Here is a 55,613-nt window from a genome sequence, read left to right as displayed (position 1 = left end):
GGTGCCGCTGGTGGGCACCAGCCTGGGCACCGACCAGCTGCTGCACCAGGCCGCGCTGCCGCAGCCCTGCGCCTGGGTGCTGGGCCATGAAGGGCAGGGCGTGTCGGCCGACCTGCTGGCGCGCTGCGCGCTGCAGGTGCGCATCCCCCAGCCCGGCGGCGAGGAGTCACTGAACGTGGCCGCGGCGGCGGCGGTGTGCTTCTACGAGGCACAGCGCCGCGGCTGACCGGGCGACCTGTGCCGGCCTGCGCATCAATGCGCCGGCTCGGCGTCGTGGTGTTCCACCGCCATGCCGGCACTGGCCGCACCGCGCCGCACTCCACCGCGGCCCGCCAGCTTGCCGGCGTACATCGCCGCATCGGCGCGCTTGAGCAGGTCGCCCAGCACCCGGCCGTCGTGCGGGGCCAGCGCATAGCCCACGGTCATGCCCAGGTCCAGCGCATGGCCGTCCAGGTCGAACGGCCGGGCCACGGTCTGCAGCAGCCGCTGTCCCAGCGCCCGGGCACCAGCGTCGGCATCGCGGTCCAGCCGGGCGGTCATCACCACGAACTCGTCGCCGCCGATGCGGGCCACCAGGTCGTCGGGGTGCACTGCCGCTTTCAGGCGGTCGGCCAGGCTGCGCAGCACCATGTCGCCCGCGTCATGGCCATGCTGGTCGTTGATCGGCTTGAAGCGATCCAGGTCGATCAGGTAGACCGCATGGACACGGCGGGTGTCGCAGCGGGCCAGCAGCGGCTCGGCCACCGCCTGCAGGCCGCGGCGGTTGAGCAGGCCGGTCAGCGCGTCGGTCTGGGCGATGGTGGCCAGCAGGTCGCGTTCGCGCACCGCCAGCACACCGGCCAGGTGGCTGGCGCGGGTGCGTGACCCCAGCACCGCCATCCAGGTCATCAGCTCGACCAGCGTGCCGAACTGGAAGGCATGGCCGGTCCAGAAACCCATCGGCAGCAGGCCGCGCTGCAGCAACGTGAAGCACAGCGCGCAGGCGCCGAACACCGCCCAGCCCACCAGCAGGGTGCGCGCCACCCGGTCGCCGGCCTGGGCCAGGCGCCAGGCCATGGGCAGCGCCAGGATCAGCGGCGCCGGGCTCAGCACCACATTCGCCAGGTAGGCCGTGCGGTAGTCGATGCCACCCAGCGCGAACAGCACCAGCGCCGCCGCCAGCAGCAGCGCCAGGCCGCGCATGGTGCGGCTGAGCCAGGGCGAATGCCGGGCCAGGTCGAGCACCGCGTCCACGTACAGGAAGGCGCTGCCCAGGCCCAGCAGCGCGGCGAGCATCGTGATCTTGTCGCGCGCCCAGGCCACCTCGCCCCAGACATGCTGCATGCCCAGGCCTTCGTAACTGAAGAAGAAGAGGCCGGTGCCCAGCACGTTCAGCGCAAACCACAGGTGTGCCGGCTCGCGCAGTGCCCGACCGAGCGACAGGGCGTAGACCAGCAGGCAGAACAGTGAGCCACCCAGCCAGCCCTGCAGCAGCACGGCGCGGGATTCATCCATCCGGAAGGCCTCGGGCCGCACCAGCCGGATCGGCAGGATCATGCTGCCGGTGGTGCGCACCACGCCCAGCAGCTGGTAGGTCTGGCCTGCTTGCAGCTCCAGCGGCACGGCGAACGCCCGGCTGGCCACCGTGCGCTGGCTGAACGGGTGGGCATCGCCCAGGGTCCAGCGCTGCATGCGGCCACCCGGGCCCAGCAACTGCAGCTCGATGTGGTCGAGCGACGGGTAGTCGATCTCCAGCATCCAGTCGCCGCCGCTGCCGGCGGCCACCACCCAGTCCAGCCGCAGGGCCACGGCCTGCCGCTGCGGGCCCAGGTTGCCGGTGGTCGGCGGTGCGGCGCGCCAGCCGTCCAGGCCGGCGGGCAGGTTGGCGAGGTGGGTGCCGCCAGGCAGGCCGGTGCGCACGCGCAGCGCCTGCCACAGTTCCGCCGCCGACGTCTGCGGGCCCAGCACCAGGGCGGGCGCCGGATGGGCGTCGGGCGCCGCGGCCTGCACCGCGCACCATGGCAGCAGGACAGCCAGCAGCAGCGCCAGCAGCGCACGCCTGCCTGCGATCGGGCCCCACGGATGCCAGCGGATCATCCCGGGGACATCGGCCGCCACGCCGGCGGCTGAAGGGCTGCAGCGCTAGTAGATCAGCCGATCGGGCCGGATGTCACGCAGGATGGTGGTGGCGATCTCCTCGATCGACTTGTGCGTGCTGCTCAACCAGCTGACACCGCTGCGCCGCATCATCGCCTCGGCCTCGCGCACCTCGTAGCGGCAGTTCTCCAGCGCGGCGTACTTGCTGCCGGGGCGGCGCTCGTTGCGGATCTGGCTCAGGCGTTCCGGGTCGATCGTCAGGCCGAAGCACTTGCTCAGGTAGGGCGCCAGCGGCGTGGGCAGCTTGTGGCGCTCGAAGTCCTCGGGGATCAACGGATAGTTGGCGGCCTTGATGCCGTGCTGCATCGCCAGGTACAGGCTGGTGGGCGTCTTGCCGCTGCGGCTGACGCCCAGCAGGATCACGTCGGCGCTGGCCAGGTTGCGGGCCGACTGGCCATCGTCATGCGCCAGGCTGAAGTTGATCGCCTCGATGCGCTCGTTGTACTCGCTGCTCTTGGCCGCGTCGGAGAAGCGGCCCACCCGGTGGTTGCTCTTGACGCCGAACTCGGCCTCCAGCGGCACCACGAAGGCCTGCAGGATGTCGAGCACCATGCCCCGGCAGTCGGGCCCGGTGATGATCTGGCGCACCGCGTCGTCGACCAGGGTGATGAAGACGATCGGCCGCTTGCCCTCGGTGTCGGCCACCTGGTTGATCTCGGCCAGCACCTCGCGGGCCTTGTCGGGCGTCTCGATGAACGGCCGGCGCACATGGCGCGGCAAAGCCGGGAACTGCGCCAGGATGGAATTGCCGAAGGTTTCGGCGGTGATGCCGGTGCCATCCGAGACAAAGAACACGCTGCGGTTGGGCATGGTGGTGGGATGCTGTGCAGAGATGGGGGGGGCGACGGCCCATGATAGGCGGCATCGTCCTTAGAATGGACCGCTTCTTGCAAGCGCCGTGCCCTGCCGGCGCCTTGCCACCCGACACCTGCCGCACGCGCTCCCAACCCGCCATGTGCCCCGCCTGCCACGCCCCCGAGAGCCAGCGCTGTGCCGCTGCGGGCGCAGGCGTGTGGGCCGGCCCGGTGGATGGTGACAGCGCGACCGCCGCCCGCTTTTCCCACCATCCCGGAGTTTTCCCATGTCTTCCACCCATCTGGCGACCGCCCTGGTCCTCCCGTTCGAACACCTGAGAATGCATGACGTCGAGGTGGTTGGCGGCAAGAACGCCAGCCTCGGCGAGATGATCAGCCAGCTCGCCGCCACCGGCGTGCGCGTGCCCGGCGGCTTTGCCACCACCGCCCATGCCTTCCGCGAGTTCCTGAAGTTCGGCGGCCTCACCGAGAAGATCAACGCCCGGCTCGACGCGCTGGACACCGACGACGTCAACGCCCTGGCCAAGGCCGGCGCCGAGATCCGCCAGTGGGTGACCGACGCGCCGTTCCCGCCGGATTTCGAGGCGGCCGTGCGCGCATCGTTCGGCGAGCTGACCGCCGGCAACCCGGCGGCCAGCTTCGCGGTGCGCTCGTCGGCCACCGCCGAAGACCTGCCTGATGCATCGTTCGCCGGCCAGCAGGAGACCTTCCTGAACGTGCACGGCATCGACGACGTGCTGCACAAGATGAAGGAGGTCTTCGCCAGCCTCTACAACGACCGCGCCATCAGCTACCGGGTGCACAAGGGCTTTGCCCATGCCGACGTGGCGCTGTCGGCCGGCGTGCAGCGCATGGTGCGCAGCGATGTCGGCGCCGCCGGCGTGATGTTCACCATCGACACCGAGAGCGGCTTCGAGGATGTGGTGTTCATCACCGCCAGCTACGGCCTGGGCGAGACGGTGGTGCAGGGCGCCGTCAACCCCGACGAGTTCTATGTGCACAAGCCGGGCCTCAAGGCTGGCAAGCAGGCCATCATCCGCCGCAACCTGGGCAGCAAGCTGATCCGCATGGAGTTCGCGCCGACGGAAGAGCGCCTGGCCACCGGCAAGCTGGTGCGCACGGTGGACAACCCGCCCGAGCTGCGCAACCGCTATGCACTGAGCGATGCCGACGTGGCCGAACTGGCCCAGTACGCGCTGATCATCGAGCAGCACTACCAGCGGCCGATGGACATCGAATGGGGCAAGGACGGCGAGGACGGCAAGCTCTACATCCTGCAGGCCCGGCCCGAGACGGTGAAGAGCCAGTCCGCCGGCCAGACCGAGCACCGCTACAAGCTCAAGGGGCACAGCGCGGTGCTGGCCGAGGGCCGCGCCATCGGCCAGAAGATCGGCACCGGCCCGGTGCGCCTGGTCTCGCACATCAGCGAGATGGACAAGGTGCAGCCGGGTGACGTGCTGGTCACCGACATGACCGATCCCAACTGGGAGCCGGTGATGAAGAAGGCCAGCGCCATCGTCACCAACCGCGGCGGGCGCACCTGCCACGCGGCCATCATCGCCCGGGAGCTGGGCATCCCGGCGGTGGTGGGCTGCGGCGACGCCACCGAGCACCTGACCGACGGCCAGCTCGTCACCGTGGTCTGCAGCGAGGGCGACACCGGCTTCATCTACGACGGCCTGCTGGAGACTGAAGTCACCGAGGTCAAACGCGGCGAGCTGCCCTACTGCCCTGTGAAGATCATGATGAACGTGGGCAACCCCACGCTGGCCTTCGACTTTGCCCAGATCCCCAACAGCGGCGTGGGCCTGGCGCGGCTGGAATTCATCATCAACAACAACATCGGCGTGCATCCGAAGGCCATCCTCGACTATCCGAACATCGACCCGGATCTGAAGAAGGCGGTCGAATCGGTGGCGCGTGGCCATGCCAGCCCGCGGGCCTTCTACGTCGACAAGCTGGTCGAGGGCGTGGCCACCATCGCCGCGGCCTTCTGGCCCAAGTCGGTGATCGTGCGGCTGTCCGACTTCAAGAGCAACGAGTACAAGAAGCTGATCGGCGGCAGCCGCTACGAGCCCGACGAAGAGAACCCGATGCTGGGCTTCCGCGGTGCCAGCCGCTACATCAGCGGCGGCTTCGCCGATGCCTTCGCGATGGAATGCGAGGCCATCAAGCGGGTGCGCAACGACATGGGCCTGACCAACGTCGAGATCATGGTGCCCTTCGTGCGCACCGTCAGCCAGGCCGAGAAGGTGGTGGGCCTGCTGGCCGACCGCGGTCTGGCGCGTGGACAGAACGGCCTGCGGGTGATCATGATGTGCGAGGTGCCCAGCAACGCGATCCTGGCCGACCAGTTCCTGGCCCACTTCGACGGCATGAGCATCGGCTCGAACGACCTGACCCAGCTCACCCTGGGCCTGGACCGGGATTCGGGGCTGGAGCTGCTGGCGGCCGACTTCGACGAGCGTGATCCGGCTGTCAAGGCGCTGATCAGCCGGGCGATCGCCGCCTGCCGTGCGCATGGCAAGTACATCGGCATCTGCGGCCAGGGCCCCAGCGACCACCCCGACTTCGCCGACTGGCTGGCGCAGGAGGGCATCGTCTCGATCTCGCTGAACCCGGATTCGGTCGTCGACACCTGGACCCGCCTGGCCGCGCGCTGACGCCGCCTCCGTCGATGCCCCGGCCAGGCTGAACCGCCATGTCCAGCCTGCGCCCCGGCAGCGCCGAGTCCACCCGCCGCTTCGCCGGCAAGCTGCACCGCCGCTACGGGCTGTTCACCGCGGCGGTGGTGCTGTTCGTGGTGCTGCTGGCGGTGCTGGAACGGCATGGCTGGTCACGCGGCTGGATCGGCGGCAGCTTCCTCATCGGCACGGTGCTGGTCTACGCCGGCATCGGCCTGGCCAGCCGCACCACCGACGAGGCCGAGTACTACGTGGCCGGCCGCCGTGTGCCGGCCATGTACAACGGCATGGCCACCGCGGCCGACTGGATGTCGGCCGCCAGCTTCATCGGCACGGCCGGCGTGCTCTACCTGCAAGGCTTCGACGGCCTGGCCTACATCCTGGGCTGGACCGGTGGCTACTGCCTGGTGGCGATCCTGCTGGCACCGTATCTGCGGCGCTTTGGCCAGTTCACCATCCCCGATTTCCTGGGGGCGCGCTACGGCGGCCAGGCGGTGCGGTTGATCGCCGTGGCGGCCACCGTGCTGGTGAGCTTCGTCTACGTGGTGGTGCAGGTCTATGGCGTCGGCCTGGTCACCTCGCACCTCACCGGCTTCTCGTTCGAGATCGGCGTCTTCGTCGGCCTGGGCGGCGTGCTGGTGTGCAGCTTCCTGGGCGGCATGCGCGCCGTCACCTGGACCCAGGTGGCGCAGTACATCGTGCTGATCATCGCGTACACCGTGCCGGTGCTGTGGCTCAGCCACAACCAGACCGGCTCGTGGCTGCCGGTGTTCACCTACAACCAGCAGCTGAAGGTGGTCAGCGAACGCGAGGCCCAGCTGCTGGCCGACCCGGCCGAGATCGAGGTCCGCCGCCTCCTGACCGAACGTGCCGAGGAGGCCCAGCGCAAGCTGCGCGACGTGCCCGCGGCCATGGCCAGCGATGCCGAGCTGCTGGGCCGCGAGATCGAGCGCATGCATGCCGAGAACGCGCCGCTGGCCCAGATCCAGCAGGCCGAGCGCCGCCTGGAGCGCATGCCGCGCAGCGAGCCCGAGGCCCGCGCCGCCTACCAGCGCGAGCGCGACCAGGCCCTGGCCCAGGCCCAGCCCCTGGCCGGACTGGCACCGCAGGCTGGCCAGGTGGAGGCCGCCGGGCCGGCCGGCACCCAGGCGCGGGCCAATTTCCTGGCGCTGGTCTTCTGCCTGATGCTGGGCACGGCGGCGCTGCCGCACGTGCTGACGCGCTACTACACCACGCCGTCGGTGTCGCAGACGCGGCGCTCGGTCGGCTGGTCGCTGAGCTTCATCGTGCTGCTCTACCTCAGCGCGCCGGCGCTGGCGGTGCTGGTCAAGTACCAGGTGTTCACCGAGCTGGTGGGCACCAGCTTCGGCAGCCTGCCGGAATGGATCCGCCGCTGGAGCAAGCTCGATCCGTCGCTGGTGTCGGTGCAGGACATCAACGGCGACGGCTTCCTGCAGTTCGCCGAGCTGCGCCTGGGCGCCGACATGATCGTGCTGGCCGCGCCCGAGCTGGGCGGCCTGCCGCTGGTCGTCACCTACCTGGTGGCCGCCGGCGGATTGGCGGCGGCGCTGTCCACCGCCGACGGCCTGTTGCTGACCATCAGCAACGCGCTGTCGCACGACTTCTTCTTCCGCATCGTGCGGCCCAACGCCTCGGCCATCAAGCGGGTGATGTTCAGCAAGCTGATGGTGCTGGTCACCGCGGTGCTGGCGGCCTGGGTGGCCTCGCTGCGCATCACCGCCATCCTGCCGTTCGTCTCGGCTGCGTTCTCGCTGGCCGCGGCCACCTTCTTCCCGGCGCTGGTGATGGGCATCTTCTGGAAGCGCGCCAACCGCGCCGGCGCGGTGGCCGGCATGCTGGCTGGCGCCGGCCTGTGCCTCTGGTACATGGCCCGCAACCTGGCCGGGCCGCGGGCCTTCTTCGGGCTGGGCGAGCCCGGGGCCGACCTGCGCTGGTTCGGCATCGACCCGGTGGCCGCCGGCGTCTTCGGCGTGCCGCTGGGCTGCGTGGTGCTGCTGGTGGTCAGCCTGATCACACCCGCGCCGGGGCCGGCCGAGCAGGCGATGGCCGAGCGGCTGCGCCAGCCCGAGCCCTGGCCGGCCGAGCATCCACGCTCCGGCCCGCCATCCGCGCTATAATCGCGGGCTTTCCCTCTGCTGGGCCACCGGATGACGCTGGTGGAACGGCGCTTGCTGCACCGCCTGCATGTCGCTGGGCGGGCAGCTTCCGGGCCTGAACAAGGCACGGAAACCACAAGGAGTGTCCATGCGTCACTATGAGATCGTGCTCCTGATCCACCCGGATCAGAGCGAGCAGGTTCCGGCCATGCTGGAACGTTACAAGGGCATCGTCACCGCCGCCGCCGGCAAGGTGCACCGTGTCGAAGACTGGGGCCGCCGTCAGCTGGCCTACCAGATCCAGAAGCTTGGCAAGGCGCACTACGTGTGCCTGAACATCGAGTGCAGCAAGGACACCCTGGCTGAAATCGAGACCGGCTTCCGTTTCAACGACGCCGTGCTGCGCCACCTGACGGTGGTGAAGGCCAAGGCCGAGACCAGCCCGTCGGTCATGATGAAGGCGGTCGAGAAGGAAGAAGCCCGCAAGGCCCCCGCACCGGAGGCCAGCGCCTGATTGGAACGGCCCTGCCGCACCGCAGCCGGCACTGCCGATGAACCGTCTGGTTCTGTCGGCACAGCTGGTCGAGCGGGGCGCCGTGCGCTACACGCCCGCCGGTCTTCCGGCCATCGACTGCAAGCTGCAGCACAGCAGCACGGTCACCGAAGACGGGCAGCCACGCCAGGTCTCGCTGGAGATCAAGGCCCTGGCCATCGGCGCGTTGTCACGGCCCCTGGGTGCACTGGCCCTCGGATCCACCGGCCTGTTCGGCGGCTTCCTGGGCATGGCACGCAACGGCCGCGGCATGCTGTTCCACATCACCGAGCTGACACCCGATCCCCCTGATTCAACGCCGGGCACCGATCGCCCGGCACCCATCTGAAAGAGGTGCACCATGCCCCCGCCCCGTGGTAAAGGTAAGTTCTCCAAGGACCGCAAGCCCAAGCGCAACACGCAATCGCTGCTGTTCAAGCGCAAGCGCTTCTGCCGTTTCACCGTCGCCAACGTCGAAGAGATCGACTACAAGGATGTGGACACCCTGCGTGACTTCATCGGCGAGAACGGCAAGATCACGCCCGCCCGCCTGACCGGCACGCGTGCCTTCTACCAACGCCAGCTGACCGTCGCCATCAAGCGCGCGCGCTTCCTGGCGCTGGTGCCGTACAGCGACCAGCACCGCGTCTGAAGGAGCACACACCATGCAAGTGATCCTGCTCGAAAAAGTGGCCAACCTGGGCAACCTGGGTGATGTGGTCAAGGTGAAGGACGGCTACGCCCGCAACTTCCTGATCCCCACCAAGCAAGCCCGCCGCGCCACCACCACCGCCATCGCGGAATTCGAAGCCCGCCGTGCGGAGCTGGAGAAGACCGCCGCCGAGAAGCTGGCCGCCGCGCAAGCCGTCGGCGAGAAGCTGGGCGGCAAGACCGTCACCATCGCCCAGAAGGCCGGTGTGGACGGCCGCCTGTTCGGCTCGGTGACCAATGCCGACGTGGCTGACAGCCTGAAGAAGATGGGCTTCGACGTGGCCAAGGCCCAGGTGCGCATGCCCAACGGCCCGCTGAAGGCCCTGGGCGAGTTCCCGGTGTCGGTGGCGGTGCACAGCGACGTGGTCGTCGAAGTGGCCGTGCACGTGGTCGCTGCGGCCGACTGAGTCTGCTGCGCCTGCGCAAACAAAGGCCGGCTTGCAGCCGGCCTTTTTCATGGGGCGCAGTTGCCTGGCACCCACCGCCTCGCAGAGCTCGGCCGCTTCGCCAGGCGCAGCCAGTCGTCAGGACTGTCTGCGTCCGGGCTCAGCCCATCGGCAAGCCGGTGGGCCGCACCCAGCCCATGGCCCAGCTCAGCAGGATGAACAGGAACAGCGCGATCGACAGTCCCACCCGCACCGCCAGCGCGCGCGCCATGCGGCCATCGCGGGAACTGCTGCTGCCACCCTTGCGCAGCATGAACAATCCGGCACCGGCCAACGAGGCCAGCACCAGCACCAGGGCAATGACGATCACGGTTTTCATCGGCGCGGATTATCCCGGCAGGGCGGCGGCATGCTGAGCCGCGGGCCTTCGGCGCCGTCCGGGCGCCGCCGCGTGGTGGTGCTGGTGGCCGCCGCACTGGCGGTGGCCGTCACTGCCCGCCTGGGCTGGTGGCAGCTCGACCGCGCGCAGCAGAAGCTGGACCTGCAGGCCCGCATCACCGCCCGCGGCAGCCTGCCGCCGCTGCCGCAGGCTGACCTGCCGCGCAACGAGGCCGCTGCCGCTGCCCAGCACTACCGCCCGGTGCAGCTGCGCGGCCGCTGGCTGCATGAGCGCACCGTGTACCTGGACAACCGGCAGATGAACGCCCGCCAGGGCTTCTTCGTCGTGACACCGCTGCTGCTGGCCGATGGCGGCCGGCCTGGCGATGCGGTGCTGGTGCAGCGCGGCTGGATGCCGCGCGACTTCACCGACCGCAGCCGCCTGCAGCCGCTGCCGGCCCAGCCGGGCGAGGTGCTGGTGACCGGCCGGCTGGCCCCGCCACCGTCCAGGCTGTTGGCCATGGCAGAGGCCGAGCAGGGGCCGATCCGGCAGAATCTGGACGTGTCGGCATTTGCTGCGGAAACCGGGCTGGCCCTGCGGCCGCTGTCGGTGCAGCAGACGCAGCCGGTGCAGCCGGTCCCGGCTGAGGGTCTGCCCAGCACAACCTGGCCCGAGGATGGCCTGTTGCGCAGCTGGCCGGCGGTGGCTGTCGACGTCGGCAAGCACCACGGCTATGCCTTCCAGTGGTTTTCGCTCAGCGCGTTGCTCGTCGGCCTCACGCTGTGGTTCCAGATCCTCCGACCGCGTTGGCGCGCTGGCGCCCGCGGTGCCGCGCCTTCCGAGCCTGCTGCATGAACGAACCTTCCGAGCCCCTGGGCCTGACCGTGCACTCGATGCCGACCCCCGTGGACGCGATGACACGGCAACGGACGAGCGGCCGCCTCAAGATGCTGCTGATCGTGGCGGCCTGTGCCGCGCCGATGATCGCCAGCTACACGCTGTACTACGTCGTGCGGCCCACCGGCGGTGCGACCGCCTACAGCGACCTGATCCAGCCCACCGTGCCGATGCCCGCGGTGCCGGCACAGCCGCTGGCTGGCGGCGCACCGCAGGTGCTGCGCGGGTTGGCCGGCCAGTGGCTGCTGGTGGTCGTCGACAGCGGCGCCTGTGCCGAGGCTTGCGAGCAGCGGCTGTACATGCAGCGGCAGTTGCGCGAGATGAACGGCCGCGACCGCGACCGCATCGACAAGCTGTGGCTGGTCATCGACGACGCACCGGTGAAGCCGGCGCTGCAGCAGGCGCTGGCGGCCACGCCGGGCATGCACATGCTGCGCGTGCCGCGCGCCACGGTGGCGGCCTGGCTGAAGCCGGCGCCGGGCCAGGCGCTGGAAGACCACCTCTACATCGTCGACCCGCTGGGCGAGTGGATGATGCGGGCGCCTGCGAATGCCGATCCGTCCAAGCTCAAGCGTGACATCACCCGCCTGCTGCGGGCCTCGGGCGGCTGGGACCAGGCCGGCCGCCAGGCGCTGATCGACGATCCGCTGTCGGCGCAGACCCCAACGCCGGCGCCCGCATCGGCCCCCCGGCCCTGAGACCCGCGCCATGGATGCTGCCCACGCCCTGATCGACTGGAGCCCGCTGCTGCGCCTGCTGGGCCTGGCTGCGGTGATCGCGCTGCTGCCACTGTCCTGGTGGTGGCTGCGCCAGCGCGGTGCGCCGCTGCCGCGCAAGCTGGCCGCGCTGACCGCGCTGATCCTGTTCCTCACCGTCGACCTGATCGCAGTCGGCGCCTTCACCCGGCTCACCGACTCCGGCCTGGGCTGCCCCGACTGGCCCGGCTGCTACGGCGAACTGAGTCCCTGGGGCGCCAAGGCCGAGATCAGCGCCGCCCAGGCCGCCCAGCCCACCGGGCCGGTGACCCACGGCAAGGCCTGGATCGAGATGCTGCACCGCTACCTGGCGATGGCGGTGGGCGCGTTGATCCTGGTGGCTGCCGCCATGGCCTGGCGTGCCCGCGACCAGCTGCCGCACTCGCCATGGTGGGCCACGGCCACGCTGTTCTGGGTGCTGGTGCAGGGGGCGTTCGGCAAGTACACCGTCACGCTGAAGCTCTATCCGGCGGTCGTCACGCTGCACCTGCTGGGCGCGCAGCTGCTGCTGGCCCTGCTCGTGCTGCAGCATGAGTCCTTCCGCGCCCGCCCGCTGGCGGTGGCGCGGCAGCGGCTGGCACCGGCCTGGGTGGCGGTGGTTCTGGCGCTGGTGGTCATGCAGATCGCCCTGGGCGGCTGGGTCAGCACCAACTACGCGGTGCTGGCCTGCCAGGGCTTCCCCACCTGCAACGGCCAGTGGTGGCCGCAGATGGACGCCGCCCACGGCTTCACCCTGCTGCGCCATCTGGGCCAGACGGGGCAGGGCGGCGCGCTGCCGTTCGATGCGCTGGTGGCCATCCACATGGCGCACCGGCTGTTCGCGGTGGTGCTGGTGCTGGCCCTCGTGGCGCTGGCGGTGGCGTTGCGCCGCAGCGGCGATGCCGTCGGCCGCCGCTATGCGCTGGCGCTGGGCGGCCTGCTGCTGTGGCAGCTGGCCAGCGGGCTGTCGAACGTGGTGCTGGGCTGGCCGATTGCCGCGGCGCTGGCCCACAGCGTCGGCGCGGCCGGCCTGGTGGCGGTGCTGACCTCGCTGTGGGCGCGGCTGCGGCAGGCGCAGAGCGTGACGGCCTTGGCACCGGCGGTCGCCCGCCGGCCCGCGGGCGGTGGTGCGGTTGGCGCCCGCCAGCCGCGGGCCTCCTAGAATCCGCGGTTCTGCCGATGACTGCCTCCGTCCTATCTCCCAGCCCCGCGGCCAGCCGCGTGCGGCAATACCTGGCGCTGACCAAGCCCCGGGTGGTGCAACTGATCGTCTTCTGCGCGGTCATCGGCATGCTGCTGGCCGAGCCCGGCTGGCCCAGCCTGCAGCTGGCGCTGCCGGCCACCGTCGGCATCTGGCTGGTGGCCAGCGCCGCGGCGGCCTTCAACTGCCTGGTCGAGCAGGCCATCGACAGCAAGATGGCCCGCACCGCGTGGCGCCCCACCGCCAAGGGTGAGCTCAGCACCGCCCAGGCCCTGCTGTTCTCGGCCGTGCTGTGCAGCCTGGGCAGTGCGCTGCTGTACTGGTGGGTGAACCCGCTGACGATGTGGCTGACCTTCGCCACCTTCGTCGGCTATGCGGTGGTCTACACCGTGGTGCTCAAGCCGATGACGCCGCAGAACATCGTCATCGGCGGCGCTTCGGGCGCCATGCCGCCGCTGCTGGGCTGGGCCGCCATGCGCAACGATGTCGGCCCCGAGGCGCTGGCGCTGGTGCTGATCATCTTCCTGTGGACGCCGCCGCACTTCTGGGCGCTGGCGCTGTACCGGGTGGAAGACTACCGCCGCTCCGGCCTTCCGATGCTGCCGGTCACCCATGGCAGCGACTTCACACGCCTGAACGTGCTGCTCTACACCCTGGTGCTGTTCGCCGCCACGCTGCTGCCCTTCATCATCGGCATGAGCGGCTGGCTGTACCTGGCCGCCGCGGTGGTGCTGGGGGTGTGGTTCATCGTCTACGGCTGGATGCTGTGGCGCAACTACAGCGACGCGCTGGCGCGCAAGACCTTCCGCTTCTCGATCTGGCACCTGTCGCTGCTGTTCGCGGCGCTGCTGATCGACCACTACACCCTGCCATGGCTCTGACCCCGATCCCCGCGCGCCGCGCGCTGTTGCTGGCCGCGGCTGCTGCGCTGGCTGGTTGCGACGGCGTCCTGCCCGGCGGCAGCAAGCCTGCCTTCAAGGCCATCGACATCACCGGCGCCGAGTACGCCCGCAGCCTGACGCTGAGCGATCCCGACGGCCAGCCCCGCAGCCTGTCCGACTACAAGGGCAAGGTGGTGGTGGTGTTCTTCGGCTACACCCAATGCCCCGATGTCTGCCCCACCACCATGGCCGAGCTGGCCGAGGTCAAGCGCAGCCTGGGACCGGCCGGCGCCAAGGTGCAGGGCATCTTCGTCACCGTCGACCCGGTGCGCGACACGGCCGAACTGTTGAAGGCCTACGCCGCCAACTTCGGCCCCGACATCGTCGGATTGCGTGGCACGCCGGAGCAGACACAAGCCGCGGCCAAGGAGTTCAAGGTGTTCTACAACAAGGTGCCGGGCAAGACCGACACCAGCTACACCGTGGACCACACCGCCGGCTCGTACATCTTCGATGCCACCGGCCGGGTGCGGTTGTTCACCCGCTACGGCAGTGGCGCCCAGGCGCTGGCCGACGACCTGAAGCTGCTGCTGGCTGAGGCAGGCTGATCAGGCCGCTTCCATCGCCTTGCGCATCTTCTTCATCGCCGCCACCTCGATCTGGCGGATGCGCTCGGCGCTGACGCCGTATTCGGCTGCCAGATCGTGCAGCGTCATGCCGCCCGAGCTGTCGTCGTTGACCTTCAGCCAGCGCTCCTCGACGATGCGGCGGCTGCGGTCGTCCAGCACCGCCAGCGCGCGCACCAGACCGTCGCTGGACAGGGCATCACGCCGGCGGGCTTCCAGCACGCGGGTGGGCTCGCTGCTGTCGTCGGCCAGGTAGGCGATCGGGGCGTAGCTCTCCTCGCCGTCGTCGGTCTGCGGCTCAAGCGCCACATCACCGCCCGACAGGCGGGTTTCCATCTCGATCACCTCGGACGGCTTGACGTTCAGCGCGCGGGCCACGCTGTCGATCTCGGCGGCCGACAGGTTGTTGCGGTGGGCGTTGGCGTCGCTGGCGTCGCTCTTCAGGCCTTGCTTCATCGAGCGCAGGTTGAAGAACAGCTTGCGCTGGGCCTTGGTCGTGGCCAGCTTGACCATGCGCCAGTTCTTCAGGATGTACTCGTGGATCTCGGCCTTGATCCAGTGCAGCGCGTAGCTGACCAGACGCACGCCGGCCTCGGGGTCGAAGCGCTTGACGGCCTTCATCAGTCCGACGTTGCCTTCCTGGATCAGGTCACCGTGCGGCAGGCCGTAGCCCAGGTACTGGCGCGACACCGACACCACCAGGCGCAGGTGCGACAGCACCAGCCGGCCGGCGGATTCGACATCGGCGTCATCCCGCAGGCGGCGGGCGAAGCGGGTTTCCTCTTCCTGCGTCAGCATCGGCAGCCGGTTCACGGCCGAGATGTAGGCATCCAGGTTGCCGAGAGACGGCACCAGGGCCCACGGATCGCGGACAGACAGGGCAGTGTTGGCGGTGGAGGACAGGTTCATGGGTACCTCTGACAGGGTCCGGAGGACTTGGTTGCAGGAATATTAGCACTCCTGGTCGGTGAGTGCTAAATGCGTTCCAGGTGGCCTCTCCCCTTGGTGGGCCCACCTCGGCACCCACCCCGGAGGGAGTGTCAGGACCGGGGCCGGTTCGCAGAATGGCTTCCAACCCGGCAGGCAACAGGCCCCGGGTTGATCCACCAACCACCCCAGGAGCCCACCATGATCCGTTCCCTGATCACCGCCATCGTCACCACCCTGGCCCTGCTGGCCGGCCAGGGCGCCGCCGCGGCCGACGTCAACCAGGCCAGCGCGGCCGAGCTGGAAGCCGTCAAGGGCATCGGCCCGGCGCTGTCGGGCAAGATCCTCACCGCCCGCCAGCAGGGCAGCTTCAAGAGCTGGCAGGACCTGGTCGAGCGGGTGTCGGGCATGGGCCCGGGCAATGCGGCCCGGCTGTCGCAGAACGGGCTGACGGTGGCCGGTGCCGCCTACGCCCCGGTGGCTGCCGCTGCCAAGCCGGTGCGCGAGGCGGCGCCGAAGAAGCCGGCCAAGGATGCACCGACGGCCAAGGCGCAGTCCTGAACCTACCCACGGCCTCGCAGAGCTCGGCCGCTTCGCCAGGCACAAACCCTCCTCAGGAGGCTTTGTGTCCGGGCTCAGCCATACCGGCTGTCGATGCCTTCGAGCAGCTCGTCGAGCATGCCCAGGAAGCTGCCCAGGTTCAGCGGCTTGGTCATGTAGCGGCGGGCGCCGCTGGCCAGCGCCTCCTCGATGCGCGCCGGCGTGGCGTCTGCCGACACCACCACCACCGGGATGCTGGCGCAGTCCGGGTCGCGCTGCAGCTCGCGCAGCAGTTCCAGCCCGTCCACGTCGGGCAGGTTCATGTCCAGCAGCACCAGGTCGGGCCGGCGGCTGCGCACCGCGGTCAGGCCGTCCAGCCCCAGTGTCGAGACGCTCATGGCGATCTGCGGGCGCTGCGCCAGGATGCCGCGCATCACCTCGACATTGGTCTCGTTGTCCTCGATGTAGTGCACACGGCGTCGCCGGTAGGGCACGTCCAGCAGGTCGGGCGCGGGCGCCGCGGCGTCGGGGCCGGCGTCGGCCGGCGCCACCGGCAGCGTCAGCACGAAGGTGGCGCCCTGGCCCTCGGTGCGCTCGGCCTCCAGGCTGCCGCCCATCAGCTCGGCCAGCCGGCGGCTGATCACCAGGCCGATGCCGGTGCCTTCGATGTCGCCCTGCTCGCGCCCCAGCCGGTTGAACGGCTGGAACAGGCTGGCCATCTGCGCATCGGTCAGTCCCAGGCCGGTGTCCAGCACCCGCAGCGCCACCGTGCCGTCGGCCTGGCGCTGGCTGTGCACCACCACCTGGCCGCCCGGCACGTTGTACTTCACCGCGTTCGACAGCAAGTTGGTCAGCACCTGCTTGAGCCGGGTTTCGTCGCCCAGCACCTGCAGCCGGTCGTCGGGCACCAGCACCTGCATGCCGATGTCGCGCCGCGCCGCTGCCGGCTCCATCATGCCCACGCACTGCTGCACCAGCGCCCGCAGCGGCACCGGCGCCAACGTCATGCGCAGCATGCCGGCGTCGATGCGCGACAGGTCCAGCGTGTCGTTGATCATCTCCAGCAGGTGCCAGCCGGCCTGCAGGATCTGGCCGGCCCAGGCATGCTGGTGTGGCGCCAGCGCCGGCCGGGTGTCCAGATCGAGCAGCTGGGCAAAGCCCAGCATGGCGTTCAGCGGCGTGCGCAGCTCGTGGCTCATGCGCGAGAGGAACTCGTTCTTCGCCAGGTTGGCCGATTCGGCCGCCTGCCGGCCGCGCTCGGCATCCTGGCGGCGCAACTGCTCGGTGATGTCCTCGACCACGGCCACCAGGCGCTGCGGCAACCCGTCGGGGCCGCGCAGCACGCTCCAGTTCATGCGCACCGACAGCGTCTGGCCGTCGCGGTGCACCAGGCGCGAATTGCGCTCGAACTCCTGCAGCTCGCCGGCCAGCAGCCGGGCCAGGCCGTCGGCGTCCTCGGCGCGCTCATCAGGGTGGGTCAGCTCGGCCAGGCTGCGCTCGGACAGCGCCTGGCCGCGGTAGCCCAGCATCTCGCGCAGCCGCGGGTTTGCGTCGCGCAGGCGGCCCTCCAGGTCGGCGTAGACGATGCCGATCGGTGCATGGTCGAAGATGTTGCGGAAGCGCTCCTCGCTGGCGCGCAGCGCCGACTCGGCCTGCTGCCGCTCGGCGGCCTCGCGTCGCAGGTCGGCGGTGCGCTCGTCCACCGCGTCCTCGATGCGCCGGGTGCGGCCGGTGACCGTCAGCAGCAACGCCGCCAGCATGGTCATCGACAGCAACCCGACGGTGGAGAACAGCCAGGCATTGCTGTGGCCGGCATCGGGGACGGTGCCGGTCTCGGCGCTGATGCGCAGCAGCCAGCGCTGGCCACCCAGCGCGATGGTGGTCTCGCGCTGCAGCGGCAGCGGGGCGGCGGTCTCGCAGCCGGTGTCGCCGGCCAGATGCGGCCGCGCAGCGGCCGGGTTGGTGTCGAACAGGCACCAGCGCAGGTAGGGCAGGGCCTGCTGCATGCCGGCTTCGACCGAGCGCTGCATGCGCATGGTGACGAAGGCCACGCCCGTCAGTGCGGCGCGGCGTTCCGCTGCGGTGGCTGTCGGTGGCAGGACGGTGCCGTAGAGCGCCCGGTACAGCACCACACCCGTCTGCTGACCGGGCTCCTGGGTCAGCAGGAAGCCGCTGGTGGCCGCCGGCGCATCGCTGGCCGCGGCGCGCAGGATGGCCTCGCGGGCCGCGGGGATAGACAGTGCATTGACGCCCAGCGCCGCGGCATTGCTGGCCAGCGGCTCGATCATGCGGATGGCCACCACGTCCGGGTCGGCCGGATCGGCGGTGTCGCGGGCCGCCACGCTGGAGGCCTGGCCCGGTGCCGCCGCCGCCGGCGACAGGCGGTCGAACACCTGGTAGGGCCGGCCCAGCTGGCGGCTCACCTGGGCTTCAAACGCCGCCAGGTCCTGCCGCGGCACCCGCTGGCTGATGCCCAGGGCCTGCAGCTGGATCGGCAGCGCCAGCCAGGGCTCGGCGGCCCGCCGCAGTTCCTGCGGGCTGACATCGTCGGAACCGACCATCAGCCCGCGCAGGGCCTCCAGTGCCAGGCTGGCGTGGCGCAACTGGGCCTCGATGGCGGCGGCGACGGCGGCGGCATCCCGCTCGAACACGCTCTGGCTGCGCTGCTGGTCCCAGCGCATCACCAGCACCGTGGCCACCGCCAGCAGCCCGGTGGCCGCCAGCAGCGGCAGCGCCACCGTCAGCCGGCGGCCGACCCAGTCTGCCGCCGGCCGGCCGATCAGCGTGAGCGTGATCGGCGCGCCGATCAGCACGCCCAGGGTGTCGCCCACCCACCAGGTCCACCAGGTGAACGGCAGGGCCGACACCGGCACCGTGCCCAGGGCCACCAGCACCGGCACCGACAGGCTGGCGTTGATCAGGCAGGCCAGCGAGGCGCCGAACAGGCAGAACTGCGCCACATCGCGCGGCTCGGCCAGCCGCAGCGGCCCGGGCATGCGCCAGCGCACCAGCGCTGCGCCGACGGCGGCCTGCAGCGTTGCCCCCACGGCGCTGACGGTCGCGGCAGCCAGCGCCGGCAGGCTGGACAAGGCGGCCGCATCGCCCAGCGGCAGGTTGACGAGGAAGGCGCCGACCAGCACGCCCAGCAGCGCCGGCCGGCCGTACACCAGTGCCGCCGCCAGTGCGATGCCGGCGCCGGGATACAGCGGCGTGGCGCTGCTGGGCCCGACCGCCAGCAGCAGCGCCAGCTTGCCGGCCAGCACATAGGCCAGCGCCGTCATCAGCGTCGGCGTGCGGGAGGTGGGTGTGGTGAGGTCGGTCACGGCAGGGATGCCACGCGGGCCGACGGCGCCCAGGCCCTGGAATTGTGCTGCAGCCGCCGCCTGCTCAGGCGGGCGCGTCCGGGCGGCGCGCCAGCAGGCTGGCCGACGCGGCCTCGCAACCGGCGGCCACCCGCAGCAGCGCGGCATCGCCCTGCGGCCTGCCGATCAGCTGCAGGCCGGCGGGCCAGCGGCCGTTGGCATGGAATCCGGCCGGCACGCTGATGGCCGGCGCGCCGGCGAAGGTGGCGTACAGCGTCACCTCCATCCAGCGGTGGTAGGTGTCCATGGTGCGGCCGGCGATGCTGCGCGGCCAGCGCTGGCCGATGGGGAAGGGCCACACCTGGGTGGCCGGCAGGGCCAGCACGTCGAAGCGCTGGAACAGGCCCAGCAGGTGCTGGTGGAAGGCGGTGCGCACCTCGCTGGCGGCCATGAAGTCCAGGAAACCCAGCGTGGTGGACTGGCGGTGCTCCCACAGCGCCTCGGTCTTGATGTGGGCGCGGGCGCCGGGCTGCTTGAGCAGTGCCGCCACCTTGGGGCCGACCAGGGCGCGGCGCCAGACCAGCCAGGCCTGCCACAGTGCGTCGGCCGAGAAGCCCAGCGGCGTGGGCTCGACGATGGCGCCCTGCGCAGCCATGCGGGCCAGGGCTTCTTCGCACACCGGCAGCAGGCCGTCGTCCATCGCCAGATGGCCCTGCAGATCGCCCAGCCAGCCCACGCGCAGGCCGCTCAAGGCTTCCAGCGCGGCCTGGCCCTGCGGCACGGTGAAGGTCTGCGGCCCCTCGGCAATGGCCAGCGGCGTGCGCGGGTCGGCGCCGGCCTGGGTGGACAACAGCGCCGCCAGGTCGGCCACGGTGCGGGCCATCGGGCCTTCGGTGCCCAGCTGGGCCACCCAGGTGTCGGCCGCCGGCCAGAACGGCACCCGGCCCTGGCTGGGCCGCAGACCGAAGATGTTCGCCCAGGCCGCCGGGTTGCGCAGCGAGCCCATGAAGTCCGACCCGTCGGCCACCGGCAGCAGGCGCTGGGCCAAGGCCACCGCCGCGCCGCCGCTGCTGCCGCCGGCCGTCACCGCGGCATCCCAGGCATTGGGCGTGGCGCCGAACAGGTCGTTGAAGGTGTGCGAGCCCAGGCCGAACTCGGGCATGTTGGTCTTGCCGACGACGATGCAGCCGGCCGCCTTCATGCGCGCGGTCATCAGGCTGTCCTGCGTCGGCATCACGTCCTTCAGCAGGCTGCAGCCCAGCGTGCTGGGAAAACCCAGCGCATGGCCGGTGTCCTTGATGGCCTGCGGCAGGCCGTGCATCCAGCCGCGGCTGCGGCCCTGGGCCAGCTCGGCATCGCAGGCGTCGGCCTGGGCCAGCAGGCTGTCGTCGGGCGCCAGGTTGACGATCGCGTTGAGCGCCGGGTTCAGCCGGTGGATGCGGTCGAGGTAGGCCGCCATCACGCTGCGGCAGGACACCTCTCTGGCGTGGATGGCGCGCGACAGGGCCAGCGCGTCGAGATCGGTGATCGTGGGGTCGGCGCGCATCGGAGCTCCTGGGGCAGGGTGGGGTCAGCGCCGGGCGGCGAACCAGGCCTGGGCGTCGGCGGTGTCCTGGGCGATGCCGGCCTGCAGTTCATCGAGCGAGGCGTACTTGCGCTCGTCATGCAGCTTGTGCAGCAGGCGCACGCTGATCAGCCGGCCGTAGGCGCCTTCGGGTGCCAGCCCGGCGGGCCAGTCCAGGCAGTGGGTTTCCAGCAGCACGCGGCCGGCGTCCTCCACCGTGGGCCGCACGCCCAGGCTGGCCACGCCGGGCAGCGGGCGGTCGCCCAGGCCCAGCACCTCGACCACGAAGATGCCCATCGCCGCCGGCTTGGCATGGCCGAAGCGCAGGTTCAGCGTGCGGAAACCCAGCGTGCGGCCCAGCTTGCGGCCGTGCACCACATGGCCGCTGATGGCATAGGGCCGGCCGAGCAGCGCGGCGGCGCGGGGCATGTCGCCGGCGGCCAGCGCCTCGCGCACGGCCGAGCTCGAGACGCGCAGGCCATGCACCTCGTAGCTGAGCATGCGGGCCACGTCGAAGCCGTGGGCATCGCCGGCGGCATCGAGCATGGCGTAGTCGCCGGCGCGGCGGGCACCGAAGCGGAAGTCGTCGCCCACGAGCACGTAGCGGGCGCGCAGGCTGCGCAGCAGCACCTGGTGAATGAAGTCGTCGGGGCTCAGCGCGGCCAGCCGGGCGTCGAAGCGCAGCACCACCGCCTGCTGCACGCCGCAGCGCTGCAGCTCGCTGAGCTTGTCGCGCAGCGTGGCAATGCGCGCCGGTGCCTGGGCCGGCTGGCCGGCCAGGCGGGCGAAATAGTCGCGCGGATGGGGCTCGAAGGTCAGCACGCAGCTGGGCACGCCGCGGTGGCGCGCCTCGCTGTTGAGCAGCGCCAGCATGGCCTGGTGACCACGGTGCACGCCGTCGAAATTGCCGATGGTCACGGCACAGCCGGCCGCCGCCGCGCTGCCGCCGTGCATGGCAGCCGCCCCCTCCAGACCTCTGAATACCCGCATCACCCGATTATCGCGATGCCGCGGCAGGCCTGGCGGCGCTCCGGTGCATCCGGCCCGGCCCGGGCTGCGTATGAGGTTGGCAGAACCTGTTGAGATCCTGCGCGCCATGGCCACCGACCCTTCAACGCCCCACGCTTCTGCCGGCCCCGGCCGCCACGTTGCCACCATGCGCTGGCTGGCCACCCACTTGCGCGCCCAGCGCCTGACCGTGCTGGTGGTGCCCGACGACCTGGACATCGCCGGCTTGCTGCGGCAAGGCCTGATGGCGCTGCTGGGCCGCCGCGACAGCGACATTGACCCGCTGAATGGCGTGTGGCAGGCCGCGGCGCACACCGTGCCGGACCGGCGCCACCAGCGCCAGTCGGAAGCCGCCGCCTTCTTCGACGGCTGGGCGCCGATGGCGCGCAGCGGCGCCCTGGACTGGCGCCCGCCCGGCCGCGACGACCGGGTTCTGCTGGTGATGCCGCAACTGGGCGCGGCCCTGCGGGATGCCGGCAACGACCCCGCCGCCGCGGCCTGGCTGCAGGCACTGGCGCAGGGCTTCTGGGCCCTGGACGGACGCGACCGGCGTCCGGTGCAGGTGTTGCTGGCCATCGATGCCGGCAGCCTGCCGCTGCTGGAGCTGGTGCGCATGCAGGGCCTGCCGGTGGACGACCTGCTGGTGCACTGGCCGCCCGACGGACAGACGGTGGCTGCCGCAGCGGCGCAACCCGGTGCGCCGCGGCAAGGCGCCGCTGCCGCGCCGCCCACGCTGGCCGCGACAACCGTCCCCGCCCCGGCGCAGCCCTGGCCGGCCATGCGGCCGGCGCCGGCCTGGGCGCTGGGCTTGCTGGGTCTGGCGGCCACCGGTCTGCTGGCCTGGAACCTCACCGGCGGCCGGGTCGCGGCAGCGTCGCCGCCGAAGACCGCTGTGGTGTTGGCGCAGGCCGGCACGCCGGCGCCCGCCGCCCCGACCGCGGTGCCCGTGGCCAACGCCACCGCCAGCGCCTGGCCGCTGATGGTGGCCGCGTCGCCGGGCGGCCTGCCCCAGCCGGTGGCCGATCTGGCGGGACGGGTGGGGCCGGCCGCCGGCGTGTGGCTGGCGCCGCAGATGACCGGCGACTGGGCCGAAGGGCTGCAGCGCCTGCGCCATGGCCCCGGCCTGCTGGTGGTGCGCTACGACGCCCTGCGGGCGGCCCGCGAGGCCGATCCGGCGCTGGCGCCGCGGCTGCTGACGCCGCTGTACACCGAGCCGCTGCTGGCCATCGTGCGCAGCAGTTCGTCCCTGGTGTCCCTGCACCAGGTGCGTGGCCAGCGGGTGCGTGTGGCGGGTGCCGGCAGCGCCGATGCGCTGAGCGCCCGCGGCCTGCTGCAGGCGATGTTCGGCGCCGATGCGCCGGCCCTGCTGCATGCCGCCGAGGGTGCCCCGCCGCTGTTGCCGCAGGCCGACGACGAGGTGCTGCTGACCGTCGGGCGGCCCGGTCGCCCCTGGACCGATGCCGTGCCACCGGGGCTGGCCGACCAGTACCGCCTGCTGCCACTGGTGGCGACCGACCCCGCCGGCCAGCGGGCGCTGCGCCAGCACCTGCCGCTGTCGGTGGACGGCCCGGGCGGACGCCAGCCCACGCCGGGTCTGGTCAGCTTCCTGGTGGCATCGCCCGGCGCTGGCGATGAAGACGCCCTGCAGCGGCTGGCGCAGGCGCTGTGCCGCACGCTGCCGGCGTTGCAGCAGGGCGGCGACCCGGCCTGGCGCGGCTGGCAGCCCGGCCAGGTGCTCACCAGTGGCTGGCCGCTGGTGGACAGCGCCGCCGAGGCGTGGCGTGCCTGCCCGGCCACGCCGCCCACTGCAGACGGCACCCTGGTGGCCGACGCCGGCCCCGACCGCCCCGATCTCCCGTCCCACTCCGCTCCGAAAGGCCCCCGATGATGTTGTCCCTGCTTCCGATCCCCATGCCGCACCAGGCCACGGCGCGGCCGACACACGCCATGGCCACGCTGGCGCTGTGCCTGACGGCACTGGCCACCACCGCGCAGGCGCAGCAACCGCCGCTGGAGAAGGTGGTGGTGCGTGCCGAGGCACGCTTCGCCTTCGATGCGGACACGGTGTCGCCGGCCGACCGCCAGGCCCTGCTGGCCGAGGTGGGGCGCATGCAGGGCGTCAGCTGGCAGACGGTGACGGCGGTCGGCCACACCGACAGCGTCGGCACGCCGGCCTACAACCAGCAGCTGGCCGCCCGCCGCGCCGCGGCGGTGAAGGACGCGCTGGTGCGCCAGGGCCTGCCAGCCGAGCTGGTGCAGACCGCCGCCCGCGGCCCGGCCAACCCGGTGGCGGACAACGCCAGCGAGGCCGGCCGTGCCCGCAACCGCCGCACCGAGGTGGTCTTCGAGGGCGTGCGCAGCAAGGCGCCCTGAATGGCGCCCTGAACCGCGCCTGCGCTCAATGCGTGCGCGCCGCCGCCTCGGCCGCGTAGCGCTGGGTGGCCGCCTCCACCGCCTGGCTGTGGATGGCCGCCAGCTCGGGCCGGGCGGCGCGGGCGCGCTCGGCCGCGGCCAGCGTGCTCATCTGGCCCTGCCACTGCGGGAAGACATGGCGGGCGATCAGGTCGTAGCTCTTGCGGGTGGCGTCGAAGTTGGCCCAGTTGTGGGCCAGCATCAGGTAGGCGCCGAAGCCGCCGTTGCTCTGCTTCCACAGCCGCTCGATCTGCTTGTTCACCATGTCGGGCGTGCCGATGGCGCCGAAGCCCGAGTCGTTGACGAAGGAGATCATCTCCTTCACGTTGCTGCCCGGCACCGCCATCTGCGGGAAGGCAGCCACGGCCTGGAAGTAGTCGAACCAGTGGGCCATGCCGTATTCCACGTCGCGGTAGGCCTGGTCCATGGTCTCGGCGCAGTGCACCATGCCGACCAGGCGCCACTTGTTGCGGTCGACCCGGGTCTTGTAGTGGGCGGCCTGAGCCTCCATCACATCCCAGTGCAGGGCCAGCGCGTCGAAGCCCGCGGCGGTGGTGGCGCCGATGGACAGCAGGCCGCAGCCGTACTTGCCCGCCAGCTTCGGCCCGGTGGGCGAGGCCACGGCCGGGATCGCCACGTCGAACAGCGGATTGCTGTAGGGCCTCAGGTGCAGCTGTGCGCCGCGCAGGTCCCAGCGGTCGTTCTTGAAGGTGACCGGTTCCTCGGTGGTGAGCAGGCGCATGATGATGTCCAGCCCTTCTTCCAGCAGCGGGCGGGTCTGCGTCTGCGACAGGCCGACCATGATGCCGTCCGACGGCAGCGAGCCCGGGCCCAGGCCCAGCATCACCCGGCCGCGGGTCAGGTGGTCGAGCTGCACGATGCGCTCGGCCACCCACAGCGGGTTGTGGTAACTGACGCTGGTGACGCCCGAGCCCAGCTTGATGTGCCTGGTGCGCTGCGACGCCACTGCCATGAAGATCTCCGGGCTGGCCGAGATCTCGGTGCCGGCCGAATGGTGCTCGCCGCACCAGGCTTCGTCGTAGCCGCAGCGGTCCAGCCACTGCACCAGTTCCAGGTCCTGCTCCAGGGCCAGTGTGGGGTTGATGCCTGGCTTGTGGAACGGGGCCAGGAACACGCCGAACTTCATCCGATGGCTCATTGCACTTGTCTCCTTGGGTGGTTGCCGGCGGGGCCCGGCCCCTGAAGACACCGGCCGGTTGTTGTACTGCCCGGAATCGGGGCTGTCCATCCGGGCCGTGCCGCGGTCACCCTGGCGCTGCCGCCGCCCACCTGTGCAGATTGGCCGCCCGCCCGGCGGCTAGACTGCGGCGGTTTGCCGTCCTGTCCACTGCTGTCTCCAAGGCCTCCATGCGCACTGTTCCCTTCATCGTCGGCCTCGGCGGCACCACCCGGCCCGGCTCCACGTCCGAGCGCGCGCTCCAGGTGGCGCTGGCACGGGCGGCCGAGCAGGGCTGCGACACCCTGCTGCTCGGCGGCGCCCAGCTGCCGGCCGACATCTTCGACCCCACCCGCAGCGAGCGCAGCCCGGCCGCGCTGGCGCTGGTCGACGCGCTGCGCCGCGCCGACGGCCTGCTGATCGCCACGCCGGCCTACCACGGCGGCATCTCCGGCCTGGTGAAGAACGCGCTGGACTTCACCGAGGACCTGCGCGGCGACAGCCGCGTCTACCTGTCGGGCCGCGCGGTGGGCTGCATCGTCTGTGCCGACGGTGCCCAGGCCATGGGCAGCACGCTGGCGGCGGTGCGCGCGCTGGTGCATGCACTGCGCGGCTGGCCCACGCCCTTCGGCGCCACGCTGAATGCGTCGGCCAGGCCGTTCGGCGGCCCTGGCCAGGACGCCGACCCGGCGGCGCTGCAGGCCTGCGCCCTGGTGGCCGACGAAGTGGTGCAGTTCGCACGCTGGCAGCAGGCGGCAGGCTGACGCCGTGCCGGGCCGCCGGCCCTGCGTGCGAACATCCGCCGACTGCCGATGCTGTCTGCCATGCCGCCCGTTCCCGCGCCTGCGCCCACCCCTGACGACGACGCCACCCTGGTCGCGCGCTGCCGGCAGGGTGACGCCGGCGCCTGGCAGGCACTGGTCATGCGCTACCAGCGGCTGGTCTACGCCATCGTGCGCCGCATGGGCGACGACGAGCATGCCGCGGCCGATGTGTTCCAGACCGTGTTCTCCCGCCTGCTGCAGCACCTGCCCAGGCTGACCGACCCCAGCCGGCTGCAGGCCTGGATCGTCACCACCGCCAAGCGCGAGGCCTTGCTGCAGCGCCGCCGCGCCCAGCGCACCGTGTCGATGCACCGCGAGGGCGACGACGGCGAGGCCGTGCCCGACTGGGAGGCCGCCGACGACACCGACGGCCCGGAGCAGCATCTCGACGACCTGCAGCAGCTGCATGCGGTGCGCGGCGCACTCGACCGCCTGGACAGCCGCTGCCGCGACCTGCTGGGCCTGCTGTTCACCGACAGCGACGAACGTGTGCCGTACGAGGAGGTCGCCCGCCGCCTCGGCCTGCCGGTGGGCAGCATCGGCCCCACCCGTGCCCGCTGCCTGGGCAAGCTGCGTGCGCTGCTGGAATGATGGCCGGCATGAAAAACTTGGTGACAGCATGTATTTCCGCGCCGGCGGCCGGCTCTGTGTGAGCAAGCCCTGACCGCCTGCCCCACCGTGCACCGCCCCGCCGCCCCTCCTGACCTGACCGCCATGACGCCTGAGCACCCGCTGTCCGACGACGCCCTGGCCACCCTGGCCCACCGCGCCCGCCAGGCCCTGCCCGACGCGCCGCCGGCGCTGTTGCACGCCGCTTTCGCGCTGTGGCAGGCGCAACCGGCCACCGCGCCGCTGGCCGCCGCGCTGCGCCGGGTGGCCGCGGTGCTGCGCTTCGACAGCTGGGCCCTGCCGCCGCAGGCGCTGGGCATGCGCGGCAGTGCCGACGACAGCCGCCACCTGCTGTTCAGCGCCGAGGGCCGTGATGTCGATCTGCGCATCACCCGCCACCCGGGCGGCGGCTGGTCGCTGGCCGGCCAGGTGCTGGGCCCGGACGAAACCGGCCAGATCCTGCTGCAGCCCGCCGGTGGCCAGGCCGACGGCCACCGCGCCAGCCTGGACGGCCTGGGTGAATTCCACCTCGACGGCGTGGCCGCGGGCGCCTGGCGCCTGAGCCTGGCGACCGCCGACGCCCTGGTGGTGCTGCCCGACATCGACCTGGGCGCGCCGCGCCTGGGATGATGTCGACATGGTGCAGACAGCCGACGCCGGACCCTCCCTGGAGCCGGAGGCACGGGGCCCCGACGCGGCCGCTGCCCTGGCGCGCGCCTGGGACCTGAAGCAGCAGTGCTACGCCGCCTGGACCAGCGCGCCCCAGCGCGCCGCCGAGGCGGCGGCCGATCTGCAGCAGCTGGCCGATGCCTCGCCCGGGCTCGACGAGGTGCAGGCCCTGGCGCGCTGGACGGCCGGCGTGGTGCGGCTGAACCAGGGCCGCATGGCCGAGGCGGTGGCGCAGCTGGATGCCGCCGCCGCGCTGTGGCAGCGGCTGGGCCGGCCGCTGGAAGCCGCCCAGACCCAGGTGCCCAAGGTGATGGCGCTGTCGATGCTGGGCCAGCATGACCAGGCCGAGGCCTGCGGCGCCGCCGCCCGCCAGGTCTTCGTCAGCCTGGGCGACCTGGCCGCCGCCAGCCGCCTGAGCCTGAACCTGGGCAGCATGCACATGCGGCGCGACGACCATGCCGACGCCGCGCGCCACTACCGCCAGGCGGCGGTGCTGTTCGCCCGGGCGCGCGACACCGAGCACTCGGTGATGGCCGACATCGGCCTGGGCGATGCGCTGAGCGCCCAGGCCGACTTCGACGAGGCCGCCCGCATCTACAGCCGCGCCCGCATGCGCGCCGGCCAGCACGGCCTGCCGCTGATGCAGGCGCTGGCCGATGAATCCATGGCCCTGCTGGACCTGGCCCGCGGCCACTACGACGCCGCGCTGGCCGGTCTGGAGCGTGCCCGCCGCAGCTATGCCCAGCTGGCGCTGCCGCAGCACAGCGCCATTGCCGAGAAGCAGCTGGCCGATGCCTACCTGGCGCTGCACCTGCTGCCCGAGGCCCTGGCCCTGTACGACCGCGCGCTGGCGGCGATGGCCGCGCTGGACATGCCCGACGACCGCGCCTGGACGGCGCTGCAGCGCGGGCGCGCGCTGTCGGGCCTGGGCCAGCCGCCGCTGGCGGCCCAGGCCCTGGCCGAGGCGGCAACGCAGTTCGCCGCGCAGGCGTCGGTGCCCGGCCAGGCCGCGGTGGCGCTGGCCCAGGCCGAACTGGCGCTGGACCGCGCTGCAACGCTGGCGCCCGCGCGGCCCGTCGGACAGGGCACCGTTCCGGCCGGTGATGCCGGCGCCGCCCCGGCGGCCCAGGCGCAGGGCCACGCTGCCCAGGCCGCCGTGCTGTTCACCCAGGCCGGTCAGCCCGAGGGGGCGGTGCGGGCTGCCCTGGTGGAGGCCGACGCCCTGCTGCGCCAGGGCGACGCCGGGGCGGCGCGTGTGCTGTATGCCCGCAGCCTGCGCCAGGCCCAGGCGCTGCATGCCCGCGGCCTGCAGATCCGCGGCCAGGCCGGCGTGGGTCTGGCGGCACTGGCGCAGGGCGATGACGGTGCCGCCGCAAGGGCCCTGCAGGCCGCGGTGGAGCGCTTCGAATCCCAGTGGCGGGCGCTGCCCGGCGATGAGTTGCGCGGCGCGTTCTTTGCCGACCACCTGGCGCCGTACCAGGGCTTGCTGGCGCTGGCACTGCAGGCACACGACGCCCAGCCCGGCAACGCCACGGCCAGCCGGGTGCTGCAGCGGCTGGATTCGGTGCGCGCCCGCGCACTGGCCGAGCGCCTGCGCGCCGGTGCCGCCCCGGGCGACGATGCCGAGGCCGACGCCCTGCGCGCCCGCCTGCAGTGGCTGCACCGCCGCCTGCAGCGCCAGGCCGACGAAGGCAGCCCCACCGCGTCCCTCGCCGAGACCCTGCACCGGGCCGAGCGCGATCTGCTGGAGCAGGTGCGCCGCCAGCGCCTGGCCCGTCCGGTCGTGCCGGGCGCCAGCCGGGGCCACCTCAGCGTGCCGGCGCTGCGCGCGGCGCTGCAGCCGGCCGATGCGCTGGTGGTGCAGGCCCGCCTGGGCGACGAGCTGCTGGTGTGCATCGTGCGGCGGCGCGGCGTGCAGGTGCTGCGCCGGGTGGCCTCGGTGGAGGCGGTGCAGGCCGCCTGGCGGCTGGCGCGCTTCCAGCTGGATGCACTGCGCCACGGCGCCGCGCCGCTGCAGGACCAGCTGCCGTTGCTGGAGCGGCGGGTGCAGCAGCGGCTGCAGGCTCTGCATGCGCTGGTGTGGGCGCCGCTGGCCGATGCCCTGACCGACGCCCGCCGCGTGCTGCTGGTGCCGGCCGAGGGCCTGGCCGGCCTGCCGTTCGCCGCCCTGCACGACGGCCTGACCTGCCTGGCCCAGCGCCACCTGCTGGCGCAGGCGCCCAGCGTGCAGGTGGCGCTGCACGGCCTGCAGCGCCCGCCGGTGCCGCCGACGCGGGTGCTGGCACTGGGCGAGAGCAGCCGCCTGCCGCATGCCGGCGCCGAGGCGGCCCAGGTGGCCGCGCTGTTCCCCCAGGGCCAGGCCTTCACCGGCACCGATGCCAGCCTGGCCGTGCTGCAGCAGCATGCCGCCGAGGCCGACGTGCTGCACCTGGCCTGCCATGCCCAGTTCCGCGGCGACAACCCGATGTTCTCGGCCCTGCACCTGCACGACGGTCCGCTGACCGCCGAGCGTGCCGAGGCCCTGCGCCTGCGCGCCGGCACGGTGGTGCTCAGCGCCTGCGAGACCGGCCTGGCCGGCCATGCCGGCAGGGACGAGCAGGTGGGTCTGGTGCGCGCCTTCCTGGTGGCCGGCGCGGCCCGGGTGCTGGCCAGCCTGTGGCCGGTGGACGACGCCATCACCGCCGTCTTCATGGACCACTTCTACCGCGGCCTGCAGCGTGGCCTGTCGCCCGCCCAGGCCCTGGGCGATGCCCAGACCGCGGTGATGTGCCGCCACCCGCATCCGGCGTTCTGGTCCGGATTCGTGCTGTTCGGCGGCTGGTGACACCCTTTGTTTCAGGTGGTGCGGGATGAACCGGGGCGGTTCCCGCGTCAACATGCAGGTTTTGCAATTTCAGGCGGCACCACTGGCTTGATCCCACCCGTTCAAGGGGGCCGTGGTATCTGGCGGCCGCCAGCCTGCTCTGTCCGCATCCCCCGCTCCGGAACCACCATGACCACAGCCCGCCACCTCCCCCTGTCTGCCGCGGTGTCCGCGGTGCTGGCCGCGCTGTCGGCCGGGCCTGCGGCAGCCGGCACCCCGGTCAGCGCCGAGCCCGGTGAGGTGGTGCTGGTGCTGCGCAGCCCGGGCGACCTGGCGCCGCTGCAGACCAGGCATGGTCTGAGCCTGGTCGGCCGCTTCGGGGCACGGCCGATCTTTCGGCTGAAGTTACCGGCCGGCGGTGATGTCGGCGCCGTGGTGGACGCGCTGGCCACCGAGCCCGGTGTCCTGGTGGCCGAACCCAACCTGCGCCGCGCCAGCCCGGAGTCGGTCAAGAACAATGTCTGGACCATCGGCAGCGCCCAGGCTTACGCGGCGCAGTGGGCCGGCGCGGCCATCGGCCTGCCACGGGCCCAGGCCCAGTCCAGCGGCAGCGGCACCACGGTGGCGGTGCTGGACACCGGTTTCGACCTGGCGCATCCGGTGCTGGCCGGCCGCATGCTGCCGGGCTGGGACTTCGTCGATGGTGATGCCGATCCGTCCGAGACTGCCCAGCCGACGCAGGCCGGCTACGGCCATGGCACCCATGTGGCGGGCCTGGTGGCCTGGGTGGCGCCGGGCGCCCGCATCCTGCCGCTGCGGGTGCTGGATGCCGAAGGCCAGGGCAATGCCTGGGTGCTGGCCGAAGCCATGCTGCATGCCATCGACCCCGACCACAACCCGGCCACCGCCGATGGCGCCCAGGTCATCAACCTGAGCCTGACCGGCCTGCAGCCCAGCCAGCTGATGCGCACCATCGACCAGCTGGTGAACTGCAGCCTGATCGCCCCCGGCGATGCACCCGATCCGGCGGTGGACACCAGCGATGCCGGCTACAACGGCGACCGCCAGCGCTGCGCCGCCCAGGGCGGCACGGTGGTGGTGGCCGGCGCCGGCAACGATGGCAGCGCCAGCCTGCGCACCTGGCCGGCGGCCGAATCCGCCTACGGCCTGCTGTCGGTGGCGGCCAGCAATGCCCAGGGCCGGCTGGCGTCCTTCTCCAACAGCGGCAACTGGATCAGCCTGGCCGCGCCGGGCGACCGGGTGACCAGCGCCGTGCCGGGCGGCGGCTATGCGACCTGGAGCGGCACCTCGATGGCCACGCCGCTGGTGGCCGGCGCCGCCGCGCTGGTGCGCGCGCGCTTCCCGCAGCTGCCCGCGCGCGACCTGGCCAGGTGCCTGGTTGCCAGCGGCAGCAAGCTGTCGGGTGGCCGCCAGCTGCAGCTGGATGTGGCCGCCGCGCTGGCCCAGCTGTCCGCCGACCCCAAGCGCTGCCGCTGAGCGCGCTGCGCCGGCAACGGCGCTGTCACAACTGCTTGCAGATCGGCAGGTATTTCCAGGCGACCTAACACCTCTGTTAAGCGACGCCACCAGGACCGGTGGATGTCGCGCCCCACCAGCCGGTGGGGCGCATCCCTCCCACCGATGCAAGAGGATTGCCATGACCCGTTCCACCCTGATGTCGGCGCTGCTGCTGGGCCTGCTGTCGGCCGCCGTGCAAGCCGCCCCGACGCCCCGCCAGACCCTGGGCACCGACGCCGCGCTGCCGCAGCTGCTGGCCCGTGCCGAGCGCCCGGAAAAGGCCGAGAAGGCAGAGAAGGCCGAGAAGCCGGAGAAGGCGGAAAAGCCCGAAAAGCCCGAGAAGGCCGAGAAGCCCGAGAAGGTGGGCCTGGCGCCGGCGCTGCTGCTGGCCCGTGCCGAGCGCCCCGAAAAGGTGGAGAAGCCTGAGAAGGCCGAGAAGCCGGAAAAGGCGGAGAAGCCCGAGAAGGCCGAGAAGCCCGAGAAGATCGGCTGATATGTCGGTGCGCCGCGTCTGGCCTGCGCTGCTGGCGGCCCTGCTGCCGGCCCTGGCGGCGGCCCAGCCCGCGCCGGGCCGGATCGATCTGCGCTTGGCCCACGAGCGGTCGCAGGGCCGCTACGGCGAGGCCAGCCGCACCACCATTGACCAGACCACGCTGGCCGCCCGCTACCACGGCGCGGGCTGGTGGATCGACGTGCAGCTGCCCTGGCTGCGGGTGCACAACCCCGGTGGCAGCGGCCTGCCCGAGGCCAATGGCGCCGGCGGCAGCCAGGTGCAGGGCCTGGGCGATGTGTGGTGGCGCGGCCGCCTGGCGCTGCGCGAGGCCGACGCCTGGCCGGGGCTGGACCTGGTGCTGAAGTTCAAGCTGGCCAGCGGCGACGCCGGCCGCGGCCTGGGCACCGGCGGGCGTGATGTGGCGCTGCAGGTCGATCTGGACCACAACGCCGCCGGCGCGCAGTGGCTGGCCCACCTGGGTTGGCGCCACACCGGCGATCCAGCGGGCTTCCATCCCTACCGCAACCCCTGGTATGGCGGTGTGGGCGTGCAGCGCGCGCTGTCACCCGCCTGGGAACTGGGTGCCGGCATCGACTGGCGCGAAGCCATCGGCCGCCTGGGCCCGCTGGGCGAAGCCACGTTGCACCTGGCCTGGCGCGATGGCGTCCGGCGCTGGCAGCTGCACCTCACCGGCGGCTGGGAACGCGCCAGCCCCGACCTGGCCTTGGGCCTGAGCTGGCGCCAGCGCTTCTGACCGCGACCGCTCAGCCAGGCCGCTTGGCCACCAGCGCCGCGCGCTCCGTGTCGGTGACGAAGCGCCACTGGCCTGGTGCCGGGCCGTCGGCCAGCGTGAGTGCCCCAAAAGCACTGCGGTGCAGGCCCTCGCAGTGGTTGCCCACCGCCGCCACCATGCGCTTGACCTGGTGGTACTTGCCCTGCACCAGCGTCAGCCGCAGCGCGTGCTCGCCGGTGGCCACGCAGCCTTCGGCGCGCACCGGCTTGGGGTCGTCGTCCAGCACCACGCCGTCCAGCAGGCGCTGCACCTGGGCGGCCTCCACCGGCCGGGCGGTCTGCACCTCGTAGACCTTGGGCACATGGTGCTTGGGCGAGGTGAGGCGGTGGATCAGCGTGCCGTCGTCGGTCAGCAGCAAGAGGCCGGTGGTGTCCTGGTCCAGCCGGCCCACCGGCTGCACACCGCGCTGGCGCAGCGGCGGCGGCAGCAGCAGCATCACGCTGGGGTGGTGCTTGGGCTTCTGGCTGCATTCATAGCCGGCCGGCTTGTGCAGCAGCACCAGGGCGGTGGCGTACCAGGTCCAGGCCTGGCCATCGACGGCGAACTGCAGGCCCTCTGGCTCGAACGCCTGCGTCGGATCGGTGACCACCGCGCCGGCCACCCGCACCTGGCCCGCGGCCACCAGGCCGGCGCAGACCCGGCGGGTGCCGAAGCCCTGGCTGAACAGCAGATCATCGATGCGCATCGGCAGGTCACTCGTGCAGTTCGAGCACCGTCACCCGGCGCTCGGCCGCCGGCCAGGTGCGGCCGGTGATGCGCTCGCTGACGATGCCGGAGCGGAACTCGCCGGTCACCTGCTGGCCCGCGGCGCTGAACTTGCGCTTGGCCGTGGCCACGCCGGCCACGCCGGGCGGGATGCCGGGCGCCGTCTCGCCGTTGAGCAGCACCACGTCGCGCGGCAGGCCGAAGTAGGCGCGCGGGCGGCTGAAGGTGGCGATGGCGGCGGCGTCCTTGTCGGCATCGGCAATTGCCCGCTCGGGGCGCAGGTGCACGATGTCCGACGAGCGCAGGAACGGAGACCGGTAGGTGTGGCTGATGGCCGCGCCCGGCGCCTCGAGCACGAATTCCAGCGGCGTGCGGCTGTCGGTGCGCAGCGGGCCCCAGCGGCCGTCGGCGCCAATGGTCTGGTCGACCAGCGCGGCGCCGCGGCGCTCGCCGGTGGCGGCATCGGTGGCGAACACCTGCAGCCGCGCGCCGGGCAGCGGCAGGTTGGTCGGCCCGCCGGCGGTGAAGCCGCTCACCTTGCCCGACAGGCTGATGGCGGCCTCGGGCGTGATGTGCAGCGGGCTGGTGGTGGTTGGCGCCCGGCCGGTGACGAAGCGGAAGGCTGCCGCAAAGGCCTCGGGGTGGTAGCTGACCTCGCGGTGGTCGCGCCCCGGCAGCACCACATTGTTGGCGCCCTTGAGCGCCGGGCCGTCGAAGGTGACGTTGGTCGGCGTGCCCTTGGCGCCGATCCACACGCCGTCGGGCTGGGCGAACTTGTCGTTGTTGTCGGAGCGGATCGTCATCCACTGCACGCCCGGCGTCACCTCGTCACCGTTCGGGCCCTTGGGCGCGTTCAGCGCGGTCAGGAACGGCCCGGCGCCGTTGAACTCGTTGTTCGGCCGGAAGCCGGGGTTGGACCAGACGCCGTGGTTGGGCGTGCCGCCCAGGATGGCATGCGACACCTTGGCCGCACCGCCGCCGTTGGCGATGTAGTGGCGGATGGCATTGCCGCCGCGGCTGTTGCCCATCAGCACCACCTTCACCGCGCCGGTGGCTGCCAGCACCTTGTCGACCTCGGCGGCCAGGTGGCGCATCTGGTCGTCGGCCGAGCTGCGGCCGGCCTGCTCCACGCCGTTGTCGTCGCGGGCCGAGGGGTAGGGGAAATCGACCGCATGCAGCCTGGCGCGGGGCCAGCCGTTGCTCTCCCAGCGCCACAGCGTGGTGGTCCACAGCGCCGCGGTGTCGCCGTTGCCGTGCACGAACACGATGGGCGGTTGTGCATCCGCGCTGGGGGTGCCGCCGGGCGGCGTGGCGCAGGCCGACAGCAGGCCAGCCGTGGCCAGGGTGAGCAGGGCGCGGCGGCGCAGCAAGGGGGTGTGCATCAGAGCGGTCTCCGTGGTTGTTGTGGGGGTCATGCCAGGCCCAGGTCGCGGGCGCTGGGCAGGTTGGGTTCGGCCAGGCCGTGGGCGGCGCGCACGGCGTTCAGCACGGCGCGGGCGGTCACCTCGGCGGCCAGCGCGCCCAGCACCGTCATGTGGCCGGGCTTGCCGCTGCCGCCGGTGGCCACGGCGAACAGCGCGTCGCCATCGCCGGCGGTGTGCACCGGGTTGATGCTGCGCGACAGGCCGTCGTGGGCCATGCTGGCCAGCTTGTTGGCCTGGGCCTTGGTGAGCTTCGCATCGGTGGCGACGATGCCGATGGTGGTGGCCATGCCGTCCATCAGGTGGGCGGGCAGCTGGCCGTCGATGATGGCGGCCAGGGTGTCCAGCGGGGTGCGGCCGTCGTCGGCGCGGGCACCGGCCAGCACCCGGCCGCTGGCGGGGTCGACCACATCGCCGATGGCGTTGACCGCCACCAGCGCGCCCACCGTGATGGCCCCCACCTTGAGCGACGCCGTGCCGATGCCGCCCTTCATCGCCCGGCCGATGCCGAACAGCTTGCCCACGCTGGCGCCGGTGCCGGCGCCCACGCTGCCCTGGGCCGGGTGGGCGGTGGTGGCGGCTTCACAGGCCGCGTGGCCGCTGGCGGCATCGGGGCGGATGCGGGCATCGCCCACCCACAGGTCGAACAGCACGGCGGCGGGCACGATGGGCACCCGGGCCGGGCCGACCTGCACGCCATGGCCCTGTTCCTCCAGCCAGCGCATCACGCCGGTGGCTGCATCCAGCCCGAACGCACTGCCGCCGGTCAGCAGGATGGCATGCACCTGCTCCAGCGTGGCCAGCGGGTGCAGCAGGTCGGTCTCGCGGGTGCCGGGGGCGGCGCCGCGCACATCGACGCCGGCCACCGCGCCCTGCGGGCACAGCAGCACGGTGCAGCCGGTGGGGCGGCGGGTGTCCGTGAAGTGCCCGACCGCGAGGCCGGCGATGTCGGTGATGGCGCCAGGAAACATGCGCAGGGTCACTTCTTGGCGGGTGCCGGGGCCGGTGCCGGCTGGGGCGCCGCGCCGGGTGCTGCCTTCAACTTGGATTCACGCATCAGCACCGCGTGGTAGCGGCTGGCCTTGTCCAGCCACTCACCGAAGGCATCGCCGCTCATGGCCGTCTGCTTGAAGGCGCCGCGGGCCATGAAGTCCTTCCACTCGGGCGTGGCGCGCAGCTTGTCGAACAGCTGCACGTAGAACGCCACTTGCTCTGGCGTGGCGCCGGGCGTGGTGAAGATGCCGCGCAGCATCAGGTACTGCGCCGGGATGCCCACCGACATGCAGGTGGGCAGGTCGGTCCAGCCCTGGCCGCCGGACAGCTTGCCGGGAGTGTCGAGCCGCTGGCCGTCGAACACGCACAGCGGCCGCAGCTTGCCCTGGCGCCACAGCGCCTCGGCCTCGATCGGGTTGTTGACGGTCATGTCCACCTCGCCGGCGGCCAGCGCGCGGGCCACGTCGCCGCCGCCCTTCAGCGGCACGTAGGTGATGCGGGTGGCAGCGGCTGTCTCCAGCAGCACGCCGATCAGCTGGTCTTCCTGCTTGCTGCCGGTGCCGCCCAGCTTGAAGGTGCCCGGTGGCGCGGCACGCAGCGCGTCGAGCAGGTCCTTGGCGGTCTTGTGCGGTGCCGTGGCGTTGACCCACAGCACGAACTGGTCGAGCGCCAGCATCTGCACCGGCGTGATGTCGCGCCACTGGAAGTCGACGCCGGTGGCCAGCGGCGCGGTGAACAGGTTCGACAGCGTGATCACCAGCTTGTGCGGGTTGCCCTTGCTGGCCTTGATGTCCATCAAGCCGTCCATGCCCGAGTTGCCGGGCTGGTTGACCACGTTGATCGGCTGGCGCAGCAGCTGCTTGCCGGTGGCCAGCTGGGCGATGAAGCGGGCCATCTGGTCGGCGCCGCCACCGGTGCCGGCGGGCACCACCAGCTCGATCGGGGCCGTGGGTTCCCAGGCCAGCGCCGGCTGGGCGGCGGGCAGGACGGACAGGGCCGCCAGCAGGGGCAGGGCGTGGCGGAACAGGCGGGCGCAGCGGTCGGTCAGCGGCATCGGCTGGGATCTCGGTCTGGAGCAGCAGGCGACAGTCTGGGCCGTCTTGGCGTGCTGCGAGGGCTCCCGTGGGTGGCGCACTGTAGCCGCCCGCCGCAGCGTTCTGCACATCCAAACGCAAAGCGGCCGTCGCCGGCCGCTGTGCAGGCAGAGGCGCGGTGCCGTCAGGCGAAGACGCCGGCCGTCTCCGTCATGCGGCAGGACACCTCGCCCAGGTGGTGCAGGGTATCGCCGTAGGCCATCTCCAGCATGGTCAGGCGCTTGAAGTAGTGGCTGCTGATGTACTCGTCCGTCACGCCGATGCCGCCGTGGATCTGCGTGCACTGCTGGCCGACGAAGCGCATGCTCTGGCCCAGCTGCACCTTGGCCTGGCTGATGGCGCGGCGGCGCTGCGGCGCCGGCTCGCCCAGCTTCAGGCTGGCGTAGTAGCTCATCGAGCGGCCCAGCTCCAGCTGCATCTTCACATCCGCGATCTTGTGGCGCAGCGCCTGGAAGGTGGCCAGCGTCACGCCGAACTGCTTGCGGGTGTTCATGTAGTCGACCGTGAGGGCGGTCATCTTGTCCATCGCGCCCACCCCTTCGGCACAGGCCGCGGCGATGCCGATGTCCACCGCCTGCTCCAGCACCGCGAAGCCGTCTTCGGTGATCAGCGTGGCAGTGGCACCGGCCAGCTTCAGCTCGCCGGCGCGGGCGCCGTCCTGCGTCGGGTAGGCCGACACGGTGGCGCCAGCCGCGCCCTGGGCCACCAGGAACAGGCCGATGCCGGTGGTGGCGTCGGCCGCGCCGGCGATGCGTGCGGGCACGATGAAGGCATCGGCCTCGTCGGCGGCGGGCACCACGCTCTTCTGGCCGCTGAGCACCCAGGCGCCGCCCTGCTGGGTGGCGGTGGTGGTGACATGGTGCAGCCGGTAGCGGGCGCTGCGCTCCTGGTGGGCCAGCACCACCAGCGCCTCGGCGCTGGCGATCTTGGGCAGCCAGGCAGACTGCACGGCATCCGGTGCGGCCGCCAGCAGGGCCGGGGCCACCAGGGCGCCGGCGGCGTAGGGGGCGTTGACCAGGCCGCGGCCCAGTTCCTCCATCACCACCATCGCCTCCACCGGGCCGAAGCCCAGGCCGCCCTGGGCCTCGGGCACGGCCAGGCCGGTCAGGCCCAGTTCGGCCAGCTCGTTGTAGACATCACGCGTCTTGCCACCGGCCTTGGCGATGGCATGGCGGCGGCTGAAGTCGAAGCCCTTGTCCACCCACTTGGCCACTGCATCGCGCAGGGAGATCTGGTCGTCGCTGAAATCGAAATCCATGGTGGTCTCCTGGCTCAGGCGAGAAGCGTCTGCGCGACGATGTTGCGCTGCACTTCGTTGCTGCCGCCGTAGATGGTGGTCTTGCGCATGTTGAAGTAGGTGCCGGCCAGCGGGGCCACCACGGCGGCGTGGGCGAACTCGCCCTGCCAGCCGGCGGCGGCCAGCGCCTCGTGCTCGAACGGCGTGGCAAACGGGCCGGCGGCCAGCATCATCAGCTCGGAGAAGCGCTGCTGGATCTCGCTGCCGCGGATCTTCAGCAGGCCGGCGATGTCCAGGCTGTTCTTGCCGCTCTTCTCGGCCGACAGCACCCGCAGCACCAGCATCTCCAGCGCCACGATCTCCACCTCCAGCTGCGCCACCTGGTCGCGGAAGCGGGCGTCGTCGAGCACGCCTTCCTGGGCAGCGATGCGCTTGACACGCTCCAGCTCGCGCTTGGCGCGGTTGACGTCGGCGATGTTGGTGCGCTCGTGGCTCAGCAGGTGCTTGGCATAGGTCCAGCCCTTGTTCTCTTCGCCGATCAGGTTGTCGGCGGGCACCTTCACGTTGTCGAAGAAGACTTCATTGACCTCGTGCTCGCCGTCGAGCGTGATGATCGGCCGCACGGTGATGCCGGGGCTCTTCATGTCGATCAGCAGGAAGCTGATGCCGGTCTGCGGCTTGCCCTCGGTGCTGGTGCGCACCAGGCAGAAGATCCACTCGCCGTACTGGCCCATCGTGGTCCAGGTCTTCTGGCCGTTGACGATGTAGTGGTCGCCTTGCCGCTCGGCGCGGGTCTTGAGGCTGGCCAGGTCGGAGCCCGAGCCCGGCTCGCTGTAGCCCTGGCTCCACCACACCTCACCCGAGGCGATGCCGGGCAGGAAGCGCTGCTGCTGCTCCTTGGTGCCGAAGGCCATGATCACCGGCGCCACCATCACCGGGCCGAAGGGCATGATGCGCGGCGCACCGGCCAGCGCGCACTCTTCCTCGAACAGGTGCTTCTGCACGGCGGTCCAGCCCGGGCCGCCGAACTCGGTCGGCCAGCCGTAGCCCAGCCAGCCCTTCTTGCCGAGGATGCGGGCCCAGCGGCGGGAATCCTCTTCCGTCAGGCGCAGCGAGTTGAACACCTTGTGGCTCAGATCCTTGGGCAGGTTCTCGGCCACCCATTGCCGGACTTCGGCGCGGAAGGCCAGTTCGTCGGGGGTGAATTGCAGATCCATGGTGGGGTCTCCGTGGGGTGGCGCACCGGGTTGCGCCAAACATCGTTTTTTAGCACGACCGTTCGATTTTGGTTTGTCCCTGCAGCGACAAGGGGGCGACCGGCGGCAGTCCGGCATCTGCCCGACCGTGCACCCCTAGAAGCAAGGCCGCACCGGGCCGGCCGCGCCGGAATACCGCGGCCGCGGCGCGCGTCCACCCAGACGGGGCCGCGCTGGGCTGGCCCACGACAACGGAGGAGACATGGCACAGATGCGGACGGAGTGCGTGGGCCGGCTGTCGGCCCGGTTGGCGGGCCTGGTGACCGCCCTGCTGGTGCTGGCTACCGGCCCGGCTGGTGCGGTGCAACCGGGGCAGGTCGACGACTTCAGCGGTCCGTCGCTGGACGGCTGGTCCAGCGGCGGCGGCAACCCCAACCCGCCGGCCGTGGTGGCCGGCGGCGGCCCGCTGGGCGCGGGCGATGCCTTCCTGCAGCTCACGGCCAATGGCGGCTCGGCCGGTGGCCGGCTGGTGGCCTTCGCCGGTGCCACGTGGACGGGTGACTTCCTGGCCGCCGGCGTCACCGCGCTGCGCATGGATGTGCGCAACCTCGGCAGCACCGACCTGAGCCTGCGGCTGATGTTCACCGATGGCGCCGGCTCGCGGGCGATCTCGGCCCAGGCGGTGCCGGTGGCCAGCGGCAGCGGCTGGATGCCGGTGCTGTTCCCGCTGGGCCCGGGCGCGCTGCACAGCCATGCCGAGGTGCTGTCCGCGGTGACGCAGATGACCCTGATGCACGCGACGGCGGCGGCGTTTCCGCCCAGCCCGGTGGTGGCCCTGCTCGGTGTCGACAACGTCACCGCGGTGCCCGAGCCCGGCGCGGCGCTGCTGCTGGGTGGCGGGCTGGTCCTGCTGATGGCCGCCATGCGCCGCCGGCGTGGCAACACGCCGCTGGCCCTGGCCGCCGGCCTGGCGCTGGCCGGCACGCTGCCGGCGCAGGCCCAGGTGCTGCCGGCCATCCCGTTCGGCGACATTGCGGTGCGCCTGAACCCGGTGGCCACCGGCCTCAGCGCACCGGCCTATGCCACCTTCGCCCCCGGCGTGGCCGACAAGCTGTTCATCGTCGAGCAGAACGGTCTCTTGCGGGTGCTGCAGAACGGCAGCCTGCTGCCGGGCGCGGCGATGGACCTGTCGGCGCGGGTGGCGCCGCCGCTCATCCCCGGCAATCCCAACGACGAGCGCGGCTTCCTCGGCCTGGCCTTCCATCCCGGCTTCAGCACGGCCAGCAGCGCCGGCCACCGCACGCTGTACACCTACACCAGCGAGCTGATCCCGGCCGGCACCCAGCCCACCTGGGCCGCACCCAACGGCGCGGTGCAGAACTACCGCAACCTGGTCACCGAATGGAAGATGGACACCGCCACTTGGCAGGTGGACCCGACCTCGCGCCGCGAGCTGATGTCCTTCGGCAAGAACGCCGGCAACCACAACGGCGGCACCATCGCCTTCGGCGGTGACGGCCACCTGTACCTGGGCCTGGGTGACGGCGGCAATGCCAACGACGTCGGCCCCAGCCACCTGGAGCCGGGCGGCAATGCGCAAAACCTGTCGACGCCACTGGGCAAGATGCTGCGCATCGACCCCATCGCACCAGCGCTGACCACCGGCAGCGCGAACACGGTCAGCGCCAACGGCCAGTACCGCATCCCGCTGGACAACCCGTTCCAGGGGCCGGGGCAGGTGGCCGAGACCTTTGCCTACGGCTTCCGCAACCCGTACCGCTTCAGCTTCGACCGCACCGACCTGGGCGGCACCGGCGACCTGATCGCCGCCGACGTGGGCCAGCGCAACATCGAGGAGATCGACCGGGTGGTGCTGGGCGGCAACCACGGCTGGGCGGTCAAGGAGGGCGAATTCGTCTTCTACCGCACCGATCCCGACGGCCCGGGGCCGCTGACGGCCGGCAGCATCGGCCCGCGCGAGCCCGGCACCACCGGCCTGGTCGACCCGATCCAGGGCACGCTGGGCTCGCTGCAGTACGACCACACCCAGGGCATCTCGATCACCGGCGGCTTCGTCTACCGCGGCAGCGCGATTCCGGCGCTGGTCGGCAAGTACGTGTTCGGTGACCTCGCCTTGCGCAATGCGCCGCCGCGGGTGGACGGCCGGCTGTTCTATGCCGACCTGGAGACCGGCCTGATCCGCGAGTTCCTGCTGCCGGGCGAGGCCGGCGGTCGCCTGCCCAACGGCTTGACGGTGCACGGCTTCGGGGAAGACGCCGCCGGCGAGCTGTATGCGCTGGTCACCAACACGCCGGCCAACGGCAACGGGGGCCTGGTGCTGCAGATCACCGCCGTGCCCGAGCCGGTGCAGTGGGCGCTGTTCGGCCTGGGTCTGGCGGCGCTGGCCGGCCTGGCGCGGCAGCGCCGCCGCGGCTGAGGGCCGGTCAGGTGCTGCCGGTCGCCGTGCCGGGCGCCACCACGCAGCCGGCGATGCGCCACTGGCTGTCGGGCTGCCGTGCCAGCAGGTAGGACGCCCGCCACAGCTTGCCGGCCGTGTCGCGCAACTGCACCACCTGCAGCACGTCGCCGCCGGCATCCCGGGTGGGCTGGAAGAACACCGTGGCGGCCGGCTTGATCACCATCGGGTAGCTGCCGGCCACCATCGCCATGAAGCGCTGCGCATCGCCGAACTGCGCGCGGATGGCCGGCGCGGCGTAGGAGAAGGCGCGTTCGGCATCGCCTGCGGCCATGGCGCGCAGCTGGGCCTCGACCACCGCCCGCACGTCCTTGGCCTCCTGGCCGGACAGCGGGGCGGCGGCTGCCGGACGGCTGGCGATCATGGCCATCGCCAGGGTCGTGGCCAGGGCTCGGCGGCGGTTCATGCGCGCAGGCCCCGCAGCGCGCCGCGCAGGCCGCTGGCGGCCTGCAGCCGGCCCACGGTGATGCCGTTCCAGTTGACCAGGGCCGCGTCGCTGAGGCCCTGCACGAAGCGCTGCTCGTCGTCGTCCAGCCGCACCAGGGCCTGCACCACGGCGGCCAGCACCACCTCGGCGGCGCGGGCGTTGTTGCCGTCGTCCATCTTGATGGCCACGCCCAGCCCGGCCTCGGGCAGGGCGGCGCCGTACACGCCCTCGGCGCCCACCTTGCAGAACAGCCGCTCGCCCAGGCGCTGCATCAGCCGGGTGTCCAGCCGGCCGCTGCCGGCCACATGGAACGGCGAGGCCGCCACCGCCTGGCGCAGCCGGCGCGCGGCGCGGGCATGGCCGTCGCTGAGGCCCGCGCCGGTGCCGATGCGGGCGAAGCCGTGCGCCAGCTGCCGCAGCGGGAAGGCGAATGTGGGGATGGAGCAGCCATCGGTGCCCACCGGCGCATGGTCCAGGTCGGCGCCGGTGGCGGCGGCCAGCGCGGCGGTGACTTCGCGCATCACCGGGTGGTCGGGCCGGATGTAGCCGCGCACGAACTCGGCCGGATCCCGCCCGGCCTCGCGGGCCAGCAGGCAGCCCAGGCAGACGAACCCGGAATGCTTGCCCGAGCAGTTGTTGTGCAGCGCGCTGGGCTGGGCGCCGGCGGCCGCCAGGGCCTTGATGGCGCTGTCGTTGTAGGGCCAGTGGGCGCCGCACTCCAGCGCCTCGGTGCCCAGGCCGGCCTTGGCCAGCATGCCGGCGGCGGTGGCGGCATGGCCAGGCTCGCCGCCGTGGCTGGCGCAGGCCAGCGCCAGCTCGGCATCGGTCAGGCCCAGCGCATCGGCGGCGCCGCTGGCCACCAGCGGCAGGGCCTGCATCACCTTGCAGGCGCTGCGCGGAAACACCGGCCGCTGCACATCGCCCAGGGCCAGCACGGTGGCGCCGTCGGCATCGACGATGGCCAGCGCGCCGCGGTGGAAGGACTCGACGATGCCGCCGCGCAGGGCATGCACCAGGTCAGGGTTGGAAGCGCTCACGGGCAGTGGGCCAAGTCTGGCGTGGAGGGGATGCAGCCACTGTAGCGCCGGGCTCCACCGGCAGCCATGGGGTCAGCGCCCCAGCAGGCCCTTGAACAACCCGCCGACGCCATCGACCACGCCCGACAGGCTGACGCCCACCGCCTCGGCCAATGCACCACCCACCCGCTGGGCGAGGTTCTCGTGGACCGAGAAGGCCGGGTCGTCGAGCCGGCCGTCGAGGCTGAAGCGCAGCGTGATGCGGCCGTCACGCTCCAGCGCGGCCAGCACCGCCTGGCGCGACACGCCGGCCAGCAGGCCGCCCAGGCCGCCGCCGGGTGCCAGGTCCAGGCCGGTCAGTGTCAACACGCCCGGTGCGCGCAGGCGCTGCTGCTGCACCGTGGGGTCCAGCTGCAGATCGAGCCGGCCGCCGCGGATGCGGCCCTCGCCGGCTTTCAACAGGTAGGGCTGCAGCGCCAGCATGTCCACGCCCTGCAGCCGGGCCTGCAGCGCGGCATCCTGCGTGCCCAGGTGCACCTGGCCCTGCAGCGACAGGCGGCCGTCATGCCGCGGGCCCTTCAGCACGGCCTGCAGCTGCAGCTTCGTCGGTGCCTGGGCCTGCGGCAGCGACAGCGGGCCCGCCTGCACCTGCAGGCCTTCCAGCCGCAGCCGGTGGGCGGGCCGGCGCACCGCGGCGTCGAACAGTTCGACCACGGTGCCGTCGAGCTGCAGCTGGTCGATGGCCAGGCTGTGGGCCGCCGCCGGTTGGCCCTGTGCCGCCACCTGGGCCGCCACCTGTGCGGGCGCCGGCGGCAGCAGGGACGGCAGCAGCCGGATGCGGCCGTCGGCGCCGCGCAGCAGCGACAGGTAGCCGCCCTGCACCTGCAGCCTGTGCAGCCGCCACCGGCCGTGGCGCGGGCCTGACCACAGGCTGTGCCAGTCGGGTACCAGGCGCACCTGGTCGGCGCGCAGCGCATCGGCGGCCGGCCAGGGCGCGCCGCCGGGCTGGGGCGTGCCGGCGATGCGCAGCTGGTCGATCTCCACCGCCGCCAGGCCCACCCGCAGCTCGCCGACGCTGGCGCCGGGCCCCAGGGCCTGCAGCACTGCGGCGCGCAGCTGCCACAGCGCCAGCTGCCAGACCAGGGCGATGGCCAGCAGCACGGCCGCCAGCACGGCCGTCCAGCGCCAGCGCTGGCGGGCGAAGGTGGCAGTGACGATGGGGGCGGGGGCGTCGTCGGAGCGGGGCACAGAGAACAGGGGCCATGGGACGGGGGCGAGATCCTAGCTGCACGCGGACGGACAGAATGCCGGCGATGACTGCCTCCCTGCTGATCGGCGTTGACTTCTCCAGCCGCCCCACGCCGCGCAAGCCGGTCACCCTGGCCACCGGTCAGCTGCGTGGCGCTGCGCTGCAGCTGGGCCCCGCCCACCGCTTTGACAACCTGCCCGCGCTGGCCGACTGGCTGGCCCGCCCGGAGCCCTGGGTGGGCGGCTTCGACCTGCCCTTCGGCCTGCCGCGTGAGCTGGTGCAGACACTGGGCTGGCCCACCGACTGGGCGGCCTGCATGGACCACTATGCCGCGCTGGACCGGCCGACCATCCGCGACACCTTCGCCGCCTTCTGCGCCGCGCGGCCGGTGGGCGGCAAGTTCGCCCACCGCGCCTGCGACGGCCCGGCCGGCAGCAGCCCGTCGATGAAATGGGTGAACCCGCCGGTGGCCTACATGCTGCATGCCGGCGTGCCGCTGCTGCGTGCGGCCGGTGTGTGCCTGCCGGCCCATGCGCCCGGCGTGGGCGACTCCCAGAGGGTGGCGCTGGAGGCCTACCCCGGCCTGCTGGCGCGCGAATTGATCGGCAACCGCTCCTACAAGAGCGACGACCGCGCCAAGCAGACCCCCGAGCGCCTGATCGCCCGCAAGGACCTGCTGGAGGCGCTGGAGCAGGGCCGCAGCCGCCTGGGCCTGCGCATCCGGCTGACCGCCGCCCAGCGCGACGCGCTGGCCGACGATGCCAGCGGCGATGCGCTGGATGCGGTGCTGTGCCTGGTGCAGGCGGCCTGGGCGGCGCAGCAGCCCGGCTGGGGTCTGCCGGCCAGGGTGGATCCGCTGGAGGGCTGGATCGTCAGCGCCTGAGCCGGCCGTGCCGGTGGCTCAGCGGGTGCCGGCAACCGGCCGTGGCATGACCGCGGCACCAGGCACCGGCTGGTGGTAGCGGTCGTTCAGCCGCGCGAAGTCGGCTTCACGCTCGGCGGCGATGAAGTCGCGCAGCCGCTGCAGCTGGTAGGGCCGCAGCGTGGGCAGGTGGTGCAGCACCAGCTCGGCGCCCAGCGCCCAGTCGACGCCCTCGCTGGCGGGCATCAACCACAGCGTGGCGTCCGCCGGCAGCAGCGCCAGCGCCGCCACGCCCACCTCCCGCGCCGGCACGGCCAGCAACTGGGCCTGCTGCGGCCAGCGGCCGGGCAGGCCCGCGCCGGCCTGCGGCGGCCACAGCAGCAGCAGGCGGTGCGCGGTGTAGGTCTCCACCGCTGGGCCGCTGGCGGTCTGCACGAATTCGGTGGCGCTGTCGAAGACCAGGCGCACCGCGCCCACCCAGGCGGTCGGCTGCCACTGCGGCAGCAGCCGCGGGTGGCTGGCCGTGCGCAGCTGCAGCGCGGCGGGGTCGGGTTGCCAGACCGGTTCGCTGGCGGCCTGGTCGTCCAGGTCCCACTGCGAGGCGGCGAAGTCGCGCGCGCTGCGCGTGGTGTCTGCCAAGCTGTCGGCATCCGGCGGCGGTGGGGCGTCCACCGCGGGCAGGTCGACCTCGGGCTGCAGCGCGGCCAGCAACTGCTCGGCCTGCAGGTCGACCGGCGGCAGCGTCACCTGCGGGATGTCGGTGGCCGGGGGTGGCGGGCGCGGCAGGTCGACCACCGGCACGTCTTCCACATCGTCGGCCGTCCAGCGCTGGCCGCTGCGCAGCACGCCACCGCGGCGCGCGGCCGCGGGCGTGTCGGGCTGCAGGCGCAGGTCCAGGTCCGCCAGATCGGGCGGCGCCGGTGGTGCGCCGGCGGGCTGGCGCATGCGCCGGACAAAATCATCCAGGGCGTGCGTCGGGTCGTCGTCAGGATCGATCGGAGGCATGGCGCATTCTGCGCTGCAGCGCAGAATTGGAGTGCACAGCCTAGGGTCAACCCGCGGTTTTGGGTTTCGCCCTCTAGGGCAGGCTGGTCACACTGTGGTCATGGGTGCTGGCAAGCACCATCCGAGTCCGGCACCACCACCATTCCACCAAGGATCACCATGACCACGACCAGCCTGCGCACCGTCACCCTGAAGACCGTCGCCAACTACCGCCACGCCGCCGAGCGCACCCTGCGCGCCTACCGCAGCGGCGGCCAGCGCCTGATCGCCGTGGTGCGTGACGGTGTCGACCAGGCCGCCCAGCGCGGTGCCGAGCCCTACGTGCCCGCCCTGGCCGCCGCGGTGCGCCGCGCCGGCGACAACCTCGGCCAGCTGGCCCACCAGGGCCTGGACGCGGTCAGCGAGCGCACCAGCCGTGCCATCGCCGTCAGCGCCGACAGCGTGACCAGCCAGGTCAAGCGCGTGGCCGACCTGGCCGGCGGCGTCGACAACAAGGTGGTGGCCACCGGCCTGCAGGCCGCCGTGCGCGTCAGCCTGCCGGGTGCCAAGCTGGGCCTGGCGCTGTCCGAGCGCGTGGCCTCGGGCGCCGACAAGCTGGCCGACGTGGCCGCCGGTGCCAAGGCCAAGAAGGCCGCCAAGGCCGCCGGCAAGCGCGTGCGCCGTGCCAAGGCCGACGCCACCGACGTGGTGGCCGAGGCGGCTGCCGAGGTGAAGGCCGAGGTCAAGACCGCCGTGCGTCGCACCAAGGCCCAGGCCACCAAGGCTGCCGACGCCGTGAGCGAGGCGGTTGCCAAGCCGGTCAAGGCCGTCAAGGCCCAGGCGAAGAAGGTGGCCGCCAAGCCGCAGGTGAAGAAGGCCGTGGCCGCCGCCACCCAGCCGGCCAAGCGCACCCGCGCCAAGGCCGCCGCCGTGGTGCAGGCCGCCCAGGACGCCGCAGCCACCGTCGCTGCCGCCTGACCGTCGGAACCAGCAGCCGGGCCCGCCGATGCCGATGCGCCAACTCAGCGGCCACGACGCCGGCTTCCTGTACACCGACACCGCGCAGGCCAACGCCAACGTCAGCCTGCTGCACATCCATGACCAGCGCACGGCGCCCGGCGGCGTGGTGCGCTTCAAGCAGATCCTGGCCCACATCGAGGGCCGGCTGTCGGCCGCGCCGCTGTTCCGCCAGCGGCTGCAGCGGGTGCCGCTGGGGCTGGACCACCCGTACTGGGTGGACGATCCGAACTTCGACCTGGAATACCACGTCCGCCACATCGCCCTGCCCAAGCCGGGCGACTGGCGGCAGTTCTGCATCCAGGTCTCGCGCATCCATGCACGGGCGCTCGACCTGGACCGCCCGCTGTGGGAGGCCTACGTCATCGAAGGCCTGGACAGCTTCCTCGACCTGCCGCCCGGCAGCTTCGCGCTGCTGTTCAAGACCCACCTGGCCGCGGTGGACCTGCACCGCCTGGGCGCACTGAGCAGCCTGCTCTACGACACCCAGGCCGCGCCGGCAGCGCCGCCGCCGCCGGCACCGTGGTTCGCCGAATCGGCACCGGGCCGGCTGCGCCTGGTGCGCAAGGGCCTGGTCAACTCGGCCACTGCGCCGCTGCGGCTGGCACGGCCGCTGCTGCGCGCCGCCACCAGCGTGGCGCCGGCCGCCGTGGCCCTGGCCAGCGAGATGCTGCTGCGGCCGCAGAACCTGCCGGCCACCCGCTTCAACGCCATCGTCTCGCCGCACCGGGTGTTCGAGACCCGGCGCTTCACCGAGGCGGAGTTCGCCGCCATCTGCGCGCTGGTGCCGGGCGCCAGCGTCGACGACGCGGTGGCCGCGGTGATCGGCGGCGCGCTGCGCCGCTACCTCGATGCCAACGGCGAGCTGCCGCCCACCCACAGCCTGGCCGCCATCCAGCCCGAGGCGGCGGCCGACGGCACCGACCCGCTGGCGCTGCGCTGGCGCCATGTGCGCCTGGGCACCGACATCGCCGACGCCCGCCAGCGCCTGACCACGCTGGCTGCCCAGGCACAGGACGCGCCCGACGAGGTGGCCCGCCTGCTGGGCAGCCCGGCGCTGGCCGAGGCCGGCGAGCAGGCCAGCGCCGCGCTGCTGGCCTGGAGCCGCCGCCTGGTGGGCCGCGCCAGCGCCCGCCTGGGCAGCAGCACGCCGCCGGCCAACTGCACGCTGGCCCACCTGCCGGCGCCCACCCAGCCGATGTACCTCTGCGGCGCGCGGCTGAGCTACTTCTCGGCCATCCTGCCCATCACCGACGGTCTGGGCCTGGCCTTCGCCGTCACCCGCTACGACGGCCGGCTGGTCATCTCGCCCACCAGCTGCCGCGAGCTGATGCCCGACCCCGAGGTGTTCGCGCAGTGCCTGCGCGACAGCTTCCAGGAGTACCTGGCGTTGACGGTGCAGCGGCCGGTGCGCCGCGTTGCGGCGGCCAAGCCGGTGAAGCCCGCCCAAGTTGCCAAGCCAGCGGCCCGCAGCATGCGGCCCGCCGCGGCGGCCGCGCCTACAGCGGCACGGCCGCGTGGGTCATCAGCCGGTAGAGCGCGCCGGGCAGGCCGGCCGGGTTGAACGGCTTCCAGTCGCCCTCCGGCTGCGCCAGCCGGTCGGCGACGATGCACATCACCATCGCATTGAAGCCCAGGCCGGTGTGGCTGCCGGCGACGCGGATGTTCTCGCACTGCTGCTGCGGGCCGTCCACCGTGGCCTCCTGCGGCGGCACCACGCCGTCGCTGATGCTGTAGAGGCAGCTCATCGGCACGGCCGGCAGCAGGTGCTCGCGCAGCTGCTTGGCGCGCGGCTGCATCACATGCACCTCGGCGCCCAGCGGATGGGCCACCATGCGGTAGAGCGCCTTCACCAGCGGCGAGGCCTGGCTGCCCTCGGGCCCCACATTCACCGGGCTGCCCAGCGTGACCAGCTGGCGCACGCACTCGGGCGCCTGCAGCGCGCCGTACAGCGCGAACACGCCGCCCAGGCTCCAACCCACCAGGCTGACGCGCCGCCCGGTGCCGTGGTGCAGGTGGCGGATCTTCTGCTCCAGCGCCTGCGCATGGCGGCGCTGGAAGCCGATGTTGCGGCCCAGGCCCCAGGTCTCGACCGCATAGCCGCGGCCGGCCAGGAAGGCCTTCAGCGCAAACAGCGAGCCCTCGTCGGCCATGAAGCCGGGCAGCAGCAGCACCGGGTGGCCGTCGCCCCGCGGCAGCTGGGCCAGCGCCGGCCAGGTGAACGGCAGCACCGCCATCTCGGCCAGCGCCCGCCATTCGATCAGCGAGTGCAGCCGGCTGGGCGCGCCGGTGTGGGGGTGACGGGTGGCCATGTCTTGCATACAAGTTCAGGTTGCCAACCGATTGTGGCCGCCACCCGGTGTCGCCAGGAGGGAGGCCGGTCTAGGGGCTTGCACCAGGGTTGCCGGACCCGGGTCTGCGGGCCGCGCGTCGCGCCGCCGCGCGGCGCACGGCATGATGGCGGGATGTCCGAGATCCGCGCACTGCTGCTGACCGACGTTGTCGCGAGCACCCGCCTGTCCGAACGCCTGGGCGATGCTGCGATGGCTGCGGTCTGGGCCGCCCATGACCGCGCTGCCCGCGACCTGCTGCCGCTGCACGGCGGCCGCGAGATCGACAAGACCGACGGCATGCTGCTGATGTTCCACCGCGCGGCCGATGCCGTGGCCTATGCGCTGGCCTACCACCGCGCGCTGGCCACGCTGCCGGTGCCGCTGCAGGCCCGCGCCGGCCTGCATGTGGGTGCGGTGGTGCTGCGCGAGAACAGCGCCGCCGATGTCGCCCGCGGCGCCAAACCGCTGGAGGTGGACGGCTTGGCCAAGCCCATGGCCGCGCGGGTGATGTCGCTCGCCGGCGGCGGCCAGACACTGCTGACACCCGAGGCAGTGGCCGATCTGGGCGAGGACCATCCCTGGCCGCTGCAGAGCCACGGCCACTGGGTGATGAAGGGCGTCAGCGCGCCGACCGAGCTGTTCGAGATCGGCGAGGACGCCGCCCGCTTCACCACGCCCGAAGGCAGCGACAAGGTGCACCGCGTGGTGCGCAGCGGCGACCGCTGGCTGCCGGTGGCCGACATCCCGAACAACCTGCCGCAGCACCCCACGGCCTTCATCGGCCGCGAGCGCGAACTGCGCGAGCTGAAGGCCAAGCTGGCCGCCGGTGCCCGCCTGGTCACGCTGCTGGGCATGGGCGGCCTGGGCAAGACGCGGCTGTCGCTGCAGGTGGCGTCGGAAACGCTGTTCGCCTACCCCGACGGCGCCTGGTTCGTCGACCTGACGGCGGTGCGCGACGCGGCCCTGGTGGTCAGCGAGACCGCCCGTGCGCTGGACATCGCCGAAGAGCCCGGCCGGCCATTGCTCGACACCCTGTGCGCCCAGCTGCGCCAGCGCCGCACGCTGCTGGTCTTCGACAACTGCGAGCACCTGGTCGAGCCGGCGGGCGATCTGGTCTATGCACTGCTCAAAGCGGCACCGCAGCTGAAGGTGCTGGCCTCCAGCCGCGAACTGCTCGACGTGCCCGGCGAGCAGAGCTATCCGGTCCAGCCGTTGCCGCTGCCCAACCGCGGCGATGGCGTGCAGGCGCTGCAGCGCTCCACCGCGGCGCGGCTGTTCATCGACCGGGTGCTGGCCCACCGGCCCGACTACGCACTGGGCGATGAGGACGCCGCCGACGTGGCCGACCTGGTGGTGCGGCTGGAGGGCATCCCGCTGGCCATCGAGCTGGCCGCCGCCCGCATGCGCACCATGGAGGTGGCCGAGATCAACGAGGGCCTGCGCCGCCGCTTCGAGCTGCTGACCGGCGGCAGCCGCCGCCTGCAGGCCCGCCAGCAGACGCTGCGCGGCCTGGTCGACTGGTCCTACGACATGCTGGCCGCGGCCGAGCGCACCGTGTTCGACCGGCTGGCGGTGTTCGTCGGCGGCTTCGATGCCGAGGCGGCGCTGGCGGTGTGCGCTGCCGAGCCGGTGGCCGACGACGCGGTGCCGGGGCTGGTGCAGTCGCTGGTGGACAAGTCACTGGTGATGCGCGAGACCACCACCGACGGCGAGCGCCTGCGCATGCTGGACACGCTGCGCGACTACGCGGCCGAGAAGCTTCAGGCCGCGCCCGATGCACCGGCCGTGGCCGCCCGCCACTGCGACCATTTCTTTGCCGTCTCCCGGGACGGCAGCCGCGGCCTGCAGGGCGCCGACCAGGCGAAATGGCTGCGCCGCTTCGAGGCCGAGACCGACAACCTGCGTGCCGCCCGGGCGCTGGCCGTGGCCGGCGGCGCCGATCCGGTGCTGGCGGCCAAGCTCAGCGTCAACCTGCTGGGCTTCTGGCTGCTGCGCGGCCGCGCCAGCGAGGGCCGTGCCGCGGTGGCCGAGGCGCTGGCCCTGCCCGCCGTGCAGGCCTCTGATCTGGCGCATGGCTGGGTGCTGTACGCCGGCGCCGGCCTGGCCGGCGCCCAGGGCGCCCATGCCGAGGCGCTGCGCCTGCTGGAGCAGTGCCTGGTCATCCGCCGCCGGCTGGGCCATCCGATCCAGATCGCCGCCACGCTGTCCACCCTGGCGCTCACCCGGCTGCAGACCGGCGATGTCGCCGGCGCCGCGGTCGGCGAGCAGGAAGCGCTGGCGCTGTTCCGCGAACATGGCGACCAGGTCGGCGAAGCGATCTCGCGGCTGCACCTGGGGCAGATCGCGCTGCAGGCCGGTGACGACGCCGCGGCGGCAGCTGAATTCGCCGCCGCCGGCGCGCTGGCCCATGCCATCGGCCACCACGAGGTGGAGGGCGAGAGCGCGCTGATGCAGGGCCAGCTGGCCTGGCTGGCCGGCGACCTGGATGGCGCGGTGCAGCAGATCGAGGCGTCGCTGGCGATCTGCCGCGCCGCCGAGGACAAGCGCGGCGAGGCCGACGCGCTGCACTGGCTGGGCAAGGCGGATCTGGCCGCCGGCCGGCTCGATGCCGCCCGCCCGCGGCTGGCCGAGGCGCTGCGCGCCTTCCGCGACTTCGAGATGAACGAGGGGCTGCTCGACAGCCTGGAAGACCATGCCGCGCTGCATGCGGCCGGTGGCGCAGCCGAGCGCGCGGCGGAACTGGCGGCGGCGGCCACCCAAGCCCGCCACCGGCTGGCGCTGCCGCGGCCGCTGCGGCTGGCCGTCCACTGGCAAGGCCTGCTCGACCGGCTGCGCGGAGCGCTGGGGGATGACCGCTACGACGCGTCCTGGCAACGCGGCCGGCGGCTGGAGACCGCCGAGGCCGTCACGCTGGCGATGGCCGGTGGCTGATCAGGGCGCGCTGCGCCGGCGCCGCACACCCGCCAACGCAGCCAACGCCAGGCCGGCCAGGGCCAGCGAGCCGGGTTCGGGCACCCGGGTGAAGGTGGGAACGGCGCCTGGCACGTCGGCGCGGGCCTGTCGGAGGCAGTCCACCCCGCCGATCGTTCCGCCGCTGAACGCTGGACAGTTGCTCTCGTACAGGAACACCGGATCCGGCCCGTCGTAGGCGACGCCTTCCCCCTCTCCGACCAGCCCGGTGAATCCCAGCGGCAGGTAGGTGGAGACCCATTCCAGTGCCCAGTGCTTGTCGTCGAACGGGCCGAAGGTGCCGAACAGCGACGGGGTGTCCACACCCGCCAGCTCGTTGCGGCCTGTCAGCGGATTGAAGGCGACATAGATGCCGACGATGTGTGCCGACATGCCGTAGCCCGCAATCCAGTCGGGCGAAGCTTCCGAAAAGTCGAAGGTCTGCTCCAGCACGGTGGTGTTGTCGGTGTACGAGCCGTTCGAGTCCTTGGTGTCGCTTGCGTACTTGCGCAGCGTCAGGCTGCCGCCGGTGAGCACGACGGTGCCGCAGCTGTTGTAGAAGTTGAAGCCGCCGCCGTCGTCGTAGCCAAAGCCGCTGAAGCCGTTGGCGCTGTGCCAGCCCGAGGTGCTCAGGCAGGCTTCGTCGACAGCGAACTGGTGCGTGCCTTCGAAGCCGTAGACATCACCGCGGGGATCAAACGTCCCGGTGTAGATGGCCCGTGCATGGGCCTCGCCCAGGCCCATCGGGCCGCCGGCCAGGGTGATCAGGATGGCCGCGGCGGCCGTGGCGAACGGGGGTTTCAGCATGACGAGCTCCAGGAGGCCGGTGGCGCGGGGTTGCATCGCGCGCAGATCTGCAACTTAAAGCAAAAAAAGTGCCAAATTTGACGATTGCAGCCAAGTGCCTGTCAGCCAACGGCGATCGCAGCCAGGCCCCGGCTGCGGCGGGTTCCGGTGTCAAGCCAGCCGACGGCGGGCGCCGTGCACGCGCTCCCTACAATGCCGCCGCATGGCGCGGGTGCTGTTCGTCTGGGAGGTGGGTGCCGACTACGGCCACCTGATGCGGCTGGCCGTGCTGGGGCGTGAACTGGCGCGCCGCGGCCACACGCCGGTGCTGGCGTTGCGCAGCCTCACCCATGTGCAGGACCTGCTGGCCGACGCGCCCTTCACCGTGCTGCAGGCGCCGTTGTGGACCGGCGCGGTCAGCGGCCTGCCGCCGCCGCTGGGGCCGGCCGAGACGCTGCTGCGCATCGGCTTCCTGCACCCATCCGCGCTGGCTGGCCTGGTGCGGGCCTGGCGGGCGCTGGTCGGCCTGGTGCAGCCCGACCTGCTGGTGCTGGACTTCGCGCCCACCGCGCTGCTGGCCACCCGCGGCCTGCGCCTGCCGCGGGTGCTGCTGGGCGACACCTTCGCGCTGCCGCCGCGGCAGGTGCCGCTGCCGGCCTACCGCTGGTGGCGGCCGGAACCAGCATTGCGGCTGGCCGAACCGGAACGCCACGCGCTGGATGGCGCCAATGCCGTGCTGGCCCAGCTGGGCGAGCCGCCGCTGGCCCGGCTGGCTGACCTGTACGACGCCGACGAGACCATCGCCACCGCCCATGCCGAGTTCGACCAGTACCCCGGCCGCGACGCCGCCGCCGAGCGCTTGCACTACTGGGGCGTGCTGCCCGGCCTGGACACCGGCGTGGCGCCCGACTGGCCGCGGGTGGAGGGCCCGCGGGTGTTCGCCTACCTGAAGCCGCGTTCGCGCGACTTCGACGCCGTGCTCGACGCGCTGAAGGCGCTGCCGGTGTCGGTGGCCCTGCACGCGCCGGGCCTGTCGGTGGCGGCCCAGCGCCGGCACCTGGCGGCCAACCTGCACTTCCACGCCCAGCCGCTGCGCATGGCCGATGTGCTGCGCGAGGCCGCCTTCGGTCTCTGCCATGCCGGCGCCAACACCACCCAGGCGCTGGTCACCGCCGGCATCCCGGCCCTGCTGCTGCCCGAGCATGTGGAGCAGATGATGACGGCCAGGCGGGCCGCCGAAGCGGGCGCGGCGCTGGTGGTGGACCACGAGAAGCCGCCGCCGCAGTTCAAGCGCTTGCTGCAGCGCCTGCTGACCGAGCCCGGCTTCACCGCCGCCGCCCGGGCGGTGCAGGCCCGCCATGCGGACGACGACCCCGCGCAGCGCGCGCCGCGCATCGTCGACCGGCTGCTGCAGTGGCTGCCGGGCGGCGGCGCGGCGCCGGCCGCCTGAGTCAGTCGATCAGCCCGCGCTCGCGCAGCATCGGCGCCACGCCGGCATCCCGGCCGCGGAAGGCGCGGTAGGCGGCACCTGGCTCCACGCTGTCGCCGCGGCTGTAGATCTCGGCCTTCAGCCGCGCGGCCACGGCCGGGTCGAAGGCGTCGCCGGCCTCGACGAAGGCCTGCCAGGCGTCGGCCTCCAGCACCTCGGCCCACAGGTAGACGTAGTAGCCGGCGGCGTAGCCGTCACCGGCGAACAGGTGCTGGAAGTGCGGCATGCGGTGGGCGATGCCGGTGTCGGCCGGCAGGCCGCGTGCGGCCAGGGTCTCGGCTTCGAACTGTTCGACATCGTCCGGCGGCGTGCTGCGCTGGTGGGCGGCCAGGTCGAGGATGGCGCTGGCGACATAGCGCACCGTGTCGTAGCCCTGGCCGAAGCGGCGTGCCGCGGCGATCTTGTCGAGCAGGGCCTCGGGGATGGGCTCGCCGGTCTGCCAGTGGCAGGCGTGGCGCCGCAGCACCGCGCGCTCCTGGCCCCAGTGCTCGAACAGCTGCGACGGCAGCTCGACAAAGTCGCGCAGCACCCGGGTGCCCGACAGCCGCTCGTAGCCCACGTCGCTCAGCAGGCCGTGCAGGCCGTGGCCGAACTCGTGGAACAGGGTGCGCACGTCGTCGGGCGACAGCAGCGTGGGCGTG

49 protein-coding genes (2 of these 49 running past the window's edge) are annotated in these 55,613 nt (G+C 72.5%); 28 read left to right on the top strand and 21 right to left on the bottom strand.

Translation table 11 applies throughout. The features are described 5' to 3' along the window. On the top strand, positions 1-226 hold the final stretch of the coding sequence (locus FFT10_RS06800; RefSeq protein ID WP_137732009.1) for a TrmH family RNA methyltransferase. Its footprint begins 545 nt before the window's first position; the window shows 226 of its 771 coding nt (coding positions 546-771); the start codon falls outside the window, past its left edge; the stop codon is at positions 224-226. A gap of 26 nt (positions 227-252) precedes the next feature. Here the strand turns inward: FFT10_RS06800 and FFT10_RS06795 are convergent, their stop codons facing one another. After that, a complete protein-coding gene (locus tag FFT10_RS06795; protein ID WP_137732008.1) occupies positions 253-2,076 on the bottom strand; it encodes a diguanylate cyclase in 1,824 nt (607 codons plus the stop codon). A 45-nt stretch (positions 2,077-2,121) separates the two neighbouring features. Beyond that, entirely contained in the window at positions 2,122-2,946 is an 825-nt protein-coding gene (ppsR, locus tag FFT10_RS06790; RefSeq protein WP_137732007.1) for a posphoenolpyruvate synthetase regulatory kinase/phosphorylase PpsR, read from the bottom strand. Positions 2,947-3,217: 271 nt separating this feature from the next. On the opposite strand from ppsR, the gene ppsA reads away from it, so the two are divergent. The 6 genes from ppsA to rplI all read left to right on the top strand — a co-directional run bounded on the left by ppsA (position 3,218) and on the right by rplI (position 9,402). After that, complete coding sequence (gene ppsA, locus FFT10_RS06785; protein WP_137732006.1) at positions 3,218-5,614, top strand: phosphoenolpyruvate synthase; 2,397 nt, start codon at positions 3,218-3,220, stop codon at positions 5,612-5,614. Positions 5,615-5,652: 38 nt separating this feature from the next. Further along, positions 5,653-7,773 carry a sodium:solute symporter family protein gene (locus FFT10_RS06780; protein ID WP_137732005.1) on the top strand — a complete coding sequence of 707 codons (2,121 nt, stop codon included), beginning with the start codon at positions 5,653-5,655 and terminating at the stop codon, positions 7,771-7,773. 127 nt (positions 7,774-7,900) lie between these two features. Then, positions 7,901-8,266 carry a 30S ribosomal protein S6 gene (gene rpsF / locus FFT10_RS06775; RefSeq protein ID WP_137732004.1) on the top strand — a complete coding sequence of 122 codons (366 nt, stop codon included), beginning with the start codon at positions 7,901-7,903 and terminating at the stop codon, positions 8,264-8,266. A gap of 37 nt (positions 8,267-8,303) precedes the next feature. Beyond that, positions 8,304-8,633 carry a primosomal replication protein N gene (gene priB, locus FFT10_RS06770; RefSeq protein ID WP_137732003.1) on the top strand — a complete coding sequence of 110 codons (330 nt, stop codon included), beginning with the start codon at positions 8,304-8,306 and terminating at the stop codon, positions 8,631-8,633. Between the two features lie 12 nt (positions 8,634-8,645). Continuing rightward, a complete protein-coding gene (gene rpsR / locus FFT10_RS06765; protein WP_137732002.1) occupies positions 8,646-8,936 on the top strand; it encodes a 30S ribosomal protein S18 in 291 nt (96 codons plus the stop codon). Between the two features lie 13 nt (positions 8,937-8,949). Next, the gene (rplI, locus tag FFT10_RS06760; RefSeq protein WP_137732001.1) at positions 8,950-9,402 is read left to right on the top strand and encodes a 50S ribosomal protein L9; all 453 of its coding nucleotides are present in this window, start codon (positions 8,950-8,952) and stop codon (positions 9,400-9,402) included. A 139-nt stretch (positions 9,403-9,541) separates the two neighbouring features. Here rplI and FFT10_RS06755 read toward each other — a convergent pair whose 3' ends face one another. Continuing rightward, positions 9,542-9,760, bottom strand: a complete 219-nt coding sequence (locus tag FFT10_RS06755) for a twin transmembrane helix small protein (protein ID WP_137732000.1) — start codon at positions 9,758-9,760, stop codon at positions 9,542-9,544. A 30-nt stretch (positions 9,761-9,790) separates the two neighbouring features. Here FFT10_RS06755 and FFT10_RS06750 point away from each other — a divergent pair, with 30 nt between their 5' ends. Genes FFT10_RS06750 through FFT10_RS06730 form a run of 5 tightly spaced genes read left to right on the top strand, consistent with a single transcriptional unit; the run spans position 9,791 to position 14,081 of the window. Then, positions 9,791-10,615 (top strand): SURF1 family protein, encoded by an 825-nt coding sequence (locus FFT10_RS06750; protein WP_137731999.1) that lies wholly within the window; start codon positions 9,791-9,793, stop codon positions 10,613-10,615. Then, positions 10,612-11,355: an SCO family protein gene (locus tag FFT10_RS06745; RefSeq protein WP_228026981.1), complete on the top strand. Its 744-nt coding sequence runs from the start codon at positions 10,612-10,614 to the stop codon at positions 11,353-11,355. The genes FFT10_RS06750 and FFT10_RS06745 overlap by 4 nt, the downstream gene beginning before the upstream one ends. A gap of 10 nt (positions 11,356-11,365) precedes the next feature. Beyond that, positions 11,366-12,553 carry a COX15/CtaA family protein gene (locus FFT10_RS06740; RefSeq protein WP_137731998.1) on the top strand — a complete coding sequence of 396 codons (1,188 nt, stop codon included), beginning with the start codon at positions 11,366-11,368 and terminating at the stop codon, positions 12,551-12,553. A gap of 17 nt (positions 12,554-12,570) precedes the next feature. Further along, the gene (gene cyoE, locus FFT10_RS06735) at positions 12,571-13,473 is read left to right on the top strand and encodes a heme o synthase (protein WP_137731997.1); all 903 of its coding nucleotides are present in this window, start codon (positions 12,571-12,573) and stop codon (positions 13,471-13,473) included. Further along, positions 13,464-14,081: an SCO family protein gene (locus tag FFT10_RS06730; RefSeq protein ID WP_137731996.1), complete on the top strand. Its 618-nt coding sequence runs from the start codon at positions 13,464-13,466 to the stop codon at positions 14,079-14,081. Before cyoE ends, FFT10_RS06730 begins: the two co-directional genes overlap by 10 nt. On the opposite strand, the gene rpoH is transcribed toward FFT10_RS06730, so the two are convergent. Continuing rightward, positions 14,082-15,008: an RNA polymerase sigma factor RpoH gene (gene rpoH, locus FFT10_RS06725; RefSeq protein ID WP_137731995.1), complete on the bottom strand. Its 927-nt coding sequence runs from the start codon at positions 15,006-15,008 to the stop codon at positions 14,082-14,084. It lies immediately after the preceding gene. Between the two features lie 219 nt (positions 15,009-15,227). Between rpoH and FFT10_RS06720 the strand changes: the two genes are divergently transcribed. After that, positions 15,228-15,587, top strand: a complete 360-nt coding sequence (locus FFT10_RS06720; RefSeq protein ID WP_137731994.1) for a ComEA family DNA-binding protein — start codon at positions 15,228-15,230, stop codon at positions 15,585-15,587. Positions 15,588-15,661: 74 nt separating this feature from the next. Here FFT10_RS06720 and FFT10_RS06715 read toward each other — a convergent pair whose 3' ends face one another. The 3 genes from FFT10_RS06715 to FFT10_RS06705 all read right to left on the bottom strand — a co-directional run bounded on the left by FFT10_RS06715 (position 15,662) and on the right by FFT10_RS06705 (position 21,422). Continuing rightward, the gene (locus tag FFT10_RS06715) at positions 15,662-18,889 is read right to left on the bottom strand and encodes a CHASE domain-containing protein (RefSeq protein ID WP_228026980.1); all 3,228 of its coding nucleotides are present in this window, start codon (positions 18,887-18,889) and stop codon (positions 15,662-15,664) included. Positions 18,890-18,953: 64 nt separating this feature from the next. Continuing rightward, a complete protein-coding gene (locus tag FFT10_RS06710) occupies positions 18,954-20,414 on the bottom strand; it encodes an amidase (protein WP_137731993.1) in 1,461 nt (486 codons plus the stop codon). Between the two features lie 24 nt (positions 20,415-20,438). Further along, on the bottom strand, positions 20,439-21,422 hold the full coding sequence (locus FFT10_RS06705) for a bifunctional riboflavin kinase/FAD synthetase (protein WP_137731992.1): 984 nt from the start codon (positions 21,420-21,422) through the stop codon (positions 20,439-20,441). A 166-nt stretch (positions 21,423-21,588) separates the two neighbouring features. Here FFT10_RS06705 and FFT10_RS06700 point away from each other — a divergent pair, with 166 nt between their 5' ends. Next, positions 21,589-23,328: a hypothetical protein gene (locus FFT10_RS06700; protein ID WP_137731991.1), complete on the top strand. Its 1,740-nt coding sequence runs from the start codon at positions 21,589-21,591 to the stop codon at positions 23,326-23,328. Beyond that, positions 23,325-23,813, top strand: a complete 489-nt coding sequence (locus tag FFT10_RS06695; protein ID WP_137731990.1) for an OmpA family protein — start codon at positions 23,325-23,327, stop codon at positions 23,811-23,813. The genes FFT10_RS06700 and FFT10_RS06695 overlap by 4 nt, the downstream gene beginning before the upstream one ends. Positions 23,814-23,838: 25 nt before the next feature. Here FFT10_RS06695 and FFT10_RS06690 read toward each other — a convergent pair whose 3' ends face one another. Continuing rightward, positions 23,839-25,011, bottom strand: coding sequence for an LLM class flavin-dependent oxidoreductase (locus FFT10_RS06690; protein WP_137731989.1), 1,173 nt, complete (start codon positions 25,009-25,011; stop codon positions 23,839-23,841). A gap of 209 nt (positions 25,012-25,220) precedes the next feature. Between FFT10_RS06690 and FFT10_RS06685 the strand changes: the two genes are divergently transcribed. From FFT10_RS06685 to FFT10_RS06655, 7 genes are all read left to right on the top strand, one after another. After that, on the top strand, positions 25,221-25,793 hold the full coding sequence (locus FFT10_RS06685) for an NADPH-dependent FMN reductase (protein ID WP_137731988.1): 573 nt from the start codon (positions 25,221-25,223) through the stop codon (positions 25,791-25,793). Between the two features lie 60 nt (positions 25,794-25,853). Beyond that, entirely contained in the window at positions 25,854-26,444 is a 591-nt protein-coding gene (locus FFT10_RS06680) for an RNA polymerase sigma factor (protein WP_162520710.1), read from the top strand. A 123-nt stretch (positions 26,445-26,567) separates the two neighbouring features. Further along, positions 26,568-27,092 (top strand): hypothetical protein, encoded by a 525-nt coding sequence (locus FFT10_RS27640; RefSeq protein ID WP_154694081.1) that lies wholly within the window; start codon positions 26,568-26,570, stop codon positions 27,090-27,092. A gap of 7 nt (positions 27,093-27,099) precedes the next feature. Beyond that, positions 27,100-29,955, top strand: coding sequence for a CHAT domain-containing protein (locus FFT10_RS06670; protein WP_137731986.1), 2,856 nt, complete (start codon positions 27,100-27,102; stop codon positions 29,953-29,955). A gap of 168 nt (positions 29,956-30,123) precedes the next feature. Beyond that, positions 30,124-31,431: a S8 family peptidase gene (locus FFT10_RS06665; protein WP_137731985.1), complete on the top strand. Its 1,308-nt coding sequence runs from the start codon at positions 30,124-30,126 to the stop codon at positions 31,429-31,431. A gap of 160 nt (positions 31,432-31,591) precedes the next feature. Then, on the top strand, positions 31,592-31,945 hold the full coding sequence (locus tag FFT10_RS06660; RefSeq protein ID WP_137731984.1) for a hypothetical protein: 354 nt from the start codon (positions 31,592-31,594) through the stop codon (positions 31,943-31,945). Position 31,946: 1 nt separating this feature from the next. Beyond that, on the top strand, positions 31,947-32,699 hold the full coding sequence (locus tag FFT10_RS06655) for a hypothetical protein (RefSeq protein ID WP_137731983.1): 753 nt from the start codon (positions 31,947-31,949) through the stop codon (positions 32,697-32,699). A 10-nt stretch (positions 32,700-32,709) separates the two neighbouring features. On the opposite strand, the gene FFT10_RS06650 is transcribed toward FFT10_RS06655, so the two are convergent. The 6 genes from FFT10_RS06650 to FFT10_RS06625 all read right to left on the bottom strand — a co-directional run bounded on the left by FFT10_RS06650 (position 32,710) and on the right by FFT10_RS06625 (position 39,405). Continuing rightward, positions 32,710-33,423 (bottom strand): 16S rRNA pseudouridine(516) synthase, encoded by a 714-nt coding sequence (locus FFT10_RS06650; protein WP_137731982.1) that lies wholly within the window; start codon positions 33,421-33,423, stop codon positions 32,710-32,712. A gap of 7 nt (positions 33,424-33,430) precedes the next feature. Then, positions 33,431-34,825: an alpha/beta fold hydrolase gene (locus FFT10_RS06645; RefSeq protein WP_137731981.1), complete on the bottom strand. Its 1,395-nt coding sequence runs from the start codon at positions 34,823-34,825 to the stop codon at positions 33,431-33,433. A 29-nt stretch (positions 34,826-34,854) separates the two neighbouring features. Beyond that, positions 34,855-35,835, bottom strand: a complete 981-nt coding sequence (locus tag FFT10_RS06640; RefSeq protein ID WP_137731980.1) for a P1 family peptidase — start codon at positions 35,833-35,835, stop codon at positions 34,855-34,857. An 8-nt stretch (positions 35,836-35,843) separates the two neighbouring features. Beyond that, positions 35,844-36,911 carry a Bug family tripartite tricarboxylate transporter substrate binding protein gene (locus FFT10_RS06635; protein WP_137731979.1) on the bottom strand — a complete coding sequence of 356 codons (1,068 nt, stop codon included), beginning with the start codon at positions 36,909-36,911 and terminating at the stop codon, positions 35,844-35,846. A 164-nt stretch (positions 36,912-37,075) separates the two neighbouring features. Then, positions 37,076-38,209: an acyl-CoA dehydrogenase family protein gene (locus FFT10_RS06630; RefSeq protein ID WP_137731978.1), complete on the bottom strand. Its 1,134-nt coding sequence runs from the start codon at positions 38,207-38,209 to the stop codon at positions 37,076-37,078. A gap of 14 nt (positions 38,210-38,223) precedes the next feature. Continuing rightward, positions 38,224-39,405 carry an acyl-CoA dehydrogenase family protein gene (locus FFT10_RS06625; protein WP_137731977.1) on the bottom strand — a complete coding sequence of 394 codons (1,182 nt, stop codon included), beginning with the start codon at positions 39,403-39,405 and terminating at the stop codon, positions 38,224-38,226. 241 nt (positions 39,406-39,646) lie between these two features. On the opposite strand from FFT10_RS06625, the gene FFT10_RS06620 reads away from it, so the two are divergent. After that, on the top strand, positions 39,647-41,821 hold the full coding sequence (locus FFT10_RS06620) for a PQQ-dependent sugar dehydrogenase (RefSeq protein WP_137731976.1): 2,175 nt from the start codon (positions 39,647-39,649) through the stop codon (positions 41,819-41,821). Between the two features lie 7 nt (positions 41,822-41,828). Here FFT10_RS06620 and FFT10_RS06615 read toward each other — a convergent pair whose 3' ends face one another. The 3 genes from FFT10_RS06615 to FFT10_RS06605 form a co-directional block, all read right to left on the bottom strand. Further along, complete coding sequence (locus tag FFT10_RS06615; RefSeq protein ID WP_137731975.1) at positions 41,829-42,266, bottom strand: DUF4864 domain-containing protein; 438 nt, start codon at positions 42,264-42,266, stop codon at positions 41,829-41,831. Next, a complete protein-coding gene (locus FFT10_RS06610; RefSeq protein ID WP_174246083.1) occupies positions 42,263-43,324 on the bottom strand; it encodes an asparaginase in 1,062 nt (353 codons plus the stop codon). Before FFT10_RS06610 ends, FFT10_RS06615 begins: the two co-directional genes overlap by 4 nt. Before the next feature lie 72 nt (positions 43,325-43,396). Next, positions 43,397-44,551 carry a DUF748 domain-containing protein gene (locus FFT10_RS06605; protein ID WP_162520709.1) on the bottom strand — a complete coding sequence of 385 codons (1,155 nt, stop codon included), beginning with the start codon at positions 44,549-44,551 and terminating at the stop codon, positions 43,397-43,399. Positions 44,552-44,616: 65 nt separating this feature from the next. Here FFT10_RS06605 and FFT10_RS06600 point away from each other — a divergent pair, with 65 nt between their 5' ends. Next, the gene (locus FFT10_RS06600; protein WP_137731973.1) at positions 44,617-45,435 is read left to right on the top strand and encodes a DUF429 domain-containing protein; all 819 of its coding nucleotides are present in this window, start codon (positions 44,617-44,619) and stop codon (positions 45,433-45,435) included. 18 nt (positions 45,436-45,453) lie between these two features. Here the strand turns inward: FFT10_RS06600 and FFT10_RS06595 are convergent, their stop codons facing one another. Further along, positions 45,454-46,419, bottom strand: a complete 966-nt coding sequence (locus FFT10_RS06595; protein WP_137731972.1) for a hypothetical protein — start codon at positions 46,417-46,419, stop codon at positions 45,454-45,456. 159 nt (positions 46,420-46,578) lie between these two features. On the opposite strand from FFT10_RS06595, the gene FFT10_RS06590 reads away from it, so the two are divergent. Both FFT10_RS06590 and FFT10_RS06585 read left to right on the top strand, forming a co-directional pair. After that, complete coding sequence (locus FFT10_RS06590; protein WP_137731971.1) at positions 46,579-47,376, top strand: hypothetical protein; 798 nt, start codon at positions 46,579-46,581, stop codon at positions 47,374-47,376. 28 nt (positions 47,377-47,404) lie between these two features. Then, the gene (locus FFT10_RS06585; RefSeq protein ID WP_228026979.1) at positions 47,405-48,979 is read left to right on the top strand and encodes a wax ester/triacylglycerol synthase domain-containing protein; all 1,575 of its coding nucleotides are present in this window, start codon (positions 47,405-47,407) and stop codon (positions 48,977-48,979) included. On the opposite strand, the gene FFT10_RS06580 is transcribed toward FFT10_RS06585, so the two are convergent. Beyond that, positions 48,915-49,727: an esterase/lipase family protein gene (locus tag FFT10_RS06580; protein WP_137731970.1), complete on the bottom strand. Its 813-nt coding sequence runs from the start codon at positions 49,725-49,727 to the stop codon at positions 48,915-48,917. The two genes, FFT10_RS06585 and FFT10_RS06580, sit on opposite strands and share 65 nt — an antisense overlap. 153 nt (positions 49,728-49,880) lie before the next feature. On the opposite strand from FFT10_RS06580, the gene FFT10_RS06575 reads away from it, so the two are divergent. Further along, positions 49,881-52,679: an ATP-binding protein gene (locus tag FFT10_RS06575; RefSeq protein ID WP_137731969.1), complete on the top strand. Its 2,799-nt coding sequence runs from the start codon at positions 49,881-49,883 to the stop codon at positions 52,677-52,679. Here FFT10_RS06575 and FFT10_RS28115 read toward each other — a convergent pair whose 3' ends face one another. Then, complete coding sequence (locus FFT10_RS28115) at positions 52,680-53,504, bottom strand: PEP-CTERM sorting domain-containing protein (protein ID WP_228026978.1); 825 nt, start codon at positions 53,502-53,504, stop codon at positions 52,680-52,682. A 202-nt stretch (positions 53,505-53,706) separates the two neighbouring features. Between FFT10_RS28115 and FFT10_RS06565 the strand changes: the two genes are divergently transcribed. Next, positions 53,707-54,933, top strand: a complete 1,227-nt coding sequence (locus tag FFT10_RS06565; RefSeq protein WP_137731968.1) for a glycosyltransferase — start codon at positions 53,707-53,709, stop codon at positions 54,931-54,933. Position 54,934: 1 nt separating this feature from the next. On the opposite strand, the gene FFT10_RS06560 is transcribed toward FFT10_RS06565, so the two are convergent. Further along, on the bottom strand, positions 54,935-55,613 hold the final stretch of the coding sequence (locus FFT10_RS06560) for a M3 family metallopeptidase (protein WP_137731967.1). The gene runs 1,373 nt beyond the window's last position; the window shows 679 of its 2,052 coding nt (coding positions 1,374-2,052); the start codon falls outside the window, past its right edge; the stop codon is at positions 54,935-54,937.

Source organism: Pseudaquabacterium pictum, from assembly GCF_005403045.1.
Classification (GTDB): domain Bacteria; phylum Pseudomonadota; class Gammaproteobacteria; order Burkholderiales; family Burkholderiaceae_C; genus Pseudaquabacterium; species Pseudaquabacterium pictum.
The sequence above is the reverse complement of the archived record's forward strand: the minus strand, read 5'-3'. Positions and strand labels throughout refer to the sequence as shown.

What these genes read in the sequence shown, in the direction of transcription:
- FFT10_RS06795 (WP_137732008.1), bottom strand. Translation starts at nt 2,076, where the DNA reads ATGATCCGCTGGCATCCGTGGGGCCCGATCGCAGGCAGGCGTGCGCTG.
- ppsR (WP_137732007.1), bottom strand. Translation starts at nt 2,946, where the DNA reads ATGCCCAACCGCAGCGTGTTCTTTGTCTCGGATGGCACCGGCATCACC.
- ppsA (WP_137732006.1), top strand. Translation starts at nt 3,218, where the DNA reads ATGTCTTCCACCCATCTGGCGACCGCCCTGGTCCTCCCGTTCGAACAC.
- FFT10_RS06780 (WP_137732005.1), top strand. Translation starts at nt 5,653, where the DNA reads ATGTCCAGCCTGCGCCCCGGCAGCGCCGAGTCCACCCGCCGCTTCGCC.
- rpsF (WP_137732004.1), top strand. Translation starts at nt 7,901, where the DNA reads ATGCGTCACTATGAGATCGTGCTCCTGATCCACCCGGATCAGAGCGAG.
- priB (WP_137732003.1), top strand. Translation starts at nt 8,304, where the DNA reads ATGAACCGTCTGGTTCTGTCGGCACAGCTGGTCGAGCGGGGCGCCGTG.
- rpsR (WP_137732002.1), top strand. Translation starts at nt 8,646, where the DNA reads ATGCCCCCGCCCCGTGGTAAAGGTAAGTTCTCCAAGGACCGCAAGCCC.
- rplI (WP_137732001.1), top strand. Translation starts at nt 8,950, where the DNA reads ATGCAAGTGATCCTGCTCGAAAAAGTGGCCAACCTGGGCAACCTGGGT.
- FFT10_RS06755 (WP_137732000.1), bottom strand. Translation starts at nt 9,760, where the DNA reads ATGAAAACCGTGATCGTCATTGCCCTGGTGCTGGTGCTGGCCTCGTTG.
- FFT10_RS06750 (WP_137731999.1), top strand. Translation starts at nt 9,791, where the DNA reads ATGCTGAGCCGCGGGCCTTCGGCGCCGTCCGGGCGCCGCCGCGTGGTG.
- FFT10_RS06745 (WP_228026981.1), top strand. Translation starts at nt 10,612, where the DNA reads ATGAACGAACCTTCCGAGCCCCTGGGCCTGACCGTGCACTCGATGCCG.
- FFT10_RS06740 (WP_137731998.1), top strand. Translation starts at nt 11,366, where the DNA reads ATGGATGCTGCCCACGCCCTGATCGACTGGAGCCCGCTGCTGCGCCTG.
- cyoE (WP_137731997.1), top strand. Translation starts at nt 12,571, where the DNA reads ATGACTGCCTCCGTCCTATCTCCCAGCCCCGCGGCCAGCCGCGTGCGG.
- FFT10_RS06730 (WP_137731996.1), top strand. Translation starts at nt 13,464, where the DNA reads ATGGCTCTGACCCCGATCCCCGCGCGCCGCGCGCTGTTGCTGGCCGCG.
- rpoH (WP_137731995.1), bottom strand. Translation starts at nt 15,008, where the DNA reads ATGAACCTGTCCTCCACCGCCAACACTGCCCTGTCTGTCCGCGATCCG.
- FFT10_RS06720 (WP_137731994.1), top strand. Translation starts at nt 15,228, where the DNA reads ATGATCCGTTCCCTGATCACCGCCATCGTCACCACCCTGGCCCTGCTG.
- FFT10_RS06710 (WP_137731993.1), bottom strand. Translation starts at nt 20,414, where the DNA reads ATGCGCGCCGACCCCACGATCACCGATCTCGACGCGCTGGCCCTGTCG.
- FFT10_RS06705 (WP_137731992.1), bottom strand. Translation starts at nt 21,422, where the DNA reads ATGCGGGTATTCAGAGGTCTGGAGGGGGCGGCTGCCATGCACGGCGGC.
- FFT10_RS06700 (WP_137731991.1), top strand. Translation starts at nt 21,589, where the DNA reads ATGCGCTGGCTGGCCACCCACTTGCGCGCCCAGCGCCTGACCGTGCTG.
- FFT10_RS06695 (WP_137731990.1), top strand. Translation starts at nt 23,325, where the DNA reads ATGATGTTGTCCCTGCTTCCGATCCCCATGCCGCACCAGGCCACGGCG.
- FFT10_RS06690 (WP_137731989.1), bottom strand. Translation starts at nt 25,011, where the DNA reads ATGAGCCATCGGATGAAGTTCGGCGTGTTCCTGGCCCCGTTCCACAAG.
- FFT10_RS06685 (WP_137731988.1), top strand. Translation starts at nt 25,221, where the DNA reads ATGCGCACTGTTCCCTTCATCGTCGGCCTCGGCGGCACCACCCGGCCC.
- FFT10_RS06680 (WP_162520710.1), top strand. Translation starts at nt 25,854, where the DNA reads ATGCCGCCCGTTCCCGCGCCTGCGCCCACCCCTGACGACGACGCCACC.
- FFT10_RS27640 (WP_154694081.1), top strand. Translation starts at nt 26,568, where the DNA reads ATGACGCCTGAGCACCCGCTGTCCGACGACGCCCTGGCCACCCTGGCC.
- FFT10_RS06670 (WP_137731986.1), top strand. Translation starts at nt 27,100, where the DNA reads ATGGTGCAGACAGCCGACGCCGGACCCTCCCTGGAGCCGGAGGCACGG.
- FFT10_RS06665 (WP_137731985.1), top strand. Translation starts at nt 30,124, where the DNA reads ATGACCACAGCCCGCCACCTCCCCCTGTCTGCCGCGGTGTCCGCGGTG.
- FFT10_RS06660 (WP_137731984.1), top strand. Translation starts at nt 31,592, where the DNA reads ATGACCCGTTCCACCCTGATGTCGGCGCTGCTGCTGGGCCTGCTGTCG.
- FFT10_RS06655 (WP_137731983.1), top strand. Translation starts at nt 31,947, where the DNA reads ATGTCGGTGCGCCGCGTCTGGCCTGCGCTGCTGGCGGCCCTGCTGCCG.
- FFT10_RS06650 (WP_137731982.1), bottom strand. Translation starts at nt 33,423, where the DNA reads ATGCGCATCGATGATCTGCTGTTCAGCCAGGGCTTCGGCACCCGCCGG.
- FFT10_RS06645 (WP_137731981.1), bottom strand. Translation starts at nt 34,825, where the DNA reads ATGCACACCCCCTTGCTGCGCCGCCGCGCCCTGCTCACCCTGGCCACG.
- FFT10_RS06640 (WP_137731980.1), bottom strand. Translation starts at nt 35,835, where the DNA reads ATGTTTCCTGGCGCCATCACCGACATCGCCGGCCTCGCGGTCGGGCAC.
- FFT10_RS06635 (WP_137731979.1), bottom strand. Translation starts at nt 36,911, where the DNA reads ATGCCGCTGACCGACCGCTGCGCCCGCCTGTTCCGCCACGCCCTGCCC.
- FFT10_RS06630 (WP_137731978.1), bottom strand. Translation starts at nt 38,209, where the DNA reads ATGGATTTCGATTTCAGCGACGACCAGATCTCCCTGCGCGATGCAGTG.
- FFT10_RS06625 (WP_137731977.1), bottom strand. Translation starts at nt 39,405, where the DNA reads ATGGATCTGCAATTCACCCCCGACGAACTGGCCTTCCGCGCCGAAGTC.
- FFT10_RS06620 (WP_137731976.1), top strand. Translation starts at nt 39,647, where the DNA reads ATGGCACAGATGCGGACGGAGTGCGTGGGCCGGCTGTCGGCCCGGTTG.
- FFT10_RS06615 (WP_137731975.1), bottom strand. Translation starts at nt 42,266, where the DNA reads ATGAACCGCCGCCGAGCCCTGGCCACGACCCTGGCGATGGCCATGATC.
- FFT10_RS06600 (WP_137731973.1), top strand. Translation starts at nt 44,617, where the DNA reads ATGACTGCCTCCCTGCTGATCGGCGTTGACTTCTCCAGCCGCCCCACG.
- FFT10_RS06595 (WP_137731972.1), bottom strand. Translation starts at nt 46,419, where the DNA reads ATGCCTCCGATCGATCCTGACGACGACCCGACGCACGCCCTGGATGAT.
- FFT10_RS06590 (WP_137731971.1), top strand. Translation starts at nt 46,579, where the DNA reads ATGACCACGACCAGCCTGCGCACCGTCACCCTGAAGACCGTCGCCAAC.
- FFT10_RS06585 (WP_228026979.1), top strand. Translation starts at nt 47,405, where the DNA reads ATGCCGATGCGCCAACTCAGCGGCCACGACGCCGGCTTCCTGTACACC.
- FFT10_RS06580 (WP_137731970.1), bottom strand. Translation starts at nt 49,727, where the DNA reads ATGGCCACCCGTCACCCCCACACCGGCGCGCCCAGCCGGCTGCACTCG.
- FFT10_RS06575 (WP_137731969.1), top strand. Translation starts at nt 49,881, where the DNA reads ATGTCCGAGATCCGCGCACTGCTGCTGACCGACGTTGTCGCGAGCACC.
- FFT10_RS28115 (WP_228026978.1), bottom strand. Translation starts at nt 53,504, where the DNA reads ATGCTGAAACCCCCGTTCGCCACGGCCGCCGCGGCCATCCTGATCACC.
- FFT10_RS06565 (WP_137731968.1), top strand. Translation starts at nt 53,707, where the DNA reads ATGGCGCGGGTGCTGTTCGTCTGGGAGGTGGGTGCCGACTACGGCCAC.